The 56,299-nt window shown below is 69.2% G+C and carries 57 protein-coding genes (2 of these 57 only partly in view); 30 read left to right on the plus strand and 27 right to left on the minus strand.

The window, feature by feature from the left end; all coding sequences use genetic code 11:
* Window positions 1-59 carry the final stretch of a cytosine permease gene (locus DMC64_RS31590; protein WP_125736470.1) on the plus strand. Its footprint begins 1,384 nt before the window's first position, so 59 of the gene's 1,443 nt are visible here — the last part of the coding sequence; the start codon falls outside the window, past its left edge; the stop codon is at window positions 57-59.
* On the opposite strand, the gene DMC64_RS31595 is transcribed toward DMC64_RS31590, so the two are convergent.
* Window positions 56-871 (minus strand): oxidoreductase, encoded by an 816-nt coding sequence (locus DMC64_RS31595; protein ID WP_125736471.1) that lies wholly within the window; start codon window positions 869-871, stop codon window positions 56-58. The two genes, DMC64_RS31590 and DMC64_RS31595, sit on opposite strands and share 4 nt — an antisense overlap.
* A 91-nt stretch (window positions 872-962) precedes the next feature.
* Between DMC64_RS31595 and DMC64_RS31600 the strand changes: the two genes are divergently transcribed.
* Window positions 963-1,490, plus strand: coding sequence for a TetR/AcrR family transcriptional regulator (locus DMC64_RS31600; protein ID WP_125736472.1), 528 nt, complete (start codon window positions 963-965; stop codon window positions 1,488-1,490).
* A gap of 173 nt (window positions 1,491-1,663) precedes the next feature.
* Here DMC64_RS31600 and dxs read toward each other — a convergent pair whose 3' ends face one another.
* Window positions 1,664-3,568: a 1-deoxy-D-xylulose-5-phosphate synthase gene (gene dxs, locus DMC64_RS31605; protein ID WP_125736473.1), complete on the minus strand. Its 1,905-nt coding sequence runs from the start codon at window positions 3,566-3,568 to the stop codon at window positions 1,664-1,666.
* Between the two features lie 216 nt (window positions 3,569-3,784).
* Here dxs and DMC64_RS31610 point away from each other — a divergent pair, with 216 nt between their 5' ends.
* From DMC64_RS31610 to DMC64_RS31630, 5 genes are all read left to right on the plus strand, one after another.
* Window positions 3,785-5,269 carry an aldehyde dehydrogenase family protein gene (locus DMC64_RS31610; RefSeq protein WP_125736474.1) on the plus strand — a complete coding sequence of 495 codons (1,485 nt, stop codon included), beginning with the start codon at window positions 3,785-3,787 and terminating at the stop codon, window positions 5,267-5,269.
* A gap of 16 nt (window positions 5,270-5,285) precedes the next feature.
* Entirely contained in the window at window positions 5,286-6,797 is a 1,512-nt protein-coding gene (locus DMC64_RS31615; RefSeq protein WP_125736475.1) for an APC family permease, read from the plus strand.
* Window positions 6,794-8,347: a GMC family oxidoreductase gene (locus tag DMC64_RS31620; RefSeq protein WP_125736476.1), complete on the plus strand. Its 1,554-nt coding sequence runs from the start codon at window positions 6,794-6,796 to the stop codon at window positions 8,345-8,347. The genes DMC64_RS31615 and DMC64_RS31620 overlap by 4 nt, the downstream gene beginning before the upstream one ends.
* 231 nt (window positions 8,348-8,578) lie before the next feature.
* Window positions 8,579-9,121: a DUF1062 domain-containing protein gene (locus tag DMC64_RS31625; RefSeq protein WP_125736477.1), complete on the plus strand. Its 543-nt coding sequence runs from the start codon at window positions 8,579-8,581 to the stop codon at window positions 9,119-9,121.
* A 286-nt stretch (window positions 9,122-9,407) separates the two neighbouring features.
* Window positions 9,408-10,664, plus strand: a complete 1,257-nt coding sequence (locus DMC64_RS31630; RefSeq protein ID WP_125736478.1) for an HNH endonuclease signature motif containing protein — start codon at window positions 9,408-9,410, stop codon at window positions 10,662-10,664.
* Window positions 10,665-10,743: 79 nt separating this feature from the next.
* Here the strand turns inward: DMC64_RS31630 and DMC64_RS31635 are convergent, their stop codons facing one another.
* The 3 genes from DMC64_RS31635 to DMC64_RS31645 form a co-directional block, all read right to left on the minus strand.
* Complete coding sequence (locus tag DMC64_RS31635; RefSeq protein WP_233629886.1) at window positions 10,744-11,088, minus strand: hypothetical protein; 345 nt, start codon at window positions 11,086-11,088, stop codon at window positions 10,744-10,746.
* A 191-nt stretch (window positions 11,089-11,279) separates the two neighbouring features.
* Window positions 11,280-12,485, minus strand: a complete 1,206-nt coding sequence (locus DMC64_RS31640; RefSeq protein ID WP_125736480.1) for a class I SAM-dependent RNA methyltransferase — start codon at window positions 12,483-12,485, stop codon at window positions 11,280-11,282.
* Window positions 12,482-14,509, minus strand: coding sequence for an APC family permease (locus DMC64_RS31645; RefSeq protein WP_125736481.1), 2,028 nt, complete (start codon window positions 14,507-14,509; stop codon window positions 12,482-12,484). The genes DMC64_RS31640 and DMC64_RS31645 overlap by 4 nt, the downstream gene beginning before the upstream one ends.
* A 97-nt stretch (window positions 14,510-14,606) precedes the next feature.
* Between DMC64_RS31645 and DMC64_RS31650 the strand changes: the two genes are divergently transcribed.
* Complete coding sequence (locus tag DMC64_RS31650; RefSeq protein WP_016332962.1) at window positions 14,607-15,272, plus strand: TrkA family potassium uptake protein; 666 nt, start codon at window positions 14,607-14,609, stop codon at window positions 15,270-15,272.
* Window positions 15,272-15,928, plus strand: a complete 657-nt coding sequence (locus DMC64_RS31655; RefSeq protein WP_016332961.1) for a TrkA family potassium uptake protein — start codon at window positions 15,272-15,274, stop codon at window positions 15,926-15,928. The genes DMC64_RS31650 and DMC64_RS31655 overlap by 1 nt, the downstream gene beginning before the upstream one ends.
* On the opposite strand, the gene DMC64_RS31660 is transcribed toward DMC64_RS31655, so the two are convergent.
* Window positions 15,925-16,653, minus strand: coding sequence for a DUF3159 domain-containing protein (locus DMC64_RS31660; protein ID WP_125736482.1), 729 nt, complete (start codon window positions 16,651-16,653; stop codon window positions 15,925-15,927). The genes DMC64_RS31655 and DMC64_RS31660 overlap by 4 nt on opposite strands.
* Before the next feature lie 9 nt (window positions 16,654-16,662).
* Window positions 16,663-17,043 carry an OB-fold nucleic acid binding domain-containing protein gene (locus tag DMC64_RS31665; protein ID WP_034316985.1) on the minus strand — a complete coding sequence of 127 codons (381 nt, stop codon included), beginning with the start codon at window positions 17,041-17,043 and terminating at the stop codon, window positions 16,663-16,665.
* Window positions 17,044-17,146: 103 nt separating this feature from the next.
* Between DMC64_RS31665 and DMC64_RS31670 the strand changes: the two genes are divergently transcribed.
* The gene (locus tag DMC64_RS31670; RefSeq protein ID WP_199755161.1) at window positions 17,147-17,854 is read left to right on the plus strand and encodes an alpha/beta fold hydrolase; all 708 of its coding nucleotides are present in this window, start codon (window positions 17,147-17,149) and stop codon (window positions 17,852-17,854) included.
* Here DMC64_RS31670 and DMC64_RS31675 read toward each other — a convergent pair.
* Entirely contained in the window at window positions 17,851-18,504 is a 654-nt protein-coding gene (locus DMC64_RS31675) for a DUF3710 domain-containing protein (protein WP_016332958.1), read from the minus strand. The genes DMC64_RS31670 and DMC64_RS31675 overlap by 4 nt on opposite strands.
* Window positions 18,504-18,986 (minus strand): dUTP diphosphatase, encoded by a 483-nt coding sequence (dut, locus tag DMC64_RS31680; RefSeq protein WP_007033571.1) that lies wholly within the window; start codon window positions 18,984-18,986, stop codon window positions 18,504-18,506. The genes DMC64_RS31675 and dut overlap by 1 nt, the downstream gene beginning before the upstream one ends.
* 24 nt (window positions 18,987-19,010) lie before the next feature.
* On the opposite strand from dut, the gene DMC64_RS31685 reads away from it, so the two are divergent.
* The gene (locus DMC64_RS31685; protein ID WP_125736483.1) at window positions 19,011-19,505 is read left to right on the plus strand and encodes a DUF3093 domain-containing protein; all 495 of its coding nucleotides are present in this window, start codon (window positions 19,011-19,013) and stop codon (window positions 19,503-19,505) included.
* Window positions 19,506-19,598: 93 nt separating this feature from the next.
* Here DMC64_RS31685 and DMC64_RS31690 read toward each other — a convergent pair whose 3' ends face one another.
* On the minus strand, window positions 19,599-19,907 hold the full coding sequence (locus tag DMC64_RS31690; protein ID WP_005164528.1) for a DUF4193 domain-containing protein: 309 nt from the start codon (window positions 19,905-19,907) through the stop codon (window positions 19,599-19,601).
* Between the two features lie 454 nt (window positions 19,908-20,361).
* Between DMC64_RS31690 and cei the strand changes: the two genes are divergently transcribed.
* Window positions 20,362-21,045 carry an envelope integrity protein Cei gene (cei, locus tag DMC64_RS31695; RefSeq protein WP_037343732.1) on the plus strand — a complete coding sequence of 228 codons (684 nt, stop codon included), beginning with the start codon at window positions 20,362-20,364 and terminating at the stop codon, window positions 21,043-21,045.
* Window positions 21,046-21,131: 86 nt separating this feature from the next.
* Here the strand turns inward: cei and DMC64_RS31700 are convergent, their stop codons facing one another.
* Window positions 21,132-21,950: an inositol monophosphatase family protein gene (locus DMC64_RS31700; protein ID WP_125736484.1), complete on the minus strand. Its 819-nt coding sequence runs from the start codon at window positions 21,948-21,950 to the stop codon at window positions 21,132-21,134.
* 67 nt (window positions 21,951-22,017) lie between these two features.
* On the opposite strand from DMC64_RS31700, the gene ppgK reads away from it, so the two are divergent.
* The 3 genes from ppgK to DMC64_RS31715 all read left to right on the plus strand — a co-directional run bounded on the left by ppgK (window position 22,018) and on the right by DMC64_RS31715 (window position 25,038).
* Window positions 22,018-22,779, plus strand: a complete 762-nt coding sequence (gene ppgK, locus DMC64_RS31705) for a polyphosphate--glucose phosphotransferase (protein ID WP_037344485.1) — start codon at window positions 22,018-22,020, stop codon at window positions 22,777-22,779.
* Window positions 22,780-23,025: 246 nt separating this feature from the next.
* Window positions 23,026-24,426, plus strand: coding sequence for an RNA polymerase sigma factor (locus DMC64_RS31710; RefSeq protein WP_016332951.1), 1,401 nt, complete (start codon window positions 23,026-23,028; stop codon window positions 24,424-24,426).
* 93 nt (window positions 24,427-24,519) lie between these two features.
* Entirely contained in the window at window positions 24,520-25,038 is a 519-nt protein-coding gene (locus DMC64_RS31715) for a pyridoxamine 5'-phosphate oxidase family protein (protein ID WP_073846887.1), read from the plus strand.
* A gap of 9 nt (window positions 25,039-25,047) precedes the next feature.
* On the opposite strand, the gene DMC64_RS31720 is transcribed toward DMC64_RS31715, so the two are convergent.
* Together DMC64_RS31720 and DMC64_RS31725 are read right to left on the minus strand one after the other, a co-directional pair.
* On the minus strand, window positions 25,048-26,247 hold the full coding sequence (locus DMC64_RS31720; protein ID WP_233629887.1) for a hypothetical protein: 1,200 nt from the start codon (window positions 26,245-26,247) through the stop codon (window positions 25,048-25,050).
* 47 nt (window positions 26,248-26,294) lie between these two features.
* The gene (locus DMC64_RS31725; RefSeq protein WP_037343724.1) at window positions 26,295-26,672 is read right to left on the minus strand and encodes a hypothetical protein; all 378 of its coding nucleotides are present in this window, start codon (window positions 26,670-26,672) and stop codon (window positions 26,295-26,297) included.
* A 62-nt stretch (window positions 26,673-26,734) separates the two neighbouring features.
* Here DMC64_RS31725 and DMC64_RS31730 point away from each other — a divergent pair, with 62 nt between their 5' ends.
* Together DMC64_RS31730 and DMC64_RS31735 are read left to right on the plus strand one after the other, a co-directional pair.
* Entirely contained in the window at window positions 26,735-27,526 is a 792-nt protein-coding gene (locus DMC64_RS31730) for a bifunctional 2-polyprenyl-6-hydroxyphenol methylase/3-demethylubiquinol 3-O-methyltransferase UbiG (RefSeq protein WP_125736486.1), read from the plus strand.
* Complete coding sequence (locus DMC64_RS31735; protein ID WP_125736487.1) at window positions 27,523-28,713, plus strand: hypothetical protein; 1,191 nt, start codon at window positions 27,523-27,525, stop codon at window positions 28,711-28,713. Before DMC64_RS31730 ends, DMC64_RS31735 begins: the two co-directional genes overlap by 4 nt.
* Here DMC64_RS31735 and DMC64_RS31740 read toward each other — a convergent pair.
* Window positions 28,705-28,911, minus strand: coding sequence for a hypothetical protein (locus DMC64_RS31740; RefSeq protein WP_073846882.1), 207 nt, complete (start codon window positions 28,909-28,911; stop codon window positions 28,705-28,707). The genes DMC64_RS31735 and DMC64_RS31740 overlap by 9 nt on opposite strands.
* Complete coding sequence (locus DMC64_RS31745) at window positions 28,908-29,492, minus strand: hypothetical protein (RefSeq protein WP_125736488.1); 585 nt, start codon at window positions 29,490-29,492, stop codon at window positions 28,908-28,910. Before DMC64_RS31745 ends, DMC64_RS31740 begins: the two co-directional genes overlap by 4 nt.
* Before the next feature lie 110 nt (window positions 29,493-29,602).
* Here DMC64_RS31745 and DMC64_RS31750 point away from each other — a divergent pair, with 110 nt between their 5' ends.
* The 3 genes from DMC64_RS31750 to DMC64_RS31760 all read left to right on the plus strand — a co-directional run bounded on the left by DMC64_RS31750 (window position 29,603) and on the right by DMC64_RS31760 (window position 33,192).
* The gene (locus DMC64_RS31750; RefSeq protein ID WP_125736489.1) at window positions 29,603-30,781 is read left to right on the plus strand and encodes a sensor histidine kinase; all 1,179 of its coding nucleotides are present in this window, start codon (window positions 29,603-29,605) and stop codon (window positions 30,779-30,781) included.
* Window positions 30,778-31,440: a response regulator transcription factor gene (locus tag DMC64_RS31755; RefSeq protein ID WP_037343712.1), complete on the plus strand. Its 663-nt coding sequence runs from the start codon at window positions 30,778-30,780 to the stop codon at window positions 31,438-31,440. The genes DMC64_RS31750 and DMC64_RS31755 overlap by 4 nt, the downstream gene beginning before the upstream one ends.
* 312 nt (window positions 31,441-31,752) lie before the next feature.
* Complete coding sequence (locus DMC64_RS31760; RefSeq protein WP_125736612.1) at window positions 31,753-33,192, plus strand: APC family permease; 1,440 nt, start codon at window positions 31,753-31,755, stop codon at window positions 33,190-33,192.
* Here the strand turns inward: DMC64_RS31760 and DMC64_RS31765 are convergent.
* Genes DMC64_RS31765 through DMC64_RS31775 form a run of 3 tightly spaced genes read right to left on the minus strand, consistent with a single transcriptional unit; the run spans window position 33,167 to window position 35,092 of the window.
* Entirely contained in the window at window positions 33,167-33,835 is a 669-nt protein-coding gene (locus DMC64_RS31765; protein ID WP_125736614.1) for a hypothetical protein, read from the minus strand. The genes DMC64_RS31760 and DMC64_RS31765 overlap by 26 nt on opposite strands.
* Window positions 33,835-34,251, minus strand: a complete 417-nt coding sequence (locus DMC64_RS31770; protein WP_125736490.1) for a GNAT family N-acetyltransferase — start codon at window positions 34,249-34,251, stop codon at window positions 33,835-33,837. The genes DMC64_RS31765 and DMC64_RS31770 overlap by 1 nt, the downstream gene beginning before the upstream one ends.
* A gap of 46 nt (window positions 34,252-34,297) precedes the next feature.
* Window positions 34,298-35,092 carry a DMT family transporter gene (locus DMC64_RS31775; RefSeq protein ID WP_125736615.1) on the minus strand — a complete coding sequence of 265 codons (795 nt, stop codon included), beginning with the start codon at window positions 35,090-35,092 and terminating at the stop codon, window positions 34,298-34,300.
* Between the two features lie 339 nt (window positions 35,093-35,431).
* On the opposite strand from DMC64_RS31775, the gene DMC64_RS43365 reads away from it, so the two are divergent.
* The 3 genes from DMC64_RS43365 to DMC64_RS31790 all read left to right on the plus strand — a co-directional run bounded on the left by DMC64_RS43365 (window position 35,432) and on the right by DMC64_RS31790 (window position 37,190).
* Window positions 35,432-35,611, plus strand: coding sequence for a hypothetical protein (locus tag DMC64_RS43365; protein ID WP_016332937.1), 180 nt, complete (start codon window positions 35,432-35,434; stop codon window positions 35,609-35,611).
* 129 nt (window positions 35,612-35,740) lie between these two features.
* Window positions 35,741-36,604: an alpha/beta fold hydrolase gene (locus tag DMC64_RS31785; protein WP_125736491.1), complete on the plus strand. Its 864-nt coding sequence runs from the start codon at window positions 35,741-35,743 to the stop codon at window positions 36,602-36,604.
* Window positions 36,585-37,190 (plus strand): TetR/AcrR family transcriptional regulator, encoded by a 606-nt coding sequence (locus DMC64_RS31790; protein ID WP_125736492.1) that lies wholly within the window; start codon window positions 36,585-36,587, stop codon window positions 37,188-37,190. The genes DMC64_RS31785 and DMC64_RS31790 overlap by 20 nt, the downstream gene beginning before the upstream one ends.
* Before the next feature lie 57 nt (window positions 37,191-37,247).
* Here DMC64_RS31790 and DMC64_RS31795 read toward each other — a convergent pair whose 3' ends face one another.
* From DMC64_RS31795 to DMC64_RS31815, 5 genes are all read right to left on the minus strand, one after another.
* A complete protein-coding gene (locus tag DMC64_RS31795; protein WP_052120908.1) occupies window positions 37,248-38,429 on the minus strand; it encodes an ROK family transcriptional regulator in 1,182 nt (393 codons plus the stop codon).
* Between the two features lie 11 nt (window positions 38,430-38,440).
* Window positions 38,441-39,901 carry a sugar ABC transporter permease gene (locus DMC64_RS31800; protein ID WP_038515845.1) on the minus strand — a complete coding sequence of 487 codons (1,461 nt, stop codon included), beginning with the start codon at window positions 39,899-39,901 and terminating at the stop codon, window positions 38,441-38,443.
* 23 nt (window positions 39,902-39,924) lie between these two features.
* Window positions 39,925-40,698, minus strand: a complete 774-nt coding sequence (locus tag DMC64_RS31805) for an ATP-binding cassette domain-containing protein (protein WP_005164482.1) — start codon at window positions 40,696-40,698, stop codon at window positions 39,925-39,927.
* A gap of 79 nt (window positions 40,699-40,777) precedes the next feature.
* Window positions 40,778-41,911 carry a sugar ABC transporter substrate-binding protein gene (locus tag DMC64_RS31810; RefSeq protein ID WP_016332932.1) on the minus strand — a complete coding sequence of 378 codons (1,134 nt, stop codon included), beginning with the start codon at window positions 41,909-41,911 and terminating at the stop codon, window positions 40,778-40,780.
* A 326-nt stretch (window positions 41,912-42,237) separates the two neighbouring features.
* Complete coding sequence (locus DMC64_RS31815; protein WP_125736493.1) at window positions 42,238-43,992, minus strand: DEAD/DEAH box helicase; 1,755 nt, start codon at window positions 43,990-43,992, stop codon at window positions 42,238-42,240.
* Between the two features lie 264 nt (window positions 43,993-44,256).
* On the opposite strand from DMC64_RS31815, the gene DMC64_RS31820 reads away from it, so the two are divergent.
* Window positions 44,257-45,360 carry a YihY/virulence factor BrkB family protein gene (locus DMC64_RS31820; protein ID WP_125736494.1) on the plus strand — a complete coding sequence of 368 codons (1,104 nt, stop codon included), beginning with the start codon at window positions 44,257-44,259 and terminating at the stop codon, window positions 45,358-45,360.
* Between the two features lie 134 nt (window positions 45,361-45,494).
* Window positions 45,495-48,629 (plus strand): efflux RND transporter permease subunit, encoded by a 3,135-nt coding sequence (locus tag DMC64_RS31825; protein WP_125736495.1) that lies wholly within the window; start codon window positions 45,495-45,497, stop codon window positions 48,627-48,629.
* Window positions 48,630-48,716: 87 nt separating this feature from the next.
* Here DMC64_RS31825 and DMC64_RS31830 read toward each other — a convergent pair whose 3' ends face one another.
* Window positions 48,717-49,553, minus strand: coding sequence for a hypothetical protein (locus DMC64_RS31830; RefSeq protein WP_125736496.1), 837 nt, complete (start codon window positions 49,551-49,553; stop codon window positions 48,717-48,719).
* Window positions 49,554-49,673: 120 nt separating this feature from the next.
* Window positions 49,674-49,916 carry a DUF3039 domain-containing protein gene (locus DMC64_RS31835; RefSeq protein WP_007033595.1) on the minus strand — a complete coding sequence of 81 codons (243 nt, stop codon included), beginning with the start codon at window positions 49,914-49,916 and terminating at the stop codon, window positions 49,674-49,676.
* A 58-nt stretch (window positions 49,917-49,974) separates the two neighbouring features.
* On the opposite strand from DMC64_RS31835, the gene DMC64_RS31840 reads away from it, so the two are divergent.
* The 4 genes from DMC64_RS31840 to DMC64_RS31855 are packed head-to-tail and all read left to right on the plus strand — an operon-like array spanning window position 49,975 to window position 53,221.
* On the plus strand, window positions 49,975-50,781 hold the full coding sequence (locus DMC64_RS31840; RefSeq protein WP_125736497.1) for a sporulation protein: 807 nt from the start codon (window positions 49,975-49,977) through the stop codon (window positions 50,779-50,781).
* The gene (locus DMC64_RS31845; RefSeq protein ID WP_125736498.1) at window positions 50,781-51,425 is read left to right on the plus strand and encodes a hypothetical protein; all 645 of its coding nucleotides are present in this window, start codon (window positions 50,781-50,783) and stop codon (window positions 51,423-51,425) included. Before DMC64_RS31840 ends, DMC64_RS31845 begins: the two co-directional genes overlap by 1 nt.
* Before the next feature lie 9 nt (window positions 51,426-51,434).
* A complete protein-coding gene (locus tag DMC64_RS31850) occupies window positions 51,435-52,352 on the plus strand; it encodes a pseudouridine-5'-phosphate glycosidase (RefSeq protein ID WP_125736499.1) in 918 nt (305 codons plus the stop codon).
* The gene (locus DMC64_RS31855; protein WP_037343677.1) at window positions 52,349-53,221 is read left to right on the plus strand and encodes a carbohydrate kinase family protein; all 873 of its coding nucleotides are present in this window, start codon (window positions 52,349-52,351) and stop codon (window positions 53,219-53,221) included. The genes DMC64_RS31850 and DMC64_RS31855 overlap by 4 nt, the downstream gene beginning before the upstream one ends.
* Before the next feature lie 73 nt (window positions 53,222-53,294).
* On the opposite strand, the gene DMC64_RS31860 is transcribed toward DMC64_RS31855, so the two are convergent.
* Window positions 53,295-53,648, minus strand: a complete 354-nt coding sequence (locus DMC64_RS31860; protein WP_037343675.1) for a DUF3099 domain-containing protein — start codon at window positions 53,646-53,648, stop codon at window positions 53,295-53,297.
* A gap of 17 nt (window positions 53,649-53,665) precedes the next feature.
* The gene (locus DMC64_RS31865) at window positions 53,666-54,931 is read right to left on the minus strand and encodes an amidohydrolase (protein ID WP_125736500.1); all 1,266 of its coding nucleotides are present in this window, start codon (window positions 54,929-54,931) and stop codon (window positions 53,666-53,668) included.
* 27 nt (window positions 54,932-54,958) lie between these two features.
* On the opposite strand from DMC64_RS31865, the gene DMC64_RS31870 reads away from it, so the two are divergent.
* Window positions 54,959-56,299 carry the 5' portion of a methyltransferase gene (locus DMC64_RS31870; RefSeq protein ID WP_125736501.1) on the plus strand. 156 nt of this gene lie beyond the right edge of the window, so only the first 1,341 of its 1,497 coding nucleotides appear in the window; it begins with the start codon at window positions 54,959-54,961; its stop codon lies off the right edge, out of view.

A 56,299-nucleotide genomic window follows, 5' to 3' on the forward strand; every position in this document is an offset into this window, starting at 1 on the left:
AGCCGCGGGAGGTCTACTCGTACGCGGAACCCGTCGCGGAACCGGCCGTCGCGGTCTAGGCGAAGCGGCGCAGCGCCCCGAGGAACAACGCGTCGAAGGCGCGGTCCGGGAGCACCCGGCGCACGAACAGGATCGGCTTCGCCCCGAAACCGGCGGCGTAGCGGGTCTTCGGGCGCCGGGCCCGGACGGCCTTCACGATGACGTCGGCGATCACCTTGGGGTGGGAACCGCGCGCGGCCTGGTCGAAGAACTTCGCCAGCGCCTTGGCCTGCGGCGCGTACGCGGTGTCACCCGAGGTCTTGAGCAGGTTCTCGACGGCGATACCGCCCCATTCGGTCTTGATGGCGCCGGGTTCGACCACCACGACGTCGATGCCGAACGGCTTGAGCTCCAGCCGCAGTGAGTCGCTGAGTCCTTCGACCGCGAACTTCGTCGAGTGGTACCAGCCGCCGAGCGGTTCGTAGATCTTGCCGCCGATCGACGAGATGTTCACGATCTTGCCGGAGCCCTGGGCACGCATATGCGGCGTGGTCAGCTGGACGAGCCGCGCGAGCCCGAACAGGTTGACCTCGAACTGGTACTTCCCCTCCGAGAGCGGCACGTCCTCGAAGGCGCCGTACGAGCCGTAGCCCGCGTTGTTGATCAGGACGTCGATGCGGCCGGACTCCTCGATGATCCGCTCGACACCCGCGACCATCGACGCGTCGTCGGTGACGTCCATCGCGAGAACCTTGACCCCGCGCTCGGCGAGCCCCGCCATCCGCTCGACGCGCCTCGCGGCGCCGTAGACCGTGTAACCCGCGTCCTTCAGCGCGAGCGCCGTGGCTTCGCCGATCCCCGCGGAGGCTCCCGTGACCAGTGCGACCTTCATGTCCGTCTCCTAACTAACCAGTTGGTTGCCAATTCAGGCTGCCATGGGATGCGGCTAGCTGTCAACCAACCAGTTAGTTAGACTGGATCACATGGTCAGGGACAAGGAAGCGACCAAGCGGAAACTGCTGGACGCGGCGACGACGGAGTTCGCGACGTACGGCATCGCCGGCGCCAGGGTGGACCGCATCGCGAAGAACGCGGGCGCGAACAAGGCGCTGATCTACGCCTACTTCTGCAGCAAGGAAGAGCTTTTCGAGAAGGTCGTGGAGGAGCAGGTGGACCTCGCCATCCGGACCCTCACGATCACGCCCGAGGACCTGCCCGGTTACGCGGGCAGGCTGTTCGACCGCTACCTCGAACACCCCCATCTCCTGCGGCTCATGGGCTGGCTGCGCCTGGAGAGCGGCTTCGACGCGACACCCGAAGCCGAGGTCCGGGCGCACGCGGACAAGGTCGCCGCGATCCAGGCGGCGCAACGGGCGGGAACCGTGCCGGACCACTTCGACGCCGAGGAACTGCTGAGCCTCGTCGTGCACCTGTCGATCCTGGGGTTCTCCTCCCCGACTGCGACGCGCGACCTCGTGGTGCGGGCGGTCGGGCGGATCGTGGGCACCTGAGCCGGGCTTTCGCGCGACCACTGGGACGCCCCCCCAAGTGTCATGAAAGGGTCGTTCAGGACATTTTTCGTCCTGAACGACCCTTTCATGACACCGGGAAGTGCGTAGCGCGCGCTATGAAAGGTCCTTTCCTTGCAAATTTCGCAAGGAAAGGACCTTTCATGGCGCGCTTGTCAGCGGCGCGTGTCCTCCGGCGCCGGAGTCCGGCTCGCCAGCTTCGCCGACCACTCGGTCACCCGCCGCGCCACGTCCTGCGCGGTGAGCCCGACGCGGGCCAGCACCTCCTCGCGTGAACCGTGGTCGTGGAACACCTGCGGCACCGCGAGATCCCGCAGCGGCACGTCGCATTCGGCGTCGCGGAACAGCGCGGCCAGCGCGGAGCCGAAGCCACCGTGCCGCCCGCTGTCCTCGACGGTCACGACGAGCTTGTGCTGTTCGGCCAGCGCGACCAGTTCGGCCGGGGCCGGGACGACCCAGCGCGGGTCCACCACGGTCACGCCGATGCCCTGGTCGGCCAGCCGGTCCGCGGCGGCGAGCCCGAGCATCGCGAACGCGCCCACCGCGACGAGCAGGACGTCGGCGTCGCCGTCGGGTTTGCGCAGCACGTCCACCGTGCCGACGCGTTCCACGGCGGGCACCGAGTCGATCACGCCGCCCTTGGAGAACCGCAGCGCCGTCGGCCCGTCCTCGACCGCGACGGCCTCCCGCAGCTCCTCGCGCAGCGTGCCGGCGTCACGCGGAGCGGCGACCCGCATCCCGGGCACCATGCCCAGCAGCGAAAGGTCCCACATGCCGTGGTGACTGGGGCCGTCCGGACCGGTGATGCCCGCGCGGTCCAGCACCAGCGTCACCGGCTGGCGGTGCAGCGCGACGTCCATCAGCACCTGGTCGAACGCCCGGTTCAGGAAGGTCGAGTACACGGCCACGACGGGGTGCTTGCCGCCCATCGCGAGCCCGGCGGCCGAGGTCACCGCGTGCTGCTCGGCGATGCCGACGTCGTACCAGCGGTCCGGGTACGCCTCGGCGAACTTGTGCAGCCCGGTCGAGCGCAGCATGGCCGCGGTGATCGCGACGACGTCCTCGCGGTCGGCGCCGATCTTGACCATTTCGTCGGCGAAGACGCCGGTCCAGCTCGGGCCCTTGACCGGCGGCAGGCCGGTCTCCGGGTCGATCGGGTCGGTCTGGTGCATCTGGTCGGCCTGGTTGGTGACCGCGGGCTCGTAGCCGTGGCCCTTCTCGGTGACCACGTGCACGATGACCGCGCCGCCGAAGTCACGGGCGCTCTGGAACGCCTTCTCCAGCGCGACGAGGTCGTGCCCGTCGACGGGGCCGAGGTACTTGAGGCCGAGGTCGGAGAACATCATCTGCGGGCTCAGCGCGTCCTTGAGACCCGCCTTCGCCGCGTGCAGCGCCGCGTAGATCGGCTTGCCGACGACGGGCGTGTGCCGCAGCAGTTCCTTGCCGCGGTCCAGCACGCGCTCGTAGCCCGGCTTGAGCCGCAGCGACGCGAGGTGGTCCGCGACGCCGCCGATGGTCGGCGAGTACGAGCGGCCGTTGTCGTTGATGACGATGACGACCGGGCGGCGCGGGTTCGCGGCGATGTTGTTGAGCGCCTCCCAGCACATGCCGCCGGTCAGCGCGCCGTCGCCGACGACGGCGATCGCGTGCCTGCCGCCGCCTTCGAGTTCGAACGCCTTGGCCAGACCGTCCACATAGGACAACGCGGTCGAGGCGTGGCTGTTCTCGACGAGGTCGTGCTCGCTCTCGCAGCGCGCCGGGTAGCCGGTGAGGCCGCCGAGCTGACGCAGCTTGCCGAAGCCGTCATGACGGCCGGTGACGATCTTGTGCACGTACGCCTGGTGGCCGACGTCCCACACGATCGCGTCGTCCGGCGAGTCGAAGACGCGGTGCAGCGCCATGGTCAGTTCGACCACACCCAGGTTCGGGCCGAGGTGACCACCGGCGAGCCGCACCTTCTCGACGAGGAAGTCCCGGATCTCCGCGGCCAGCTCGCCGAGCTGGTCCTGGTTCATCCGCTTCAAGTCGGCCGGTCCGTGCACGGACTCGAGCAACGTCACTCTCCCACCTCGCCTGGTTCCTCTTCCGCCGTTCCGGCCAGTCTACGGAGGTCGCCTGAGAGTCTTCCGTCCGCCGCGTCACGGGTCACATGTCAGAAAATCACCACTCGCCACCCAAGGGTGTGAACATGGTCTCTTTTGCCAAGTAGCGGTCACGTCGGGTGGCCGCGATAATCGCTGATCGACGGTTGAGCAGGAGCCGGTTCGGAGGGCTTGATGGCGGACTTTTTCATCGGTGGCGAGTGGGTCGACGCGGTCGGCGGTGGTCGCCGGGAAATCCGCTGCCCCGCTGACGGGTCGCTGGTCGCGGAGGTCGCCGAGGGCACCCGTGAAGACACCGAAGCGGCCATCGCCGCCGCACGGAAGGCGTTCGACACCGGCCCGTGGCCGAAAACGCCCGCCCCGCAGCGCGGCGACCTGCTGCTGAAGGCCGCCGATCTGCTGGACCGCGACGCCGCCGCCTTCGCCCGCGCCGAATCGCTCGACACCGGGAAACGGCTGGTCGAGAGCGAATACGACATGGCCGACATCGCCGCGTGCCTGCGCTACTTCGGCAAGCTCGCCGCGAACGACGCCGGCCGCGTGGTCGACACCGGCAACCCGGACGCGTTCAGCCGCATCGTCCACGAGCCGGTCGGCGTCTGCGGCTTGATCACGCCGTGGAACTACCCGCTCCTGCAGACCATCTGGAAGGTCGCCCCCGCGCTCGCGGCGGGCAACACCTTCGTCCTCAAGCCCAGCGAACTGACCCCGCACACCTCGATCATGCTGATGAAGCTGCTGACCGAGGCCGGCCTCCCCGGCGGCGTCGCGAACCTCGTGCTCGGCGCCGGCGCGCAGGCCGGAGCACCGCTCTCCGAGCATCCGGACGTCGACCTCGTGTCGTTCACCGGCGGCCTCGCGACCGGCAAGATCATCGCCGCCTCGGCCGCGGCCACCGTCAAGAAGGTCGCGCTGGAGCTGGGCGGCAAGAACCCGAACGTCGTGTTCGCGGACTCGGATTTCGACACCGCCGTCGACTACGCGCTGACCGCGGTGTTCCTGCACTCCGGGCAGGTCTGCTCGGCGGGCGCGCGGCTGATCGTACAGGAGGAGTGGCACGAGAAGTTCGTCGACGAACTCGTCCGCCGCGCCGAACTGATCCGACTGGGTGGACCTTTCGACCCGAAGGCTGAAACCGGTCCGCTGATCTCGGCCGCCCATTTGGAAAAGATCGAACGCTACGTCGCCGCGGCGCTCGAAGAGGGCGCCGTCCTGCGCACCGGCGGCAAACGCCCCGACGATCGCGAACTCGCGAAGGGGCACTACTACCTGCCGACCATCCTCGACAACGTGAAGCAGGGCAGCAGCGCCGTCGTCGACGAGTCGTTCGGCCCGGTGCTCACCGTCGAGACCTTCACCGACGAGGACGACGCCGTCCGCATCGCCAACGACACCCACTACGGCCTCGCCGGCGCGGTGTTCACCTCGGACGCCTCGCGCGCGCAGCGGGTCGCGAACCGGCTGCGGCACGGCACGATCTGGATCAACGACTTCCACCCGTACCTGCCGCAGGCGGAATGGGGCGGCTACAAGCAGTCCGGCTTCGGGCGCGAACTCGGCCCGACCGGACTCGCGGAGTACACGGAGGCCAAGCACATCTACCAGAACCTCCGGCCCGCTCCACAGCGCTGGTTCTCCGGGGAGCCCGCGTCCAACTGAAGAGGGGAAACTGCCGATGAGCACTCCTTCCGACGACGGCTTGGCCGGTTTCGGCTACAAACAGGAACTCGAAAGAACGCTCGGCAATTTCCACACCTTCGCCGCCGGGATCAGCTACATCTCGATCCTGACGGGCACCTTCCAGCTGTTCTACTTCGGCTTCAGCTTCGGCGGACCCGCGTACTGGTGGTCTTGGCCGATGGTGTTCGTCGGCCAGCTGATGGTGGCGCTGTCGTTCGCCGAACTGGCCGCGCACTATCCGGTCGCCGGGTCGATCTACAACTGGTCGAAACGGCTAGGCAGCCCGCACGTCGCCTGGCTGGCCGGGTGGATGATGCTCACCGCGTCGATCGTCAGCATCGCCGCCGTCGCGCTCGCGTACCAGATCACGCTCCCCCAGATCTCGTCGTTCTTCTCCTTCTCCGGCGACAGCGCGGTGAACGCGGTCATCCTGGGCACGGCGCTGATCGTGTTCACGACGCTGGTGAACGCGTGGGGCGTCAAACTGATGGCGCGGATCAACAGCGCCGGGGTGTTCATCGAACTGATCGCCGCGGTCCTGCTGATCGTCGCGCTCGCGGTGAACATCACGCGGGGCCCGGAAGTCGTCATGCAGACGAACAACACCGGCGCCGACCAGCCGTGGGGGTACTTCGGGGCGTTCCTGGTCGCTTCGCTCGCGTCGACCTACGTCATGTACGGCTTCGACACCGCCAGCTCGCTCGGTGAGGAGTCGCACGACCCGCGCAAGAACGCGCCCAAGGCGATCCTGCGCGCGCTGATCGCGTCGTTCGTCATCGGCGGGCTGATCCTGCTGCTGGCGCTGATGGCCGTGGGCGATATCAACAACCCGGAGATCGCGACCGGCGGCCTGCAGTTCATCGTGCTCGACGTCCTCGGGAGCACGATCGGCACGATCTTCCTGCTGGCGGTCGTCATCGCCATCACCGTGTGCAACCTGGCCGTCCAGTCGGCGGCGATCCGGATGATGTTCGCGATGGGCCGCGACAACAACCTGCCCGCCGGGAAGCATCTGGCGAGGGTGTCGCCGAAGACGAAGACGCCGGTGGTCCCCGCGATCGTGTCCGGCGTGATCGCCGTGCTGATCCTGGTGGTCAACGTCGGCCAGCCGCAGATCTTCACGGTGATCACCAGTATCGGCATCATCATGATCTACCTGGCGTACCTGCTGGTGACCGTTCCGATGCTGGTCAAGCGCCTCCGCGGGCAGTGGCCGCCGCCGAAGGTGGCGGGCACCAAGTACTTCTCGCTCGGCAAACTGGGGCTGCCGGTCAACATCCTCGGCGTGCTGTGGGGCGGCGCGATCGTGGTGAACCTGGCCTGGCCGCGGCGCGAGGTCTACAACGCGACCGAGCCGTATCACTGGTACCTCGAATGGGGGGCCGTGCTGTTCGTCGGCGCGGTGGCGGTCGCCGGTTTCGCGTATTACTGGTTCGTCCTGCGGCACAAGAGCGGCGTCCTGGCCGATCACGCCGCGGAAGCACATCCCGAGGAGGCAGCACAGTGACCGGAGAGTTCGACTACATCGTCGTCGGCGGCGGGACGGCGGGTTCGGTGGTCGCGGCGAGACTCTCGGAAGATCCGGATGTCACCGTGGCACTCCTGGAAGCCGGACCGTCCGATGTGGACGATCCGGCGGTGCTGGAACTGACGAAGTGGATGGCCCTGCTGGAATCCGGCTACGACTGGGACTACCTGGTGGAGCCGCAGGAGTCCGGCAACTCGTTCCTGCGCCACGCCCGGGCGCGGGTGCTCGGCGGCTGCTCGTCGCACAACTCGTGCATCGCGTTCTGGGCGCCGGCCGAAGACCTCGACGAATGGTCGTCACTCGGTCTGCCCGGCTGGTCCTCGAAGGACATTTTCCCGCTGTACCAACGTCTTGAGACCAACGACGGCCCCGGCGACCACCACGGCCGCTCGGGTCCGGTGACCATCCGCTCGGTACCGCCGAACGACCCGACCGGTGTCGCGCTGCTGCAGGCGTGCGAGCAGGCGGGGATCCCGAGGACGGAGTTCAACTCGGGCAAGACCGTGACGCACGGGGCGAACTGGTTCCAGATCAACGCGCGCGAGGACGGCACGCGGTCGTCGGCCTCGGTGTCGTACCTGCACCCGATCATCGGCAAGCGGCCGAATCTGGAGATCATCACCGGCGCCCGCGTCCGGCGGCTGCTGTTCGACGGCAAACGCTGCACCGGCGCGGAATACCTGGCCGACGACCTGATTCACGGCGTCCAGCTGCGCGCGCGGCGCGAGGTGATCCTGTCTTCGGGCGCGATCGACACTCCGAAACTCCTGATGCTGTCCGGGATCGGCCCCGCTTCCCATTTGCGAGAGGTCGGCGTGGACGTGCTGGTGGACTCCCCGGGCGTCGGCGAGAATCTGCAGGATCACCCCGAAGGCGTCATCCAGTGGGACGCGCTGCAGCCGATGACGACAGAATCCACCCAATGGTGGGAGATCGGCATCTTCACCACCACGGAGGAAGGCCTCGACCGGCCGGACCTGATGTTCCACTACGGCTCGGTGCCGTTCGACATGAACACCCTCCGGCACGGCTATCCCACCACGGAGAACGGCTTCTGCCTGACCCCGAACGTCACCCGGTCGCGGTCGACCGGGACCGTGCGGCTGCGCAGCCGCGACTACCGGGACAAGCCGAAGGTGGACCCGCGGTACTTCACCGACGAACACGACATGCGCGTGATGACCTACGGCATCAAACTGGCGCGCAAGATCGCCGAGCAGCCCGCGCTGGACGAATGGGCGGGCACGGAACTGGCGCCCGGCAAGGACGTGAAGACCGACGACGAGATCGCGGACTACCTGCGCAAGACGCACAACACGGTCTATCACCCGTCGTGCACCGCGAAGATGGGCGGTGACGGGGACCCGATGGCCGTACTGGACGCCCGGCTGCGCGTGCGCGGCGTCGAAGGCCTGCGGGTCGCCGACGGCTCGGCGATGCCGTTCCTGGTCGCGGTGAACCCGTGCATCACGACGATGGCGATCGGTGAGAAGTGCGCGGACATGCTGAAGGAGGACGCGCGCTCCTAGCACGCGCTCGTCCGGCCCCCTGGTTTCGGCCAGGGGGCTTCTTCTTGCCCGGAAAACCGGTGGAGCGGCCGCCGTCGGGCCATTACCGTGCTGCCGGACCACGTCGCCGAGCCGAGGGCCTGCCGTTGTACACCCTGTGAGACCTCCCGAGCGCTGATTTCGTCGCGCGTCGCGTCTTTCGCGCCGCGCTTCCTTTTGCTGCGGATTTCTCACTGAACGGGTGTACTTCCCATGCTCGAAAACTGGGTGGTCGTTCCCACCTGCCTTCCGGTCGTCCTCCGTCGTTGCCACGCCTGCGGATCCGGGCGTTTCCGGGCGAACGGCAAATTCCGGGTCAACGCCAACCACAAACTCATCGACGTCTGGCTACTCGTGCTCTGCACTCGGTGCGGGGACACCGCGAAACTCACGATCCTGGAGCGGGTGAACGTGCGCTCCGTCCGGCCTGAACTGCTGGAGCGACTGCACGAGAACGACCTCGGCCTCGCCGCCGAACTGCTCCAGGATCCGGCTGTGCTCCGCCGAAACCACGTCGCCCTCGATTGGGAGGGCGCCTGGCGGCTCGATACCGGTTCCTTGTGTCATGGGGACTTTCGCGATGTCTCAGTTCACTTCGAGGCCCGGATTCCGCTTCGGCCTGTGCGGTTGATCGCCGAGGGATGCGGTCTTTCGCGGGGTGAGGTCGAGAGGCTGATCGAGGAGGGGAAGGTGGTTTCGGCGGTGCGGTTGCGGGGGAAGGTTTCCGGGGACTTCACTTTTACCCTGAAACGCTGATCTTGGGTCTCGCACTCACGTGATCAGCGGCGTGACTCGCGTGATCGAAGGCGGAACTCGCGTGATCAGCAGCGGAACACCCGAGTGCGGCCTCCAATCACGCGAGTCACGTCCCTGATCACACGAGTCACGCCGCTGATCACGCCGAGCCCTGTGTGCCCAGTCCGTGAATCGCGAGAGTCACGACGCACAGAAATCAAATCACCCATCAGTGGCAAATGTGCAATTACCGTTGTCGCTTAAAATTACGAATGATTCCCACCGCATTTTTCGGTAATATGGAGACGTGCCCGAGACGCTCATTCCCGAACTGCCGCAGGAGCTGTGGCGCGCCGGCAAGCTGGAGCTTGCCCACGGCGTGACGCACCTGCTGCAGGTCATGAGAGTGGCCTCCGCCGGACTGGGGAAGTTCCTGGCGGAGATCGAGTCGCGGGGCACGGAAGACTTGTTCGGCTACGGGAGCGCGGCATCGTGGCTCGCCGATGTCGCCCGGATCTCCCTTGGCGACGCGCAAGACATGGTGAACCGGGCCCTGGCTTTAAACCCCTCGCCGAGCGTCGGTGGCGAGGTCGCCGTGTTCGCGCCCGCGACCGCCGCCGCGGCCGAGGACGGCGCGCTCGGGGAGCAGCACATCGACCTGATCCTGGAGATCCTGCGCAAGATCCCGTCCGAGGTGCCCGTGGAGGACCGGGCCGGGGCGGAGAAGATCCTCGCCGACCTCGCCCGCGACGCCGGGCCGAAACAGATCGCCGAAGCCGGAGCCGACCTGCTCGCACACCTCGACCCCGACGGGAACGAACCGAAAGACCCCGAGCCCGCCCCGCCGCGCCGCGAGGTGTTCGTCGAGCGCCGCAAGGACGGGTTCTGGAAGCTCTCCGGCCTGCTCGATCCCGAAACCGGCGCCCGCACCGCGGCCGCGCTGGACGCCTACGCGGCGAAACGGCCGGTCGACGAGTTCGGCCAGGCCGACCACCGCACCCTGCCCCAGCGCCGGGGCGACGCCTGGGCCGAACTCCTCGATCTCGCCATCGCCTGTCCTGACCAACCGGGCACCTCCGGCTACCGCGCGCTGGTGCACGTGACCGTCGGGCTCGATGCGCTGAAGACCGGACTCGGGACCGCGTGCCTCGACTTCGTCGGCCGGATCACCGCCCGCGAAGCCCGGCTGGCCGCCTGCGACTGCCTGATGATCCCGGTGGTGCTGGGCGCCGCCGGCGAGCCCCTCGACGTCGGACGGATGAAACGCTTCGTCACCCCCGGCCAACGCCGGGCCCTGAACATCCGCGACGGTGGCTGCGCGTTCCCCGGCTGCCATCGAGCGCCGAAACACTGTCACGCCCACCATATCCGGCACTGGGCCGACGGCGGCCCGACCGATCTTCGGAACCTGGTCCTGCTTTGCTCCTTCCACCACCGGCTCATCCACCACGGTGACTGGCAGGTCCGGATGGCTCCCGGCGGGATACCGGAATTCGTGCCGCCCCAATACCTCGACCCGCTACAGGTGCCACGGCGCAACACCCTCCATCGCGTCGTGACCTGACCTTCGCCTCATCCCGAGGAGCCCGCCGACCGCACCGGCGACGGGCTCCTCGGCATGCCCCTATTCAGCCCCAGATCCCTCAAAGGTAAATGGCCGCCGGAGTTCCCCGATTCCCTGTCATCTGGTCCAGCGCCCACGCCCGCCCGAATTCGGCCAACGCGGGACCCGACCAATACGCGGGAATACTGATCCCCTTCCACAAGGGCATCTTCGGCCCGCTCAGGGTTCCGTGACTGACCTGCACCTGGACCGCGCCTTCCACCCAGGTGAAGACGAAATGCGCGTACATGAACATCCACGCCTGCCTGCCCAGCAGATCACGCGCGAGCACCGGCCCTTCGGAAGGGTACGGCGCCGTGTAGATGACTTGCTTGCGACCGTTGCGGTAACTGATCTCCTGGGCCGTGACGCCAGGAGGAAGCATTGAGGGTTCCATTCGATCAGTCCTCCACAATGGTGATCGTGCCGTGCCCGTCACAGCCGGAACAACCTTTTCCATCACAGTCGCCGCAGACCGAAGTAAGATAGTTCATGATGCGAGCAAGTTAACGAGCGCGCCGACACCCGGACAAGCCGAACGAAGCCACTCCATTCCGACGGATTACAAATCCGGAATTATTGCAGCAACGCAACGCATTCGACGTGGTGCGTCATCGGGAAAGCGTCGAAAGCGCGCAGATCCACCAGCCCGTATCCGTGTTCCTTGAACAGCGCGATGTCGCGCGCCAAGGCTGCCGGGTCGCACGCCACGTAGACGATCCGGTCCGGGGATCCCTCCACAATGGACTCCACGACCGCCTTGCCCGCGCCCTTGCGCGGCGGGTCGAGGACGACCACGTCCACTGGTTTGGGGGCATCGGCCAGCAGGTGTTCGACGCGGCCGGAGCGCCAGCGGACCTGCGGGAGGTCGGCCAGGTTCTCCTCGCCGTCGGCGACGGCACGCCGTCCGGATTCGATGGCCAGGACCCGTCCGCGCGGGCCGACCTGCGAAGCGAGCACGGACGCGAAGAGGCCGACGCCGGCGTACAGGTCCCAGGCCACGCCGTCGCGCGGCGCCTCGGCCCATTCCGCGACGACGGCGGCGAGCGCGTCCGCGGCGGCCGGGTGGACCTGCCAGAAGCCGTGGGCGTCCAGGCGCCAGTCTCGGCCGGCGGCGTGCTGTACGGCGATGCCGCCCGCCAGCTGCCGCGCCCGGGTCTTCCCGTGGACCGTGGACAGGTCGCGAAGGTGCACTTGCCCCTCGCCGTCCTTGGTGACCTCGATTTCGCTGCCGGGCCGCCAGTTGCGCGACACGACGTCGTCGAGCGCGCCGGGGACGGTGATCGGGCAGTCGTCGATCGCGATCACGCGGTGACTGTGGTGCGCCCGGAAGCCCGCCTTCCCGTCCTTGCCCGCCACGAGCCGCACGCGGCTGCGCCAGTCCAACGGGCCACCATCGAGCGCTTCGACGACGACGTCGCGCTCGATCCCGGCGAGCCGCTTCAGCTGCTCCATGACCACGGCGGCTTTGAGTTCACGCTGGTGCTTGGGCGTGGCGTGCTGCCAGTCGCAGCCGCCGCACTCCCCCGGCGCCGCGAGCGGGCACGGCGGCTCCACGCGTTCGGGGGATGCTTCGAGGACCTCGACCGCGTCGGCGCGGCAGAACGAGCCGCCCTTGTCCTCGGTGACCGTGGCCAGGACCCGCTCGCCGGGCAGCGCGTGCCGGACGAACACGACCCGGCCCTCCGTCCGGGCGACGCAGTGCCCGCCGTGCGCGACCGCGCCGACCTCCAGCTCGATCGTTCGTCCGAGCCAGGTGCCGGTCGACGCGTCCACACTCATTCTGCTTTTTCCTTGTTCTTCTCGGGTTGCTTGACGACCGGGGAAAACCCTCGGCGCACGTCGCCTGCCGCCGGACGCGCCTTCCGGTCGCGTTTGATCGCCTTCTCCGACGACTCGAGCTGCCACGGCACGCTGGTCACCATGACACCGGGCTGGAACAGGAGACGTCCCTTCAGCCGCAGCGCGCTCTGGTTGTGCAGGACCTGCTCCCACCAGTGCCCGACCACGTACTCGGGGATGAACACGGTCACCACGTTGCGCGGATTGTCACCGCGGACGCGCTTCACGTAGTCCAGCACCGGTTTCGTGATCTCGCGGTACGGCGATTCGATCACCTTCAGCGGCACCTTGAAATTGTGGTCGTCCCATTCCTGGACGAGTTTGCGGGTCTCGACGTCGTCCACGTTCACCGTCACGGCTTCGAGGACGTCCGGCCGCACCGCCTTGGCGTAGGAGACCGCGCGAAGGGTCGGCAGGTGCAGTTTCGAAATCAGCACGATCGCGTGGTTGCGCGAAGGCAATACGGCCGGTTTCCGGTCCATCTCGCGCAATTCCTCGGCGACCCGGTCGTAGTGCTTCCGGATCGCGGTCATCAGCACGTAGATCGCCACCATGGCCGCGATCGCGATCCAGGCGCCGAGGAGGAACTTCGTCACCAGCACGATGATCAGCACGGTGCCGGTCATGGTGAGGCCGATCGCGTTGACCGTCTGCGAACGCCGCATCCGCCGCCGCACCGTGGGATCGGTTTCCCTGGCCAGCAGCCGGTTCCAGTGCCGGATCATGCCCGCCTGGCTCACCGTGAAGGAGACGAACACCCCCACGATGTAGAGCTGGATGAGCTTGGTGACCTCGGCGTCGAACGCGATGATCAGGACCAGCGCGAAGGCGGCGAGGAACAGGATGCCGTTGGAGAAGGCCAGCCGGTCGCCGCGGGTGTGCAGCTGACGCGGCAGATAACGATCCTGGGCGAGGATCGAACCGAGCACCGGGAAGCCGTTGAACGCGGTGTTCGCGGCCAGCAGCAGGATGATGCCGGTGGCGAAGGAGATGTAGTAGAACGCGGGGGTGAAGTCGGCGAACACCGCCTGCGCGATCTGCGCGACGATCGTCTTCTGCTCGTAGTCTGCCGGGGTGCCGGTGAGCTGGGTTTCCGGGTGCTCGGCGAATTTGACGTCGGTGATGATCGCCAGCGTGATGATGCCGACCAGCATCGTCACCGCGAGCACACCCATCATCAGCAGGGTGGTCGCCGCGTTCTTCGATTTCGGCTTCTGGAACGCCGGGACACCGTTGCTGATCGCCTCGACCCCGGTCAGCGCCGCCGCACCGGAGGAGAACGTGCGCAGCAACAGGAAGAAGAACGCGAAACCGGTCAAAGAGGCTTCTTCGTGCAACTGGAAGTCCGCGCTCTCGGCGCGCATGTCGGCGCCGGAGGCCGCTTCGATCAGGCCCCAGATCACCATGCCGAGGATGCCGATGATGAACCCGTAGGTCGGGATCGCGAACGCTTTGCCCGATTCGCGCACTCCGCGCAGATTCAGCGCGGTCAGCACCACCACGATGATGACCGCGGCGATCACCTTGTGTTGCGCCACCCACGGAATGGCCGACCCGATGTTCGCCACACCGGACGATGTCGACACCGCGACGGTGAGCACGTAGTCGACGAGCAGCGCGCTGGCGACGGTGAGGCCGAATTTGCCGCCCAGGTTGGTGTTCGCGACTTCGTAGTCACCACCGCCGCTGGGATAGGCGTGCACGTTCTGCCGATAGGACGCCACCACGACCAGCATGACGAGCGCGACGGCGACGCCGATCCACGGCGCGAACGCGTACGCCGACAAACCGGCGACGCTGAGGGTCAGAAAGATTTCCTCAGGCGCGTAGGCGACGCTCGACAACGCGTCGGACGCGAAAATCGGCAGCGCGATGCGCTTCGGCAGCAGCGTATGCGAGAGGCGGTCACTCCGGAATGGACGTCCGAGGACGAGCCGCTTCAATACGGTCGGGAACTTCGACACCGCAGAAGACTAACGGTCCGCCCCCAAGGTAGGTTCGGCGCTGGTATGTCTGGGTACCTGCGGACGGGTGAACGTCCGACGACGAAGGAGGCAGGGCGTGCACGTGGTGATCATGGGATGCGGCCGGGTAGGCGCATCCCTGGCCGCGGCGCTGGAGCGGCTGGGGCACGAAGTCGCCATCATCGACAAGACCCAGCAGGCGTTCCGGCGGCTCGGCAGTGATTTCCACGGTCAGCAGGTGGTCGGCGTCGGTTTCGACCGGCAGGTGCTGATCGAGGCCGGGATCGAACGCGCGGGGGCCTTCGCGGCGGTGTCCAGCGGCGACAACTCGAACATCATCTCGGCGCGGGTGGCCAGGGAGAACTTCGGCATCGACAAGGTCGTCGCCAGGATCTACGACCACAAACGCGCGGCGGTCTACGAACGGCTCGGCATCCCGACCGTGGCGACCGTGCCCTGGACGACCGACCGGTTCCTGCGCACCCTGCTCCCCGACGGCGTCGCCTCGGAATGGCGGGATCCGTCGGGCAGCGTGGCACTGCTGCAGCTGCCGCTGAACGAGGGCTGGGTCGGGCACAGCGTGCGCGACCTGCAGGACACCACCGGCGCGCGGGTCGCGTTCATCATGCGGTTCGGCACCGCCGTCCTGCCCGACACCAAGGCCGTGATCCAGGCGGACGACGTCGTGTACGTCGCCGCGAAATCAGGCACTGTCAGCGACGTGACCAGCGTCGCCGCTCGCGAACCGGAAGAGGAGAACTGATGCGGGTCGCGATTGCCGGGGCCGGCGCGGTCGGCCGGTCGATCGCCGCGGAGCTGATCGACGGGCGTCACCAGGTGATGCTCATCGAACGCGAGGCCGACCAGTTCGAGCCGCACACCGTCGAACAGGCGGACTGGGTGCTGGGCGACGCGTGCGAGGTCTCGATCCTCGAGGAGTCCGGGATCGAGGAGTGCGACGTCGTGATCGCCGCGACGGGCGACGACAAGGCGAACCTCGTGGTGTCGCTGCTGGCGAAGACCGAGTTCGCGGTGCGCCGGGTGGTGGCGCGGGTCAACAACCCGGCCAACGAATGGCTGTTCAACGACGCCTGGGGCGTCGACGTCGCCGTCTCGACCCCGCGGATGCTCGCGGCGATGGTCGAGGAGGCGGTGAGCGTCGGCGATCTGGTGCGGCTGATGACGTTCCGGCAGAGCCAGGCGAACCTTGTCGAACTCACCCTCCCGGAGGAGACGCCGCTCGCGGGCAAGGCGGTCAGCGAGATCAACCTGCCGCGGGACGCTGCGCTGGTGACGATCCTGCGCGGCGACCGGGTGATCGTGCCGCAGCCGGAGGATCCGCTGGAGCCGGGTGACGAGCTGCTGTTCGTGGCGACGTCGGACGTCGAACCGGAGATCCGGACCGCGCTGGGATACTAGTTGTCGACGGCGGGCGCCTGCGCGTACTTCGCGCGCAGGCGGGCCTCGACCTCTTCGTCGGTCTCTTCGTGCGGGGCCTCTTCGGCCTGCGCCTTGAGATGCTTGTCCGACCGCCGCACCGCCCAGACGACGGTGAGCAGGCCGAGCGCGTACAGCGGGTAGCCCATCGCGATCTTCGCGAAGGCTAGCCAGCCGGTGTAGTCCTCGTCGTAGAGCCAGCGCTGCACGACGAACCGGGCGCCGAAGATCAGCGCCATCGCGGCGGTCGCGATCGAGTAGGAGATCAGCGACTTCTTGTCCTTGCGCCACGCGTGGCCGCTGCCGTTGAGCGCGTTCCACACCACGCCGGCGAGCGGCCAGCGGACGAGGATCGACAGCACGAAGACGCCGCAGTAGACCAGGCTCGTCCAGATGCCGAACAGGAAGAAGCCCTTGGCCGAACCGGTCCGGTAGGCGATGAACGCCGCGATCGCGACGCCGAAGAACCCGGAGATCGCGGGCTGCAACGGCTCCTTGCGGACGACGCGCAGCACGGTGATCGCCACCGCGCTACCCACCGCGGCCCAGATCCCCACCGTGAGCCCGAAGATCGCGTTCGCGATCACGAACACGATGACCGGCAGCGAGGAATAGAACAGTCCGGACAGCCCGCCCATCTGTTCCAGCAGGGTGGGCTGGGGCTTCTTGTCTTCGGTCTTCTCTTCGCCGCCGACGGGTTCAGTCACGATGCGGGATCAACTCACAGGGCTCTGAAGTTCGTAATAGGGGTTGTAAAGCACCTTCTGACCATCACGTTCGGCCATCCGGCCGCGCACCTTGATGGTTCGCCCGGGTTCGATCCCGGGGATCCGGCGGCGTCCGAGCCAGATTAGCGTCACACCCTGTGTGCCGTCGAACAGCTCGGCCTGCAGGGTCGCCGCCTCGTTGGTCGGGCAGAGTTCCACACTGCGGAGTCTGCCGAGCACCGTCACCTCTTGACCCGACCGGCAGTCGCAGGCGCGCTGCGCTCCGCCGGCCTCGGATTTTTCGGACAGATCGTCGGCGTCGAGATCCTCGACGTCGCTGGTCAGCTTACGGACCAGCCGGCTGAAGTAGCCGCCGTCTTTGGCGGACATAACGGTGCTCCTGTGCTCCGGGGCCCCCGACTTGAACGGCCCGTGCGTAATCCAGCGTAACTGTGCTCGGACCAGGACAACGGGTTTGGGAGAAGATCGCAACGTGACCTCCGCTATTCCGCCTACGACGGCAGTAGTACTCCCCGGCACCGGGTCCGACGAAGTGTTCGTGCGCGCCGTGTTCGCCGGTCCGCTGCGGGCACTCGGCATCCGGTTGCTCGCCCCTCCTCCGCCCCCTGGCGAGAAGCTCGCGGAGGGCTATCTCGAGGAGCTGGACAGGCTCGCCGACGAGCACGGTCCGCTGCTCGTCGGCGGCATCTCGTTCGGTGCGCACCTCTCGGCGGAGTGGGCGGCGCGGAATCCGGGCCGCTGCACCGGCCTGCTGGCCGCGCTCCCGGCCTGGAACGGCCCGGCCGGGCGAGCACCCGCGTCGCTCGCCGCGCGGCTGTCAGCGGATCTGGTGGCCGAAAACGGCGTCGGCGGCGCGCTCGCGAAATCCTCCGACGGCGTCCCGGAGTGGCTCGCGGCGGAACTCGGCCGCGCGTGGCGGCGGCACGGCGACGGACTGGCGGCGAGCCTGCGCACGGCGGCGGCCCGTCCCGCGCCGTCGCTCGAAGACCTCGAGGGCCTCGACGTGCCGGCGGGGATCGGCGCGTGCGTGGACGATCCGATCCACCCGGCGGAGGTCGCCCATGCCTGGGCTGACGCCCTGCCGCGCGCCGAGGTCGGCGAGTCGACGCTCACCGCCCTCGGCGCGGACCGGGAGTCACTGGGCCGGGCGACCGTGCTGGCCTGGTTGAAAGCCCGCTAGCCCTGCTGTTCGGCGATGTGCTGCGCGACGGCGTCGGGCAGCGTGATGGTCAGCGGGGTGCGGACCGGCATCGGCGCGTCACCGCGGTCGACGATGGTGTGCCGCACGATCTCCCGCAGCACGGCCGGCGCCTGCGCCGCCTGCGACTGCGGCCCGGCGATGACGCCGCGGAGCATCCAGCGCGGGCCGTCGACCCCGACGAACCGCAACGCGACGTCGCCGACGATCGCCGACAGCTCCAGCCCCCACTCCCCCATGCCGACCGAGACCTTGGCGCCGTCGGCCCGCAGCTGCTCGGTGAGCTCGGTGCTGACGTCCTTCCACAGGCCGCCGGACCGCGGTGCCGCGTAGCCGCTGACGGTGATCTGGCCCTGTTCGGTGACGACGTGCACCGCGCGGACGCCGCCGCTCTCCGGGTCCATCTCGACCTGGACCTGGGAACCGTCGGGCACCGGCACCTTCACCGAGCCGAGGTCGATCCTCGGGATGCCGTCCTCGGGCGCGTCGGCGAGGTCGAAGGGGCCGTCGGAGGTCTCCGACAGCTGCGACTCGATCTCTTCGTCGGCGTCGTCGGCAACTGGACGCTCGTCGACCTCGGGCGCGGCGTGCCGTCCGGTCGGCTTCGCGCGCTTGCGTCCGAAAATCCCCACTAGTTCTCCGTTCCTTCCCTGGCTCCGGCTCCCAGTGTGGCGTGTCCGCCCGTGGAGCCATACCCTCCCTCGCCGCGCTCGGACGGCTCGAGCTCGGCGACCTCGACGAACTCGGCCTGTTCGACCCGTTGCACGACCAGCTGCGCGATCCGGTCGCCGCGGGTGAGCACGACCTTCTCGGAGAGATCATGGTTGATCAGGCAGACGCGGATCTCACCGCGGTACCCGGAGTCGATCGTGCCGGGGGTGTTGACGACCGAGAGGCCGACGCGGGCGGCGAGACCCGAGCGGGGGTGGACGAAGCCCGCGTACCCGGGCGGCAGCGCGATCGCGACGCCCGTGCCGACCACGCCGCGTTCACCGGGCGCGAGCACGAGATCCGAGGTGGTGACGAGGTCGGCGCCCGCGTCGCCGGGGCGCGCGTAGGCGGGGAGGGGGACCGAAGGATCGATCCGGGAAAGCAGTACCTGAACGGTGGACACGGGCGGCGAGACTACCCTGAAGAGGTGGTTGAAAGTGTGAGCGCGGCCGAAGGCGGCGACGTCAAGCATTCAGAGCGGCTCTATGTCCCGTGGTGGGGCTGGCCGTTGCCGCTGCTGGGCGGCGGGCTGCTGGCGGCGGAGATCGACATGGGCTATCCCGGGCTCCGCGGATGGCTGCCGTACGTGGTGCTGATCCCCGCGGTGATCGCGCTGATGATCTCGCTCGGCCGGTCCCGCGTCCGGGTGACCGGTGGCGCCGAGCCGGAGCTGTGGCTGCGCGACGCGCACCTGCCGCTCAAGTTCGTCGGCGACGTCGACGTCATCGACAAGGAAGCCAAGCGCAAGGCACTCGGCCGCGACGCCGATCCGGCGGCGTTCGTGCTGCACCGGGGCTGGGTCGGCCCGGTCGTGCGGGTCTGGCTCACCGACCCCGACGACCCGACGCCGTACTGGCTGTTCAGCACCCGGCATCCGGAGAAGGTGGCCGCGCTGCTCCGCCAGACCGCCTCGAAGTCCTAGAACAGGAAAGGGGGCCGACCATCCGGTCGGCCCCCTTTGTTCCTGTTTCAGACCCCGAAACCCCCTGTCGCGCCGTCCCCTGTGCCCGTAGGCTCAGGCGCAGTCGCGGCAGATGAGCCGTCCGCCACTCTCTTCCGCCAGCCTGCTGCGGTGGTGCACCAGGAAGCAGACGGAGCAGGTGAACTCGTCGGCCTGCTTGGGCACGACCTTGACGGTCAGGTCCTCCCCGGAAAGTCCGGAGAGGTCCGCGCCCGGCAGCTCGAAGTTCTCGGCGGTCGCGTCCTCGTCGACGTCCACGACGCCGGACTGGTTTTCGTTACGCCTTGCCTTCAGCTCTTCCAACGAGTCTTCGGCCAGCTCGTCGGCTTCGCTGCGGCGCGGAGCGTCGTAGTCGGTCGCCATTAGTCCCTCACCCCTGCGATGCTTTCGATGTCAGATGGCCCGGACCCGCGAGCGCGCGGCTCGTGAGTCCTTCGTGCCGCTGGTTAACGTCCCAGCGCCCCTGTTTGTGCCCGGCTGGGCAGTGAGCGAGGTCTCTCTTTTGCGCCTCTTACTGCCGCCTGAGCCCGCGAAGGGTAGCTCACGTCGATACCGGCTCTGCAACGAGTCAGACATTGCTGCGATTACGTCACCCAACAGGGGGAACCCTGCTGTCAAGACGCCTGTCGTCCGAATGGGTTGCCCCCGCGTCGGGTACCTCACCCCTTGGGCCCGGCTGCTTGCCCGGAGTGGCCATCGCGTGGTGCTATCCGGAGGCCCGCGCCGATCACCCGCGCCGCAACGCATAGGCTGATCGGACACGATGGTGAGTTGAAGCACCGTCCGGGGATCCGGGCTTTGGGGAAGGGACTGGCAGGTGGCGTCGGGGAACGGCATCGGGGACCGCGGGGCGAGGCCGTATCGCAAGCACAATCCGCTGCCCGCGCTCATCGTCATCGGGGTGATGGCGCTCGGCGCGGTGATCGTCTGGGTGAACGTCGTCGCGAGCAAATCCGACATCGACGCCAGGGTCCGCTGCGATCCGCCGCCCGTGCCGCAGCAGGGTGTCACCTACACGCCGCTGGCCCACAACGGTCTCGACGACCGCGCGCCGGTCCCGCCGGACAAGGTCGCCGTCCAGGTGCTCAACGGTTCGCAGGTGCGCGGCCAGGGCGGCATCGTCACCAGCACGCTCCGGGAACTCGGTTTCTCGCAGATCGTCGAGCCGGACGTCGACCCGGCCTACAAGAACGCGGAAGCCAAATGTCGCGGCCAGATCCGCTTCGGTGAGAACGGCGCCGCCGCGGCCCGCACGCTGAGCCTGGTGGTCCCGTGCGCCGAACTGGTCAAGGACAACCGCAAGGACGCTTCCGTCACGCTCACCACCGGCACCCTGCTCGGCGACATCCGCCCGAAGGCGGAGGCGCGCCAGGTCCTCGACCAGCTCACGAAATGGTCGAAGGCGCAGCAGGGCAGCGGTGGCGGTGAGCAGTCCGCGGGCGGCGGTGCCCCGGTGATCGACCAGGCGCTGCTGAAGGCCGCCCGCGAAGCCCCCTGCTGAGGCTCTCGCTCGCTCAAATGTCATGAACGACCCTTTCCTGACGTTTTTCGTCAGGAAAGGGTCGTTCATGACATTTGGCGGGCCCCTCAGATCGTGCCCACGCCCGAGTCGATGAGCGCCTCACGCAACGGCGCCGCGATCGACGGCGCCACCGCGAACGTCGCGTCCGGCCCCAGCTCGTCGTCCTCCCCCGGCAACGACACCCGAGCGCCCGCCTCGGCCGCGATGAGCGCGCCGGCGGCCCAGTCCCAGTGCCCGAGGCCGTGTTCGACGTAGGCGTCCAGCCAGCCCGCCGCGACGGCGCACAGGTCGAGCGAGGCGGCCCCGTTGCGCCGGACGTCCCGCACCCGCGTCGCCAGTTCCGCGACGAACCTGGCCTGCTTCGTCCGCCGTTCCACCTTGTAGGCGAATCCGGTGCCGACGAGCGTCAAGTCCAGCCGGGAAGGGGCGTTGACCGACAGCGGCCGCCCGTCGAGGAACGCGCCCTGCCCCCGCGCGGCGGTCCAGCGGCGCCCGCTGACCGGTTCGACGACGGCGCCCGCCACCGACACCCCGCCGACCTGCGCGGCCACGGACACGGCGAACCAGGGCAGCCCGTAGAGGAAGTTCACCGTCCCGTCGATCGGGTCGACCACCCACGTCACGCCGTCACCGGCGATACCGCCGCCCTCCTCGCCGAGCACGGCGTCGTCCGGGCGCAGTTCGGCGAGCCTGGCGCGCACCAGCCGTTCCGACTCGTGGTCCACGGCGGTCACCACGTCGGTGTCGGCGGATTTGGTGTCCACGCGCACCTCGCGGCCCGCGTTCATCCCGGTCCAGGCCTCGTGGACCAGTTCGGCGGCCTCGCCCGCGACACGCTCGGCGACACCCTTCAGCAACGTCTCGTCAACTCCCACGTCCGCCATGTCACCACATCCGGTTAAAGTCTCCGAGGCAGGCTTCTGAATCGTGCGAGAAGGGACCACGTCCGTGGTGGAGGCGACCCGAGGGTTCGGTATCGACATCGGCGGCAGCGGGATCAAGGGCGCGCTGGTGGACTTGGCGCAGGGACAGCTGATCGGCGACCGGATCCGCATCGACACGCCGAAGCCCTCGACCCCGGAGGCGGTGGCGGACGTCGTCGCCGAGATCACCGGCCAGGCGGGCTGGGACGGCCCGGTGGGGGTCACGCTGCCCGCGGTGGTCAAGAAGGGCGTCGCGCACACCGCGGCCAACATCGACCGCAAGTGGATCGGCACCGACGCCGACGCCCTGTTCGCCAAGCGGCTCGGCCGCGGCGTGGACGACATCGCGATGCTCAACGACGCGGACGCCGCCGGCATGGCCGAGATCCGCTGGGGCGACCCCGTGGCCCGGCGCGGCGTGACGGCGCTGCTGACCTTCGGCACCGGCATCGGCAGCGCGGTCTTCCAGGACGGCAAGCTCGTGCCCAACACCGAGTTCGGCCACATCGAGGTCGACGGCTTCGACGCGGAGAAGAAGGCCGCAGCGTCGGTGAAGGACAACGAGGAACTGTCGTATCCCGAATGGGCGGAACGGGTGAACAGGTATCTCTCCGTGCTGGAAAACCTGATCTGGCCGGATCTGTTCATCGTCGGCGGCGGGGTCAGCAAGAAGTCGCACAAATGGGTCCCGCTGCTGGACATCCGCACGCCGGTCATCGTCGCGTCGTTGCAGAACAACGCGGGCATCGTCGGCGCCGCGGCCGCCGCGGCGGAGGGCATCGAGCACTGACCCGACCGCGCTGACATCCACCCCGCGGATGTCACTTCGGCGCGTCGCACGGCGTGTCGCGCCCGCCGGTCGGTGGTCCGCGCCGCGACGCTGTCACGTATCGTCGTTACAATGGAACACGGCCCCCGGCGGCGGCACTCACGAGAACGAGGGAAACCGCAGGCCGAGGGGTGTTCCCCGAAGTTTGAGGCAGCCGAGACCATCACGCCTCGGCTCGTCATGATCGACCGCTGCGAAAGGGCGTAAGTGGCAGCCGCAAGAACCGCAACCCGAAGCGGGACGAAGACAGCGACCGCAGCCGGCGAGCCGGCCGACGAGGCAGCCACCGACGCGGCGAAGCCCGCGGCGCGCAAGACCGCCGCCAAGGCGGCCGGCGCGAAGAAGGCCCCGGCGAAGAAGGCTCCGGCCAAGAAACCCAGCACCAAGAGTGCGAAGACCGAAGACGGCGACCCGGAAGACGGTCCCGGCGACCTCGACGAGGCCGACCTCGAGACCCCGGATCTGTCCGACCTCGAAGAGGTCGAGGTGGATGTCGTCGACGCTTCCGTCACCGAGGAGACGGACGAGGACGCGGAATCCGAGGAGGACGTCGAAGAGACGCCCGCCCGCGGGCGCCGCACGTCGACCGACAAGAACGCCGGCAAGTCTTCCGACAACCCGGACTTCGTCTGGGACGAGGAAGAGTCCGAGGCGCTGCGCCAGGCCCGCAAGGACGCCGAGCTCACCGCTTCGGCCGACTCGGTCCGCGCGTACCTCAAGCAGATCGGCAAGGTCGCCCTGCTGAACGCCGAGGAGGAGGTGGAGCTCGCCAAGCGCATCGAGGCCGGGCTCTACGCCGCCGAGCGCGTCCGCAACGCCGAGGAGGAGGGCGAGAAGCTCGTCACCCAGATGCGGCGCGACCTCAAGTGGATCGTGCGCGACGGTGAGCGGGCGAAGAACCACCTCCTGGAGGCGAACCTCCGGCTCGTGGTCTCGCTGGCCAAGCGCTACACCGGCCGTGGCATGGCGTTCCTGGACCTGATCCAGGAGGGCAACCTCGGTCTGATCCGCGCGGTCGAGAAGTTCGACTACACCAAGGGCTACAAGTTCTCCACGTACGCCACCTGGTGGATCCGTCAGGCGATCACCCGCGCGATGGCCGACCAGGCCCGCACCATCCGTATCCCGGTGCACATGGTCGAGGTCATCAACAAGCTCGGCCGCATACAGCGTGAACTGCTGCAGGACCTCGGTCGCGAGCCCACCCCCGAAGAGCTCGCGAAGGAAATGGACATCTCCCCGGAGAAGGTCCTCGAGATCCAGCAGTACGCCCGCGAGCCGATCTCGCTCGACCAGACCATCGGCGACGAGGGCGACTCGCAGCTCGGTGACTTCATCGAAGACTCCGAGGCCGTCGTCGCGGTCGACGCGGTGTCGTTCACGCTGCTGCAGGACCAGCTCCAGTCGGTGCTGCAGACCCTGTCCGAACGTGAGGCGGGAGTGGTGCGGCTGCGGTTCGGCCTCACCGACGGCCAGCCACGCACGCTCGACGAGATCGGCCAGGTGTACGGGGTGACCCGTGAGCGCATCCGGCAGATCGAGTCGAAGACGATGTCGAAGCTGCGTCACCCGTCGCGTTCGCAGGTGCTGCGCGACTACCTGGACTGAGCCCAGGGTTCACGGAAGACCCCGTCACCGTTTCGGTGGCGGGGTTTTTCGCGTCCGGTGTCGAATCGCGGTCCGCCCGTTCGACGCGTGGGTATGACGAAACCTCACGCCACCAAGAACCTCGACCGCTACGGAGCCGCGGAACTCCCCTGGAGCCGCGCGCGGGACGTCCTCGCCGAGGACACCCCGACCGCCGACCTGACCTTCTTCGTGACCACCGTGCGTCCCGACGGGCGTCCGCATTCGGCGGGCGTCGGCGCCGTCTGGGTGGACGACGTCCTGTACTTCAAAGGCGGGCCGGGCACCCGCCGGTCCCGCAACCTGGCCGCGAACCCGGCGTGCGCCGTTTCGGTGCGGCTGCGGGGAATCGACCTCACGATGGAGGGCGAGGCGCACCGGGTCACCGATCCGGCGACGCTGGAACGGGTCGCGGCGGTCTACCGGACGGGCGGCTGGCCCGCGACGGTGGAGGGCGACGCGCTCACCGCTCCGTTCAGCGCGCCCAGCGCGGGCGCCCCGCCCTGGTATCTGTACCGCCTGGCCCTGCGCCGGGCGATCGGCGTGGCGGGCGCCGAACCCCATGGCGCCACGCGCTGGGACTTCACCCCGTGAGGTCCGGGCTCAGGACCGGCCGGTCAAGGTGGTCCACGGGACGTGGACGGTCACCCGCTCCCGCAACTGTTCGTTCATCAGCCACAGCTCCCCCGTCGCCGGCCAGTACGACAGGTTCTGCGAGTTCACCGGCGCCCGTCCGCTCAGCCGCGACGTCGAGGTGCCGCCGACCCCGCCGTGCAGGCACGAAGGATGGTCGCCCGCCACCCCGGCGTACTCGGGGCACACACCGGTCAGCACGAAATATCCGTTGCGCGCCACCGCTCCCTGCATGCCCCACACCGGTGACACGAAGCCTTCCTTCGCGTGCACGGTGCCGTCGGCGGACACCTGGGGCAGCCCGGTCACGCGGTCGAACGGCCACCGCAGCACCCGGCCGCCCGCCGCGTTCGGGATGTGCTCCGCGGTCACGATCGAGCCGTCGCTGTGGTCGAACGACATCGTCGCGAGACAGGGCCGGGTCCCGGGCGCGTTGGTGCAGGCACCGCCGCCGGGGTACCAGTAGGCGCCGATCTGCGGCATCGCGTAGTCGTAGAACGCCGCGTGGTACTTGCCGTCCGGACCCTTGCCGACGACGCCGGAGCTGTCGTCGACCTTCCAGAAGTGCGTGGTGTCGAAGACCCGCACCACACCCCCGGTGGTCGCGACGAACAGCCGGTTCCCGATCCAGGTCATCCCGTGACCGTGTCCTTGCACGACGGCGAAGTTGTCGTTCGACGTCGGTTCGACGAGCAGCACGTGCCGATAGCCCAGCCCAGTCGCGTCCACAAAGGACAGACGAACCATGGTGTCGCCGGGCGTGTGCCACGACGTCGCCACCACCCGTTTGCCGCCGACCTTCCCGGTCGCCGCGTCGGCGTCGCCGGAACCGGTCAGCCCCTGCGGGATCCAGTCGTTGGTCTTGTCGTCGTTGGCGTCTTCCCAGCAGAATCCCGCCGGGTTCAGCGCCGTCGCGAGATACGTGGCGTGGCACAGCGGCCGCGCCTTCCGGTTCGCCGACGACAGGATCTCCGGCAGCCCGCGGGCCGGGAGGTGGTTCTCCAGCGCGGCGATCCGGGCGCCGTAGGTGCCGAAACTCGAACCGGAGGTCCAGCGGAAACCGTCGACCGTGGCCGCGTCCATCTTCGGGAAGGCGGCCGCGGCGGAGGCCACGCCCGGGATGAACGCGAACACCAGCAGGAGTGAAGCGAGAAGTCCCAGCCTCTTCATGCCCGCGAGCCTTCCGGCCGCGCGCATACTTTCGATACAAACCCGCGTCAGGACACGGAAAGCCCGCGCTCGGCCAGGGATTCCTCGACGCGCAGCCGTTCGATCTCCCGGTCGAAGCCCTCCGGCAGTTCGGCCAGCCGGTGCTCGACCTCGACCTCCCGGCAGGCCTGGACGAGCAGCGCGTCGTACGCCTGCCTGGTGCCGTACCGGCGGACGGCGGAGGCGCCGGACGGAAGCTCCGCGAGCAGCCGGTGCACCCGGCGGAGATCGGCGGCGAGTTTCTCGATGGGCGGCCCGGCCGGGAGTTCCGGTCGGCGGCGGCCGCGCCACCACCGCAGCCCGGCCGGCACTTTCAGCGCGCACCAGAAAAGAACCGAAGGCGCCACGGCGACCACGGCGTACAGCGCGACAGGCCCGATGGCCATGACTCATGGTAATCCCGCGCGGAGCGCCGGAGAATCCGCGAATCCGGGCTATATTCGCGACTGTGCTGACCGAGGGCTACCGCTACCCGGACACCGGCGACCACGTCACCGGTGTGTTCATCCGACGGCACGAGCCCTACGACGGCTACTGGACGGCCAGCGAGGACCGCGCGCTCGGGAAGGTCGCCGAACGGCTCACCGAGATCCTCGCTCCACGCGAACGGGTGAGGGCGCTCGATGCCGGGTGCGGCGAAGGCCGCCTGCTCCCCTGGCTCGCCCGGTTCTCCGCCGACGTCACCGCCGCGGATCCCGACCCGGACAGGCTGGCCAAGGCACGCGAGACCGTCGTCGAGGACACCGAGTTCTCCTTCGCCGTCTCGCCGATCACCGGTTTGGACGGCGGCCCGTACGACCTCGTGCTGTGCAGTCACGTCATCCAGCACGTGCCGACGCCGGACGTCGCACCGATCCTGCGGCGGCTGGCCGGGATCACCGCGCCCGGCGGCGTGCTGGTGCTCGCGTACAGCCGGTCACCGATCGGGCAAGGCGCGTTCAGCCTCGACAGCGTCGAAGCGGGCGACGAAGTCCGCTCACGCCGGGTATCGCGCGAAGAGTTCGACCAAGCGCTGCACGACGGCGGCCCGGCGCTCCCGGTGCGCTACCTGGATCCGGCGGAGATCGCCGCCGACGCGGCCGAAGCGGGCTGGCACACCGAGTGGGAGTGGACGTACCACGTCCTCGACGATCTCGGCCCGGCCGACGAGCACATCGACCGCGACGAACTCGTCAACGCCTCCGGCCCGCTGCGCCGCCATCTCGGCCGGGACCTGATCACGGTGCTGCGCCGCCGATGACCGCGGTGCTCCTCACCTTCGCGTGGGCGGTCCCGCTGTCGGAGCGGGAGGCCAGGAAGGTGCTGGACGGCGGACGGGACCGCGGCCTGCTGGCCCACCTCGACGGGAAACTCGGCGACGAGTGGACGGCCGCGGAGAATTTCCTGGCCAGTTACACGACACCGCCGCGAAGACGGGTGCTGCGCAAACGCACGCTCGCGATCCGCGTCGGCGAGACCGGCCCGCCGTGTGAACTCGTCGTCACCTGGCATCCCGCCTATCACGCGATGACGCTGGTCCTCGCCACCACGATCACCGGAGCGGCGGCGGACGGGCCCGCCGCCGAGTTCGACCTCGCCATCGCGATCCTGCAAAGCCTTCAGGGCCGGGAGACGTCGAGCGGGGAGAAAGGGCTCCACGGCCGCTACGGCGAGAAGACGTTCCCCTCACTCCTCAAGGCCGTCACCCACGTCTTCGAGGACCTGACCAAGGGTTGCGGCCTCACCGAAGGGCTCGGCCGCAAGGGCTGGTGCGTCGAACTGCGGTCCCACGACGGGCATCCGCCCGCCCAGCGGGTCGCCGCCGATCCCCGGCCGTTCTACGGGATGGCGACCAGCGACGAGGGCTGGCGGTTCGTGCCCCGCGAGGTCGCCAGGGACGCGCTCGGCCCGTCGTGGGGCACGCGGTCCTTCGTCGCCGCGTACACGATGGCGGGCGGGATCGTCTGCCTCAACAGCAAGGATTCCGAGTACGTCGAGCACCAGGCCGAGCTGATGCGCGGCCCGTTCGGCGACGCCGATCCGTACTTCGGCATCGACAGCGAGATCGGCGGGCTCGACCACGGGATGCTCTTCATCCTCGAACGGGTCCTCATCCGGATGGCGCTGGCCGACCAGTGGCTGGCGTCGATGAAGCAGACCGGGAGCCGCACCCGGCTGTTGCGCGGCTCGCTCGACGACATCCTCGAAATGCTGCATTCGGTGCTGCCGCCGGAGATCGATTCGCTGGAGCGCCGGCTGGTCACCAGCATGGGCGTGGAACGGATCATCGCCCAGCTCGACCGCCAGGCCGAGGCGATGGACGAGGAGACCAGGTACGCCTACGAGAACACGGTGAGCGCGCGGGTCACGCGGCTCACCGTGGTGACCGTCGTGCTGACGGTCGTCACCATCGTCCTCGGGGTCCTGCAGGTGCTCGTCTCACTCTGACCGGCGCCCCTTGCGGGCGCGTTCGGCGAACAGCACCCCCACGCCCGCGGCCACCATCAGCGCGCTCGCCACCACGTGCATCCCCGGCGGGAGAAGGTGGAGCTGGACGAACCAGCTCGGGTTCGTGCTCCCCAGCAACCGGTTGATCAGCCCACCACCACCCTGCACCAGCAGCAGGATCCCCAGCAGTTCGATCATCGTCGTGCCCCTTCCCCGACCCGGTCCTTGGGTGAGAGCTCCTGCCACAGCGGCCCGGTGGCGAACCAGATGGCGGTCAAGACCCCCAGCCTCGGCAGCCAGCCCCACAACGGGTCGACCTGTGCGGTGCCGCCGACCATGGCGATCAGCAGGAGCAGCACCCCGGCGGCCAGCCCGCAGGCCAGCACGCATTTGAACCAGTCACGCCATTCGGCGCGCAGCTTGTCCCGGCCCCTCGGCTTGGGCGGCGGTGGCGGCCCGCCCGCGAACCGGTGCGCGAACCGCACGTCGGCCCATTTGATCATCGAATGCCCGAACACCACGCTGAAGCCCAGGTACACGGCGGCGAGGCCGTGCACGAAGTTCGCCGTGGCCCCGTTGCGCAGGTCGATGACCGTCGCGACCAGCACGACGACGTCGATCACCGGGGTCAGGAGCAGCAACGCGACGCCGGTGCGCTTGAGCTTGAGCGGATAACGGGCCACGAGGCCGGCGAGGATGGCGACCCAGAAACCGATCTCCCCGCCGGCGATCACGGCCGCCATCGGGTTTTCCTCGATGAAGTCCCAGATCCTGTTCACGAGCCGAGTCTGTCTCGCGAGCGGGCGAGGCCGCGTCGGCGAACGGCACGAGATCATCGTCATCAGTTAGTAGGACCCCGCGGCGGGTGCCGGTGTGCTGGGATGGAACGGTGCCCACGTTCGTTCCGCGCCTGAACCATCTCGCCGAATGGAAACAGGACCTCGTCATCGCCTTCGGCACCTGGGTCCTGGGCGTGCTGGTCTATCTCAGCGGGATGCACGTGTTGCTCAACGGCAAGGACGACACGCCGCTGTGGATCCGGCTGACCGAGCTGACCGTGTTGTGCCTCCTGCAGGTGCTGCGCCGCAAGGTCCCTTTAGGACTGTTGTGCGGGCTCGCCGTCCTCGGCGTGGACATCGCGTTCGGTCCCTCGCTGCCGATCTTCGTCATCTTCACCGACTTCCTCTACGCGACGACGCTGTACGGCTCACGACGGGTCAGCCGGGTGATGATCGGTGTCGCCGCGGTCGGGACGCTCGCCGCGGTCTGCCTGGCGCTCCTCTTCTCCGCGCAGTGGCGGACGGCGATCCTCGTCGCGTTCGCGTTCCTGCCGTTCCTGGTCACCCCGGTGTGGTGGGCGGCCAACGTCCGTCAGCAGCGGGACATCGCCCACAACGAGCGGGCGAACGCGGTCCAGCTGGCCACGATCGGCGAATTGGACCGGAAGGCCGCCGTGGCGGGTGAACGGTCGAAGATGGCGCGGGATCTGCACGACGTCATCGCCGGGCATCTCTCGGCGATCGCGATCCAGTCCGAAGCCGCGCTGTCGATGGCCACCGCCGACCCGAAGCTGTCCAGGAAGGTGCTGGAATCGGTGCGGGAGAACAGTGTCAGCGCGCTGGAGGAGATGCGCGCGATGATCGGGCTGCTGCGCGCGGACACCGAGATCGAGCCGACCGCGCCCGCCCGGCTGGCCGAACTGTCCAAACTGGTCGAATCGGCGCGGGCGAGCGGACTGGCGGTCGAACTCGGTGCCGTGCCGGACCGGTCCGCCGACCTGCCCGCCGCGGTCGACCTGACCGCGTACCGGATCGCGCAGGAAGCGCTGACCAACGCGATGAAACACGCTCCCGGCGGGAGGGCCGTCCTCGACATCCGGTCGAGCGGCGGCATACTCACCGTCGAGGTGCGCAATGATCTTCAGCCGGGCCGCCCCGGCGACGGCGGGACCGGCCTCGGCCTGCTGAACATGCGGGAACGCGCCGCCGCGGTGGGCGGCACCTTCACCGCCGGGCCGTCCGGCGGCCGCTGGCTGGTCCGCGCCGAACTGCCTCTGGAGGGGTCTTGAGCGACGGGAACATCAGGGTGCTGGTCGCCGACGACCACGGCGCGATCCGTGCCGGGCTGATGATGATCCTCGGCAACGCCGACGGTATCGAGGTGGTCGGCGAGGCCGCGGACGGCGCCATCGCCGTCCGCCAGGCGAAGGCGCTGAAGCCGGACGTCGTGCTGATGGACGTGCGGATGCCCGGCGTCGACGGCATCGCGGCCACGCGGGAGCTGACCGCGGAGGGGCTGTGCGAGGTCCTCGTGCTCACCACCTTCGATCTCGACGAGTACGTCCACGCCGCGTTGCGGGCGGGCGCGGCCGGGTTCCTGCTGAAGTCGGTGGAGGCGTCGCGGCTGATCGAGGCGGTGAAGCTGGTCGCGGCGGGCGAAGGCGTGCTCGCGCCGCAGGTCACGCGGAAGCTGATCGCCGCCTTCGCCGCGGGGACCCGTGAACCCTCCGTCGTCCCCGCGGGGCTCGAAGACCTGACCGAACGCGAGCGCGAAGTGCTGGCGTGCCTGGGCGGCGGCCTGTCCAACGCGCAGATCGGCACGCGGCTGCACATCGGCGAGACGACGGTGAAGACGCACGTCTCCCGGGTGCTGACGAAACTGGGGCTGCGGTCACGCGTGCAGGCGGCGATCCTGGCGCAGGAGAACGGCGTCGTGCTGGAGGGGTGAACTCCCGCCACGACTGTCGCGCGTGGGCTGAAGGCTCCCTTCACCGCGTCTGATGCGGCGAAAGCTCCCTTCGCCTCCCTACTGGTCGGACTTGGGCACACAGACCGCGGCGTGAGCGAAGGCGTAACTCGCGTGATCAGAGACGTGACTCGCGTGACTGGACGCCGCACTCGGGTGTTCCGCCGCTGATCACGCGAGTTACGTGCCTGATCACGTGAGTGCGGCCACTCACGACCAGCTGTACCGATCCCACCGATCTGCGAGGTGGACGGCGATCTTCTAGCGTGACCCTTCATGCGGCGAACTCTGGACGTGGACGAGGTCCTGAAACGGCAGGATTCCGGTGAGCTGAAACGCCGCCTGCACGGGCGCGACCTGATCGGCTTCGGGGTCGGCATCATCATCGGCACCGGCATCTTCACCCTCGCCGGGGTCGAGGCGAAGACCCACGCGGGCCCGTCGGTCACGCTGTCGTTCGTGCTCGGCGCCGTCGTGGCCGGGATGGCCGCTCTCTGTTACGCCGAACTCGCCTCCAGCGTGCCGACGGCCGGAAGCGCCTACACCTACGCCTTCGCCACCCTCGGCGAGACCTTCGCCTGGATCATCGGCTGGGACCTGCTGCTCGAGTTCGCCCTCGGTGCGGCCGTCGTGTCCCGCGGCTGGTCCGGCTATCTCGCGAATCTGATGGGGCTCTCCCCCGACTGGTTCGGCGAAGACGCGAAGGTCAACATAGGCGCGGTCGTGATCATCGCCGTGCTGACCGTGATCGCCGTCCTCGGGATCAAGGAGTCGGCGCGGGTGACGAATCTGCTCGTGCTGGTCAAGGTCGCGGTGTGCGTGCTGATCCTCGCGGTCGGCGTGTTCTACATCCGCGGCGAGAACCTCACCCCGTTCATCCCGGCCGCGCAGCCGCCGACGGAAACCGCCGGAACCCTGCACCAGCCGATCGTGCAAGCCGCGCTCGGGCTCGAACAGTCCGTCTACGGCATCGCCGGGATGGTGACCGCCGCGGCCGTCGTCTTCTTCGCGTACACCGGTTTCGAGGCGCTCGCCAACCTCGGCGAGGAGACCGTGAACCCGAAACGCGATCTGCGGGTCGGCATCCTCGGCGCGCTCGGCGTCTGCGCGCTGCTCTACATCGGGGTCTCGCTGGTGCTGACCGGGATGGTGCCGTTCGCCGAGATCGACGCGGGCGCCCCGCTCGCCGACGCCTTCGACCGCGTCGGGCAGCACTGGGTGGGCGCGCTGATCTCGCTCGGCGCGGTCACCGGGCTGACGTCGGTGATGATGGTGGAACTGGTGACGATCGGCCGGATCGGTTTCGCGATGGGCCGCGACGGCCTGCTGCCGAAGAAGTTCGGCACGGCGCATCCGCGCTGGGGCACCCCGCACCGGATGACCATCGCCGGCGCGGTGCTGATCGCGGCGCTGGCCGCGTTCGTCCCGATCTCCGAACTCGCCGACATGGTCAGTATCGGCGCCCTTTCGGCGATGATCATCGTCGCGCTGGCCGTGCCGGTGCTGCGCAAACGGCGGCCGGACCTGGAACGTCCGTTCACCGTGCCGTTCTCGCCGTATCTGCCCATCGTGGCGGCGCTGGCGTGCTTCTACCTGATGCTGAACCTGGACGTGATGACGTGGCTGCGGTTCGCCGCGTGGCTGCTGCTCGGTCTGCTGATCTACGTCTTCTACGGGCGCAAGCATTCCCGCTTCGCGAAGGACGAGCTCAGCTCCACAGACCGGCCGTCGTGATCGCGGCGACGGCGGCCTCGGCGTCGCCGTCGTCCACCACGACCAGCATCCGCTTCAGCGCCGCGGCCACCCATTCCACCGGCTGGTCGTGCAAACCGTTGTCCCCCAAGGACGGGTATCCGTCCATGATGGACACGAGGGTGCCTTCGGCGCCGATCCGCATCCCGGCGGCCAGCACGTGATGCCCGCCGGGCGGGCGCCAGCGCGACGACCACAGCGGCGGGATACCGGTGTCGAGATAGTCGAGCAGCGCTCGCGCCGGGGTGTCGTGCGCGCCGAACTCGGCCGGGTCGACCTCCGCGATCAACGCGACCCTCGGCAGTCGCCACAGCGCCGCGAGGAGCATGAACAACGAGTGCGGCGCCCAGTCCCCGGTGGCGGGCACGGCGACGAGCCGTCCGCCCGACAGGGTCCCGATCGCCCGTGCCAGGCCTTCGTGGGTGGTGCCGGACAGGGCCGCGACCTCGTCCTGGCCCGCGACGTCGAAACCCGCCGCACGGAGGGCGGCCAGCGCCGTGAAGGGTCCGGCGAGCCCGTCCCGCTGCGGGAGTTCGGCCCGCGCGACGGCGACGAGGTGCTCACCCCCTGGCAGCCAGCGGCGATCGGACAGCCCCGTCCGGTCGCCGTCGATTCCGGACGACATCAGTCTTCGAACGTCCACGACTGCATGATGAACGGCCCGTCGTTCGACGCCCCGGCCGAGGTGTAGGTCGCCAGCGCGGCCTTGTTGTCCGTTTCGACCCCGACCCACATCCCCCGGCAGCCGCGCTCCCGCGCGATCCCGGCCAGCGCGTCGACGAGGTCGCGGCCGATCCCGCGCCGCTGGTAGTCCGGGCTGACGTCGAGTTCGTTGAGGAACATCTCGGTGCCCTTGTCCGGATGCGTCACCTCGGTGCCGGTGATCATCCCCGCGGGCTCGCCGTCCTCGTAGGCGATGAGGAGGTGGTTCTCCTCCCCCGCGAGGAACTTCTCGGACGCCTCACGGTGCGCGGGGCCGTCGAACAGGTGCTGAGCGGCGACGACCTCCTCGACGGTGACTGCCCGCCGGATCTCGGCCACGTGTCCTCCCGGTGCTGAAAGCGCCACAGACCGCTCAGTATCCCGCTCAGAGGGGCGCCGAGTCATCACGTTTCCCCGGGGAGCGCAGCGCGACCCCGGCGACGACGGCCAGCGTGCCGAGGGCCTCGGGCAGGGCCGGGACCTGGCGGAGCCAGAGGAAGCCGATGACACCCGCCGTGACCGGCAGCAACGCGAGCAGCAGCGCGAACCGCGCCTGCCCGGCCTTGCGCAGGACCACTTGGTCGAGCCCGTACGGCACGACGGTGGCGAGCACCCCCACTCCGACACCGAGCAGCACCAAACGTGGCGAACCCCACACTGCGCCGGTACCGAGCGCCAGCGGCGACAGCACCACGGTGCCGACCGCGAACCCGACGGCCAGCCCGTCGATCCCGTTCCCGCCGACCGCGACCCGCTTCCCGAGCAGGATGTAGCCCGCCCAGGCGGCCGCCGCGCCGAGGGCGAACAGCACGCCGAGCAGGCTGCCTTCGAGCCGGACGTCCGCGATGGCGACCACGCCGGCCACCACCAGCAGCAGCGCGAAGACGTCGCGACGGGTCCGCGAACCGAACGCGGCCACCACCACGGGCCCGGTGAACTCGAGGGCGACCGCGGTGCCCAGCGGCAGCCGCGCGATCGCCTCATAGAAGAGCACGTTCATCCCGGCGGTGACGACGCCGAAGGCGCCCGCGAGCAGGAACGTGCGGCCGGTCCACGCCGAGAGAGGTGGCCTGCGCCACGCGAGAAGGACCACCGCCGCCCCGAGACAGCGAAGCCAGGCCACCCCCGCGGGGGAGGCGACCGAAAAGAGACCTACGGCGACGGCCGCACCGGCGTACATCGAAATTCCGCTGAGAACGAACAAGATCGGCGACGGCACGCTCGGAAGACGGTTCCGGACGACTGCGATTCCCACCCCCGCATGGTGCCTGACGTGGGAAAAGACCCTTCGGCGGGGAGTCTTCTCCCACGTTGCGTGATTACGCTACGGCATCCGAGGTAATTACCAGTGACAAATGAGACACCCGCACGGGAACACTTGCGGGCCGCCAAACGTCTGGAAGAGTGGAAGCACGAACACGGCGGGGCCGGGAACGAACGTTGCCGGCATCAGTGCCGAAGTGGTCGTAGCTGGATCGATGGCACCGGGCCACCGGTGCCGGGACGGAGGGAGACTCCAATGACTTCACCGACGCTCACCCGCCCCGAACTGACCGCTGCCGACCGATGCGACCGGTGTGGAGCTGCAGCCCAGGTTCGAGCCATTCTCAGCACCGGTGGCGAGTTGCTCTTCTGTGGTCACCACGCCCGCGCACACGAGACGAAGCTCAAGGAAATGTCCGCGGACATTCAGCGGTAGCCCACCAGTCCACGACCACCGGCGGCCGGCTACTCCCCCAGGGGAGAGAGCCGGCCGCCCTGTTTTTTGCCTGCGGCCGCCCTGGTTTTCGCCTTCAAAAACATACAGACAGAATGTATGTTAGTTGGCATGACGACCAGCGACCTCCTCGGTGAAGCACATGTGGTGGATCTCGGCGACGCCCGCATCCGCTATCGCGACCGCGGCGAAGGGCCTCCCGTGGTCTTCGTGCACGGCCTGCTGACCAACGGCCTGCTCTGGCGCAAAGTGGCCCCCGCCGTCGCCGACGCCGGGTTCCGCTGCCTGACCCCGGACTGGCCACTGGGGTCGCACGAGATCCCGGTCCCCCACGCCGAGCTGAGCCCGCCCGGGGTCGCGGCGCTCATCGCGCGGTTCCTCGAAGCGCTCGACCTGACCGACGTCACCGTGGTCGCGAACGACACCGGCGGCGCGCTGACGCAACTGCTCATGACCACGAACCCGGAACGGGTGGGCCGGGTCGTGCTGACCCCGTCGGACTCCTTCGAGCGCTTCCTGCCGCCGTTGTTCGCGGGGCTGAGCCCGCTGGCGCGGATCCCCGGCGGCGTCGGGCTGGTGACCGCGGCGCTGCGCTGGCGGTGGCCGCTGAAGGCGACGGACTTCCTCTGGCTGGCCAAGCATCCGGTCCCGGACCACATCCTCGACGCGTACCTGCTGCCGAGCCGCCGGAGCGCGGAGATCCGCGACGATCTGCGCCGGTTCATGGCGAGCGTCGACAACCGGTACACCCTCACCGCCGCCGAGCGGCTGCCCGCGTTCACCAAGCCCGTGCTGCTGGCCTGGGCGCCGGAGGACCGGCATTTCCCGTTGTGGGTGGGCCGCAAGCTCGCCGGGGTCCTGCCGAACGCCGAACTGAAGACGATCGAGGATTCCTACACCTTCGTGCCGGAGGACCAGCCGGAGCGGCTGAGCGGCATGATGGTGGAATTCCTGCGTGCCCACGCCACGACGTAGCCAGACCGAACGCTCGCAGTCGACGCAGGCCGCGTTGATCACGGCGGCGCGGACGCTGTTCGCCGAACAGGGTTACGCCGCCGTGCCCGCCGACGAGATCGTCCGGGCGGCGGGTGTCACCCGCGGCGCGCTGTATCACCACTTCGGGGACAAACAAGGGCTGTTCCGTGCCGTGATCGAGCAGATCGAAACGGAGATCACCGAGGAGCTGAAGACCGTCCTGGGTGCCGCGGGCGACCCGTGGACGGGGGCGCTCGGGGTGCTGAGCCGGTTCCTGGACCTGTGCCTGCGGCCCGAGGTGGTGCGGATCGCGCTCACCGACGCCGTCTCCGTCCTCGGCTGGCAGGAATGGCGCGAACTGGAGAACCGGTACGGGCTGGGCATGATCACGGAGATCCTGGAGTCCGCCGCGGCGGACGGGCTGCTGATCGACGCGCCGATCCCGGAACTGGCGCAACTGGTGCTGAGCGCCTGCGCGGAGGCCGCGCTGATGATCGCGCACGCGGAAGACCGCGAAGCCGCGAAGGAGAAGGCCCTGGCCGCCCTGGTGGCCCTGCTGTCCGGCCTCGTGACACAACGCATTTAGTCCTCTGGATGCGGTCCTTGCGTGTGCAACTACCGCATCCAGAGGACTAAACGCGAGCTACACGGTGTCCAAAATCATCTCGAACGCCGCCTCAGCCGCCCCCAGCAGCTTCACGTCCGCCCCAAGCGCCGAACTCACGATCTGCGTCCCGCCGACGGCCCGGCTGACCAGGCTCCGCCGCCGGACCTCGGCCGCGACCGACTTCACGACCGAATCGGGCAGCACGGTGAGCAGATCGCCCAGCACCACCAGCTGGGGGCCGAGCAGGTTGACCACGTTCACCAGGCCCAGCGTCAGCCATTCCGCGAACTCCGACAGCCGTTCCTCGGCGGCGTGCGGATCCCGGCCCAGCTCGCGCAGCTCGAACAGGATCGCCCCGCGCGGGGTGTCCTCGGGCAGGTCGAGGGCGCGGCACAGCGCCGCCTCGCCGACCTCGGTCTCCCAGCAGCCGCTGGACCCGCAGTAGCAGGGACGGCCGCCCGGCCGGATCGCCATGTGCCCGATCTCGCCGACGTAGCCCGCGCCGCCGCGCAGCGACGAGCCGTCCGCGATGATCCCGCCCCCGACGCCGACGTCGGCGGAGACGTACACGGCGTCGGAGGAACCCCGCGCGGCGCCGCGCAGGTGTTCGGCGATGGCGCCTAGTTCGGCGTCGTTGCCGACCAGGATGGGGATGCGCAGCACACCGCCGAGCCGTTCCCCGAGCGCCACGTCGGTCCAGCGGAGGTTGGGGGCCTCGTGGACGTGCCCGTCGGCCCGGCGGACGACGCCGGGCACGGACACGCCCGCGGCGATCGGCTGTACGCCGAGGTCGCCCGCCAGCACGGTGGTCGACTCGATCACGTGCGTGATCACCTCGTCGGCCTCCCGCATCCGGCCGCGGAGGTTCCAGCTGTTGCGCCCGAGGATCTGGCCGCCGAACCCGACCAGCGCGATCGCCACGTGTTCGACCTGGAGATCGACCGCGAGCACCACCGCCGCGTGCGGCTGCGGCAGGACCAGGAGCGAGGGGCGGCCCGCCCCTCGTCCCGGCCTCGGGACCCGCTCCTCGACGACCCCCGCTTCCGCGAGGCCGTCGACGAGGGTCTTGATGGTGCTGCGGTTGAGCCCCAGCTCGGTGGCGAGGGTCGCCCTGGTGCTCGGGCCGCTGACGTGCAGCAACCGGAGCAAGGTCGTGCGGTTGTGCCTGCGCACCTCGTCTGGTCGTGCAACGGGTGTGCTGGTCACGGACTTCATCATTCCATGCGGACTCAGCGCGGCGACGCAGCCGCGCGGCGCCGGGACAGCGCGTCCACCGTGGCCGCGAGAAGCAGCACCAGACCGGTGACGATGTTGACCACCGCCGCCGACTGCTTCAGCAGGCCCAGCGCGTTCTCGACGACCGCCAGCACGAGACCACCGATCACCGCGTCGACGACCCGGCCCTTGCCGCCGAACAGCGAGGTACCACCGATGACGGCGGCGCCGACCGCGAACAGCAGCGTGTTGAGGCCACCGGCCTGCGGGTCGACCGAACCGACCTTCGACGAGTAGACGATCGCGCCGACCGCCGCCACCGCCGAGCAGATGACGAACACCGAGGCACGGATCTTCTCGACGTTGATACCGGCGCGGCGGGCCGCCTCGCGGTTGCCGCCGACGGCGTAGATGTGGCGGCCGTACTGCGTGCGGTTGAGCACGTAGGTGCCGAGCACCAGCAGGCCGAGCACGATCGGCACGACGTACGGGACGCCGGAGATGACGATGTTCGGGTTCGGCGCGCGGTTCAGCGTGAGCAGATAGGTCGCGATCGCGGCGACCACGCCGATCGCGCCGACCTTGAACAGCACCATCGGCGTCGGCTGGGTGACCAGGCCGCGCTTGAGCCGCGAGAAGTGCTGGCCCAGTGTCACCGCGGCGAAACCACCGGCGGCGATCAGGAACAGGACCCAGCTGCCCACAGTGGACAGATTGCCGTTGGCGACCTTGAACAGCACGTCGGAGGTGCTGATGCCGAGCGTGCCGCCCTCACCGATGAACTGGAGGATGACACCCTGCCAGGCGAGGAAGAGCGCCAGCGTCACGACGAACGAGGGCATGCCGATCTTCGAGACGAGGAAGCCGGTGAGGACACCGATCGCGCCACCGACGGAGATCGCGAGCAGCATCTCGATCCACGCGTTGGCCGCGGTTCCCGACAGCACGAGCGCGATGGCGAGCACGGCGAACCCGACACCCGCCCAGATCCGCAGGATCACGCCGAGCAGGGCGGCGATGGCGAGCACGACGAGGAACGCGATGAACACGCCGTTCCCCATGCCGCCCAACAGGTTTCCGTTGCGCACGTAGTGCATCGCCAGCACCGCGGCGGTGACGCCGGACGCGGTCCCCGCGGACAGGTCGATCTCGCCGAGCAGCAGCACGAACACGATGCCCATCGCGATGATCGCCTTGCCGGCGCCCTGTGCCATCAGGTTCGCGATGTTGTTCATCGTCAGGAAGGTGTCCGACAGCGAGGCGAACACGATCACCAGCACGAGCAGGCCGAGCAGCGCCGGGAGCGAACCCAGCTGTCCGGCCTTGAGCCGGGAGAAGTAGTCGCCGACGGCTTCGCGCGTCGACATCGATGTCGTGTCGATGCCGAAGTCCGTGATGGCCGCCGACGGGTTGAGCGCGGCGGCCGCCGACTTGCCCCCCTCCGGCGAGGCGGGCTTTGCAGGTGTCTCAGTCATTTCCGGTTCTTTCTCGCCTCTGCTCAGAGGACGGCGGCTTCGGGGCGGGCAAGGCCGAGGTCGCCGGAGCGACCGGCGGTGATCAGTTCCACGACCTGGCCGTGGGTGACGTCCTTGGTGTGCACCTCGGCGACGAGACGGCCGAGGTAGAGCACCGCGATCCGGTCGGCGACCTCGAAGACGTCGGCCATGTTGTGGCTGATCAGCACCACACCGAGGCCCTGTTCGGCGAGACGGCGGACGAGGTCGAGCACCTGACGGGTCTGCGCGACACCGAGCGCGGCGGTGGGCTCGTCGAGCAGGACGACCTTCGAGTCCCACAGCACGGATTTCGCGATCGCGACGGTCTGCCGCTGCCCGCCCGAGAGAGCCGAAACGGGCGTGCGGACGGACTTCACGGTGCGGACCGAAAGCGAGGCGAGCGTCTCGCGGGCGGCCTTCTCCATGCTGGCCTCGTCGAGCAGCCATTTGCTGCCGCGTTCCCGGCCGAGGAACATGTTCTGCACGATGTCGAGGTTCTCGGCGAGCGCGAGGTCCTGGTAGACGACCTCGATGCCCAGATCGGCGGCGTCGCGCGGGCCGTGGATGTTCACCTGCTTGCCCTGGAACGTCACCGTTCCCGAGTCGTAGCCGTGGATCCCGGCGATCGACTTGACCAAAGTGGACTTACCGGCACCGTTGTCGCCGACCAGCGCGGTGACCTCGCCGGCGCGCACGTTGAAGTCCACGTCGTGGAGGACGTGGACCGGCCCGAAGCTCTTGTTCAGCTGCTTCAGTTCGAGGATGGGTTCACTCATGGGGGTTCTCCCGGCTGGGTACCGGGCCGGTGCGCTCCGTCGGGGGAACGCACCGGCCCGGTCGTCTGGATTTAACGGGTCAGGAGATACCGAGCTGCGTGCACGCCGCGGCCAGGTCGCCGCCGCAGATCTCGGCCGCCTTGACGTAGCCCTGCGTCACGACCTCCTTGACACCGTCCTTCGTGGTCAGCTTCGGCTCGAGGAGCACGGACTTGACCTCGCGGTTGCCCTTCGGGTCCTTCGCCTTGCCGGTGGCCAGCGCGTCGGCGCCCGCCTTGTCGCCCTTGGCCAGCAGGACGGCGAGCTTCGCCGCGGCCTCGGCCTCTTCCTTGATGGGCTTGAAGACGGTCATGTACTGGTCGCCGCGCAGGATGGCCATGAGGCCGTCCGCGGTGGCGTCCTGACCGGTGACCGGGACCTTGCCGTTGAGGCCGTTCTTCTTCAGCACGGTGATGACCGCGCCGGCGAGACCGTCGTTCGCGGCGACGACGCCGTCGACCTTGCCCTTGTTGTCGGTCAGGATCTGCTCGAAGGTCTGGCCGCCCTTCTGGTTGTCCCAGTTGTCGATGGCCTGCTCGCGCACGAGCTTCAGGTCGCCGCTGGCGAACTTCGGCTGCAGCACGGACTTCTGGCCGTTGGCGAACAGCGTCGCGTTGTTGTCGGTCGGGGCACCCTCGATCATGACGACCTCGGCGCCCTTCTTGTCCTTCAGCGCGTCGGCGAGGCCCTGGCCCTGGAGCTGGCCGACCTTCTCGTTGTCGAACGAGACGTAGTAGTCGGAGCTGCCGCCGAGGTTGAGGCGGTCGTAGTCGATCGTCGGGATGCCCGCGGCCTGCGCCTTCTTGGCGACGGCCGAGCCGACCTCGCCGTTGATCGCGGCGATGATCAGGACCTTGACGTTCTGCGCGATCATGCCGTCGGCCAGCGTGGTGAACTTCTGGACGTCGCCCTGGGCGTTCTGGACGTCGGCGTCGAAGCCGGCGTCCTTGAGCGCCTTGGTCAGGAAGGGCTTGTCGAAGGACTCCCAGCGGGCGGAGGTGGCGGTCTCCGGCAGGATGACGCCGACCTTGCCACCGGCGGCGGCGCCGCCAGGGGCGGGCGCGGACTGCGAGGAGTTGCCGCTGCCCGAGTCGGCGGTGTTGGCGCCACAGGCGGAAAGCACCAGGCCGGCGCCCACCGTCGCGGCGAGGAGGGTAAGGGTTCTGCTGCGCATCCTCGTTCCTTCTCCGATCTTGCTCGCGGGCGGCGATCCTGAGAGACCGGTCGCACCATCGCGCATATGTTGTGGGCGACAACATATGCCGCCGAACGGGTTTCGCGGAAGACGGCTGAATCGATTAAGCCTCATCAAATGGACACGGTTTGGCAACGTGGCCGTAGCAAGACGTACGAAGTCTAGGTGTGCTGACGGTGTGACCGCCACCACTCACTGAGCGTGATCGGCGCAGCTCCGATTCTCCGCCCCCGGATGCTATGAAAGGTCCCTTCCTTGCAAATTCTGCAAGGAAAGGACCTTTCATAGCGCTTGCTACGGGGCGGTCACCAGGAACGCAGGGTGACGATCCGCTCTTCCAACTGCTCCACCGAAGCCATCGCGGTCGGCGGCCCGCCACAGACCCGGCGCAGTTCGTTGTGGATCGCGCCGTGCGGCTTCCGCGTCCGGTGGTGGTGCACGCCCACCAGCGCGTTCAGCTCCTTGCGCAGCGCGCCGAGCCGCTCGCTGACCGACTGCGGCCGCGCGACCGGCGCCGCCTCCTCGGCCTTGGGCTTGCGCCGCTTCTCGTCGGAGAGCTGCTCCTCCTGCCGCTTCCGCAGCAGGGCGCGGACCTGGTCCGGCTCCAGCAGCCCCGGCAGGCCGAGGTACTCCTGCTCCTCGTCGGAACCGGAGAACACCGCGGTGCCGAACGAGTTGCCGTCGTAGATCACCTGGTCGAGCTCGGCGGAGGCGCCCAGCGAGGTGAACGCCTTCTCCTCCTCGCCCGGTTCGTCCTCGGTGCGGTTGGCCTGGGCCAGGAGTTCGTCGTCCCAGCCCTCCTTCTCGCGGTGGGGCTTGCCGAGGACGTGGTCGCGCTGCGCCTCCAGCTCGCTGGCCAGCTCCAGCAGCACCGGCACGCTCGGCAGGAAGACCGAAGCCGTCTCGCCGGGTTTGCGCGAACGCACGTACCGGCCGATGGCCTGCGCGAAGAACAGCGGGGTCGACGCGCTCGTGGCGTACACACCGACGGCGAGACGCGGGACGTCGACGCCTTCGGACACCATCCGGACCGCGACGAGCCAGCGGTCGGTCGAGTCGGAGAACTCCTTGATCCGTCCGGACGCCTTGGGGTCGTCGGAGAGGACGACCGTCGGGTTCTGGCCGGAGATGCGCTGCAGGATCTTGGCGTAGGCGCGCGCCGAGTCCTGGTCGGTGGCGATCACCAGACCGCCCGCGTCCGGGATGCCGTTGGCGCGGAGCTGCGTGAGACGCGTGTCCGCGGCCTGCAGCACCGACGGGATCCACTCGCCTGCCGGGTCGAGCGCGGTGCGCCAGGCCCGCGCGTTCTGCTCGGCGGTCAGCGGCTCGCCGAGCCGCGCGGTGAACTCCTCCCCCGCGCTGGTGCGCCAGGAGGCCTCGCCGGAGTAGGCGAGGAAGACGACCGGCCGGACCACGCCGTCGGCGAGCGCGTCGGCGTAACCGTAGGCATGGTCGGCCTTGCTGCGCTGGAAACCCGAGCCGTCGGCCTCGTAGGTGACGAACGGGATCGGCGAGTCGTCGCTGCGGAACGGCGTCCCGGTGAGCGCGAGACGGCGGACGGCGGGGGTGAACGCCTCGCGGATCGCGTCACCCCACGATTTCGCGTCACCGCCGTGGTGGATCTCGTCCAGGATGACCAGGGTCTTGCGGTTCTCGGTGCGCACGCGGTGCAGTGACGGATGCGCGGCGACCTGCGCGTAGGTGACCGCGACACCTTGGTAGTCACGCGAGGTGACACCGGTGCCGTTGCGGAAGTTCGAGTCGATCGCGATACCGGCGGCCGCGGCCGAGGCGGCCCACTGGTGCTTCAGGTGCTCGGTCGGCGCGACGATGGTGATCCGCTCGACGGTCCGGTCGCTCAGCAGCTCGGCGGCGATCCGGAGACCGAACACCGTCTTGCCCGCGCCCGGCGTCGCCACGGCCAGGAAGTCCTGCGGTTTCTTCGTGAGGTACTTCGTCAGCGCCCGCCGCTGCCAGGCACGCAGCGGGCGGGCCGTGCTGTCCTTCGCCGCGGGAGGCGCGCCCAGCTCGCCTCGATCGCGTTCAACGGTTTCCGACATGCAGGTCCCCCTCCTCCCTCACTCGAAATGCCTGGTCATCCACCCTGACACAAGCGAAAACCCCCACTTGGGTATCCGGCCGCGACGCCGGCGCCTGAGGTGAGGGCACTCCGAAGAGCCTACCTTCCAGCCCCGTGGAACGCCGGAAGCGCCACCCCCGTTGTCGGGTTACTCACCCGAAAACCCAGGGGTGGCGAGCCGAATGGCGCGGCATGGACCATGCTGGACACCGTCAAGGGCGCTCGGCGCCGGCGGAGGAGCTGCATGAGCGAGGAGAACGGCCGTCCCGACACGGCCGCCGAGGTCGCGAAGGGCCGCAGGGGGCCGTTGCGCCTGCTCAGCCGCACGCTCAGCAAGGCATGGGACGGCAACATCTTCTCCGAGGCCGCCGAAGCCGCGTTCTGGCAGACGTTGTCGCTGCCGCCGCTGCTGCTCGGTCTCCTCGGTTGCCTCGGTTTCGTCGGCGACTGGTTCGGCCAGGAGGTCGTGACGGCGGTCCACGACCGGATCATCACCTTCAGCAAGACGATCTTCAGCGACAACGCCGTCCACGACATCATCGAGCCGACGGTCAACAGCATCCTCACCGTCGGCAAGGGCGAGATCGTCTCCGTCGGCTTCCTGATCTCGCTGTGGGCCGGTTCGTCGGCGATGTCGTCGTTCGTCGACGCGATCACCGTCGCGCACGACCAGTACGGCGTCCGCAACGACGTCTGGCAGCGGATCTTCGCGCTGCTGCTGTACCTGGCCGGACTGGTCATCCTGGTGGTCGGGCTGCCGCTGCTGGCGATCGGGCCGGACCTGCTCCCCCAGTTCTTCCCCACCGACTGGCGCGACACGGTGTCGTACTGGGTCGGCACGCTGTACTACCCCGTGCTGGCCGTGATGATCGTGCTGGCGCTGACGACGCTGTACAAGCTGTCCCTGCCGCGCAGGCTGCCGTGGCACCGCGGGCTGCCGGGCGCGATGCTCGCCATGGTCGTGTTCCTGCTCTCCAGCATCGGGCTGCGGATCTACCTGAACTGGATCACCAAGACCGGCTACACCTACGGCGCGCTCGCCGCGCCGATCGCGTTCCTGTTGCTGATGTTCTTCATCGGGCTCGCCGTGGTCGGCGGCGCGTACTTCAACAGCGCGATCCAGGAACTGTGGCCCGCCAAGGCGACGAAACGCCAGCGCCGGAAATGGCGGCGGCTGGAAATGGAACGTGCCAGCGAACGGATCCGTGCCGAAGAGGGCCGCAAACTGTGGGAACGGACGACCGTCCCGCTCCGCCGACCCCGCCAGAACGGCGAGACCGAATCAGAACAATCGGTGAACGAAGAAACGCAGAGCGAAACCGATCAGGTGACCGAACGGCAAAATTGAGGCCGGTCTGAGCAGGACCTCATCCCGAAGTCGTACTCCGATTCCACCCGTGGTGTGAATCCAGTCCACCCGCCGCCATGAAAAGCTCGCGGTAATCCGCACGTTCCCGAGTTGTCTTCCTGGGGGATCCCGTCATGTCCACGCTGGCCAGACTGAGCCTGCGCAACCGAAGTCTCATCGGGCTGCTCGCCCTGGTGGTGATCGGCTTCGGCGCCTTCGCCCTGCCGCAGCTGAAGCAGCAGCTGTTCCCGTCACTGCAGTTCCCGCAGGCGCAGGTCATCACGCCGTACGCGGGCGCGTCGCCGGACGCGGTCGACCGTCAGGTCACCGAGCCGCTCGAAGGCGGGCTGCAGGGTTTGAAGGGGCTCGAAGAACTGAGCTCGACGTCGTCGGAGGGGCTGTCGCGGATCACCGCGCAGTTCGAGTTCGGCACGGACATCGACGCGGCCGTGGGGCAGATCCAGCGCGTCATCGACGGGCTCAAGGCCCGCCTGCCGCAGAACAGCGAGCCGACGGTCTCCGCGGGGTCCACCGACGATCTCCCGGTCGTGCTGCTCGCCGCCGGGACCACCGGCGACCCGCAGGCGCTCGCGCCCGCGCTGACCGGGGAGGTCGCGCCGGAACTGCGCAAGATCGACGGCGTCCGCGAGGTCGACGTCACCGGTGTGCGGCAGCCGCGGGTCACCATCGCGCTGGACTACGCGAAGCTGGCGGCCGCGGGGGTCGACCCGTCGTCGATCGCCACCACGCTGCAGACCGCCGGTGCCGCCGTCCCGGCCGGGACGCTCACCGAAGGCGACAAGACGCTCACCGTCCAGGTCGGTGGCGGACCGACCACAGTGGACACGATCAAGAACCTGTACCTCACACCTTCGCAGCCTTCCCGTCCCGGGGCGCCGGCGGGCAAGCCGGTGAAACTCGGTGACGTCGCGGACGTCCAGGCGGGCTTCGCGCCGCCGACGTCGATCACGCGCACCAACGGCAAGCCGAGCCTCGGGCTTTCGATCACCATGGTGGAGAACGGGAACGCCGTCGCGATCTCGGAAGCGGTGCGGGACAAGCTGCCCGAGCTGTCGAAGAAGATCGGCGCCGAGATGAGCGTCGTGTTCGACCAGGGCACCCCGGTCAAGGACGCGATCAGCGGCCTGACCACCGAGGGCCTGCTGGGGCTGGCGTTCGCGGTCGTGGTGATCCTGCTGTTCCTGATGTCGGTGCGCTCGACGCTGGTGACGGCGGTGTCGATCCCGCTGTCGGTGGTCGTGGCGCTGCTGGCGTTGTGGACCGGCGATCTTTCGCTGAACCTGCTCACCCTCGGCGCGCTCACCATCGCCATCGGGCGGGTGGTCGACGACTCGATCGTGGTGCTGGAGAACATCAAACGACATCTGGCCTACGGCGAGGAGAAACAGCGCGCGGTGCTCGACGGCGTGCGCGAGGTCGCGGGTGCCGTGACGTCGTCCACCCTCACCACGGTCGCGGTGTTCCTGCCGATCGCCTTCGTGGGCGGGTTCGTCGGCGAGCTGTTCTCGCCGTTCGCGATCACGGTCACCGTGGCGCTGCTGGCGTCGCTGCTGGTCTCGCTGACGATCGTCCCGGTGCTGGCGTACTGGTTCCTCAAGCCGCCCAAGGCCCCGGCCGACGAACGCGAGGCCGAGCTCACGCGCCAGGCCGCCGAGGACAAGGAACGCCGCGGGCTGCTGCAGCGCGGATACGTGCCGGTGATCCGGTTCGCGACCCGGCGCCGCGTCACCGTCGTGCTGCTGGCGCTGATCATCTTCGGCGGCACGGTCGGCCTGGCCTCGCAGCTGAACACGAACTTCCTCGACCAGTCCGGCTCGACAACGCTGAGCCTTTCGCAGAAGCTGCCGCCCGGCACCAGTCCCGAGGCCAAGGAGAAGGCCGCGGGCGCGGTGGAGCAGGCGCTCGCCGCCGAACCGGCCGTCGAGACGTATCAGGTCAGCATCGGCGGAGGGAACTTCTTCGGCGGTGGCGGGACGGCGACCAGCATCCAGGTCACCGTCGCCAAGGACACCGACCTCGACGCGCTGTCGGATCGCTTGCGGGGCAAGCTGGACAAGCCGGAGCTCGGCGAGGTCAAGATCGGCGCGGAAGCCGGGGGGTTCAACTCCGACCAGGTCTCGATCACCGTCACCGCGCCGGACGAGGCGGCGCTGAAGCCCGCCGCCGAGCAGGTCCGCCAGGCGCTGTCCGGCGTCCCGGACCTCACCGAGGTGACCAGTGACCTCGCGCAGGGCTCGCCGCGCGTGCAGGTCGAGGTCGACGCCGCCAAGGCCGCCGCGAGCGGGCTTTCGGCGACCACGATCGGCCAGATCGCGAACCAGGCCATCGCCGGCCGCACGGTGACGCAGCTGCCGGTCGACGGTCAGCGCACGGACATCGTGCTGCGCGCGGGCACGGCCCCGGTGTCGGTCGACGCGGTCAAGGCGCTGCCGATCCCGAGCGCGACCGGCGTGGTCCGGCTGGACTCGGTCGCCACCGTGTCCACAGTGGACGGCCCGGCCGCGGTGCACCGCACCTCGGGCGAGCTGAGCACCACGGTCACCGCCAAGAACACCGGCGCGGACCTGGCCGCCACCACGAAGGCCATCCAGTCCAAACTGGACGGACTGACCTTTACCGGCGGAGCGGCGTACAAGCTCGGCGGGGTCAGCGAGGATCAGCAGGAGGCGTTCGGGAACCTGTTCCTCGCGCTGCTGGCCGCGGTCGCGATCGTGTACCTGATCATGGTGGCGACGTTCCGCAGCCTGATCCAGCCGCTGATCCTGCTGGTGTCGATCCCGTTCGCGGCGACCGGCGCGATCGGGCTGCTGCTGGCCACCGGGACCGCGCTGGGCCTGCCCGCGCTGATCGGGATGCTGATGCTCGTCGGCATCGTGGTGACCAACGCGATCGTGCTGATCGACCTGATCAACCAGTACCGGGCTTCGGGGATGAGCGTCGCCGACGCCGTCGTCGAAGGCGGCAGGCGACGGCTGCGGCCGATCCTGATGACCGCGGCGGCGACCATCTTCGCGCTGGTCCCGATGGCGCTCGGACTGACCGGGCAGGGCGGGTTCATCGGGCAGCCGCTGGCGATCGTGGTCATCGGCGGCCTGGTCAGCTCGACCCTGCTGACGCTGATCCTGGTGCCGACGCTGTACACGATGGTCGAGACGCGGAAGGAGAAGCGCCGCGCGAAGAAGGCGGCCCGCCGGTCACCTGCGGCGGCACCGTCCTCCGAGACGCTGACTCCGGAACCGACCGCGTAGACCTGGGGGCGGGGGAGGAAGGCACGCCGGGGCTGGGTGGGCGCCCGGCGTGCCTTTCGCATTCAGTCGACTAAATGCATGGGCGAGTCACGCCTTGCGGAACCGCCACGTCTTGCTGTCGAAGGCCACGCACCACGAAGGCGAGAGCACGACGACCCGCAGGGTCCCGTCGGCGGCGACGTCGATGCCTTCGGTCTCGAAGTTCCCGCTGCAGGTGCTCTTCAGGGGCAGTTGCCCCAGCGACGTCACCCGCCCGGTCACGTCCGAACCCGACAGCGCGCCGGAAAGATCCACCTGCAGCAGCGGCTTCGTGGTCCCGAACAGCGAGCCCTCGGGGTCGTCGGACGAGCACAGCAGCCGGGTCGCGGTGACGAAGTCGCAGCCCTGGATGTCCCGCACCGGCTTGTCGAGCCGGATCGCGGACGAGTACGGCAGGTTCGCCGCCGGGTTCGTGTGCGCGACGCCGGGCATCGGGTGCACGAGGAGGCGGTCCATCGTGCCCCACTCGCCCGCCACCATCCAGCGCGCGTCCGGGGTCACGGCGGCGAACGAGTTGTTGTTCGCCTCCCACGATTCCAGCGCGTGCGTGTAGTTCGCCCACTTCCCGTCGGGCGACTCGACGCGGAAGAGCTTCGCTCCCCGGTCGTCGCGCTGGTACGGCTCGACGTACCAGCCCTGCGCGGAACCCGGGTCGCCGACGTGGTTCCAGCCCTGGGTCGAGAGGCTCATCGGGACGGTCGCGATCCCGGTGTAGCGGTAGATCGTCCCGGACGGCCGTTCGATGGTGGCGAGGCCCTGGCCCTCGTCGAGCGGGCGGGCGTTGTCCGAACCGACCGTGGTCCAGCCGGTGACGGCCTGGGCGGCGGCGGGTGAGAACACCGCGACCAACGCGGCGATGGCGAGCACGATCCCGGTTCTACGCATGAAGGCTCCGTCCCGGCTGGGTTTCGCTGGCGGGTACTGATTACCAGCGAAAACCGGGACGGGCAGCCGCCATGTGAAGGATTTTCAGATTTTGTCCGGTATCGGACACCGGACGGACACTCAGTCGCCCGGCTTGAGACCGTCGTAGATCTTCTTGCAGTCCGGGCAGACCGGCGAACCGGGCTTCGCCGACTTCGTCACCGGGAAGACCTCACCGCACAGCGCCACCACGTGCGTGCCCATGACCGCGCTTTCGGCGATCTTGTTCTTGCGCACGTAGTGGAACATCTTCGGCGAATCGTCGTCGGTGCCGTCGGTGCCCTCGGGACGGGTATCCGGCTTCGGAAGGGTCTGAGTACTCACCCCTCCATAATGCCCCAAATCCTCCTGCGCACACCGGCGACCTGGCAGGATCTCGCCCATGTTCCAGAAGGTGCTCGCGACGTTCGGCTCGGGCGGGGCGAAGATCGACGCCCGGCTGCTCGACCGCACGGTCTCCCCCGGCCGCCCGTTGCGCGGCGAGGTCCTGCTGCTCGGCGGCGAAGTCGATCAAGAGATCAACGGTCTCTCGGTCAAACTGCTCGCCAGGGTCACGCTCCCGGACGAACGCCGCCCCGGCGTCGAGGACCTCGAGTTCGGCACCCAGCAGCTCGCGGGCAACGAGCGCATCGGCCCCGGCCAGCAGGTCCGCATCCCGTTCGAGGTCGCCCTGCCCTGGGAGACACCAATCTCCAGCGTCTTCGGCAAACCGCTGAACGGGATGGCCGTCGGCCTGCAGACCAGCCTCGACATCGCGAACTCCGTCACCGACCCGGTCGACGTCGACACCGCCGCGATCGAGCCGCTGCCCGCGCAGAAACGGATACTGGACGCCTTCAGCCGGATCGGCTTCGTCTTCCGCGAGGCCGTGCTGGAACGCGGCCGGGTCGACGGCGCGGTCCAGCAGCTCCCGTTCTTCCAGGAGATCCGCTTCACCCCGTCGCCGCGGTTCGCACCCGTCTTCACCTCGGTGGCGGTGACCTTCCTGTCCTCTCCGTCGGAGACCCAGGTCGTGCTGGAGGTGACCAAACGGGTCCGGGTGTCCAAGAGCGGCGGCTTCGGCGGGCGCGGCCAGGAGTTCCTCGGCCTGTTCAAGGTCGACCACGCCGCGCTGGAGCGGGTCAAGTGGGAGCCGCAGCTCGAAGGCTGGCTGCACGAGGTGGCCAAGGCACGCGGGATCTTCGACTGATGGACTGGCCGACCGCGATCACCCGGCTCGGTGGCGATCACCAGATCGCCGCCGTCGCGTGGAACGACCTCCAGGCCCGCTACGCCGAACCGCACCGGCGCTACCACGATCTCGGGCACGTCACGGCCGTCGCGCGGGACAGCGGGGCCCTCGCCGTCGCCTTCGGGCTCGGCGCCCGCGAACGGGCCCTCGTCGCCATCGCGGCGTGGACGCACGACGTCGTCTACGACGCCCGCCCCGGCGAGGACGAGCAGGCCAGCGCCGCCTGGACCCGCGACGAACTCACCAACGCCGGTGTCCCCGCGGCCGACGTCGAACGCGCCGGCGAGCTGATCCTCAGCACGATCCACCACGCCGCCCCCGACGAAGACCTCCTCGCCACCGCGCTGCTGGACGCCGATCTGGCGATCCTCGGCGCCGCGCCGGAGGACTACGAGCAGTACGCGAACGGTGTCCGGGAGGAGTACTCGATCTACTCCGACGAGGACTGGCGGGCGGGTCGCGCGGCCGTGCTGGAAAACCTGCTGGCCAGGCCGCGGCTGTACCGCAGCGACATCGGGCGGGCACGCTGGGAGGCCAAGGCGCGCGAGAACCTCTCGAACGAACTGACCCGATGGCGTGACGCGGACCCACATCACCGATGATGTTCGTTCGTGACTCCGCAACTGTCCCTTCACGAAGAGGTCGCCTCCGCCCTCGCCGCCGGTGACCCCGTCGTCGCGCTGGAGAGCACCATCCTCTCCCACGGTCTCCCGCCCGGCCGCAACCTCGACGTCGCCCGGCGGCTGGAGAAGGTCGTGCGCGACGGCGGCGCCGTCCCCGCGACCATCGCCGTCCTCGACGGCGTCCCCCTGATCGGCCTCACCGGCGAGCAGCTGGAACGCGTGTGCGCGCCCGGCGCGGACCTGGACAAGCTCTCCCTGCGCGACATCGGCCCGGCCGTCGGCCTCGGCCGCTCCGGCGCGACCACGGTCGCGAGCACCGCGGCACTCGCCGCCGCCGCCGGGATCGGGATGTTCGCCACCGGCGGGCTCGGCGGCGTGCACCAGGGCGCGGCGCAGAGCTGGGACGTGTCGGCGGATCTGGGCGTGCTCGCGAAGGTGCCCACCACGGTCGTCTGCTCGGGCGTGAAGTCGGTACTCGACATCGCCGCGACCCTCGAAGTGCTGGAGACCAACTCGGTGCCCGTGCTGGGTTACCGCACCGGCGAGTTCCCGGCGTTCTACCTCCGCTCGTCCGGTTTCGAGGTGCCGTGGCGGGTCGACGACGCCGCGCAGGCCGCCGCGGTCATCGCCGCGCACCGGGCGCACGCGTCTTCCGGTGTCCTGCTGGCGAATCCGATCCCGGAAGCGTCCGAAATGGACCGGGAACTGCACGACCGGCTGCTCGCCGAAGGGCTGGAACTCCTCAAGACCCGTGACGTCCACGGGAAAGACGTCACGCCGGTGCTGCTGGAGCACTTCCACACCGCCAGCGAGGGCGTGAGCCTCGACGCGAACGAGGCCTTGGTGCTGTCCAACGCGGAACTGGCCACCGAGGTCGCCGTCGCGCTCGCCGGGACCGCCGAATGAGCGGCATCGTCGTCGTGGGTGACGTCGGTCTCGACGTCGTCGCGCGGCACGAAGGCCCCATCCCGCACGGTGGCGACATCCGCGCGAAGGTCCACTTCACCAGCGGCGGCGCGGGGGCGAACACCGCGCTGTGGCTGCGCGCCGAGGACACGGAGACCACGCTGGTGGCGCGGATCGGGGACGACTCCGGCGGCCGCATGGTGAAGAGCGAACTGGAGGCGGCGGGCGTCCGCTGCGAATTCGCGGTGGACCCCGAGGAACCGACGTTCTGCGTCGTCGTGCTCGTCGACGGGGCGGGTGAGCGGAGCATGCTCGCCGACCGCGCGGCCAACGCGAAGTTCAGCCCGGAGGACATCACCGAGGCGGCCCTGGCCGGGGCGAGTCACCTGCATCTCTCGGGCTACGTCCTGCTGTACCCGTCGTCACGGCCCGCGGCGCTCGCCTCGCTGGCGGCGGCGAAGAAGGCCGGGCTGACGACGTCGGTCGACCCGCAGGCGGCGACGCTGATCACCGATCCCGCGGCCTTCCTCGACGACGTGCGCGGCGTGGACCTGCTGATGCCGAACACCAGCGAACTGGTCGCGCTGACCGGGTCGAGTGATCCCGAGGCGGCGAAGGAACTGCTGGACTACGTCGGCGAGGTCGTGGTCACCGCCGGTCTCGACGGCGCCAGCTGGGTGGACGCGAGCGGCACCATCACCTCGGTGCCCGCGCAGCCGGCGGAGTGCGTCGATTCGACCGGTGCCGGGGACGCCTTCGACGCCGGCGTGCTGGCGGCCTGGCTGCGCGGCGAGTCCACGGTGGAGGTGCTTCGGGCCGGGACGCGGCTGGGTGCCCAGGCGGTCGCGAAGGTCGGGCCGCAGCCGTAGCCAAGTGCTATGAAAGGTCCTTTCCTGGCAAAATTTGCCAGGAAAGGACCTTTCATAGCGCGCGCGAACCGAGTCAGCCGCCGTCGATGACGCGGTGACCGGAGCTTTCGATGCGGGTCGGCTCGGCCTGGTACCGGTTGACCTTCTCGCTCTTGCGCGGCGGCCGGTCGTTGGCCACCAGGACGGCGATCCACGGCAGCGGGATCGAGATCGCGATCAGCGCCAGCGCGAGCCACCAGGTCTGGTAGAAGATCCCGGCGAGGATCAGGCACGGGATGCGGAACGACATCATGATGATGTACTTCCGCTTCCGCTTGGCCAGCTGGTCTTCGTAGGACGGGGCGGCTTCGGTGATCAGCACCGGAGCGGGTTCCCTCGGTTCGGGACCGTGGGCGGGCGCGTTCACAGCACCACCTCCGGCTTCCATGCTCCCACTCCCCCGGCTCATCCGACACCCGGGTGGGTGAGCCGGTGCAAAGCCGCGACCACGAGCGTCTCGACGCCGGCCGAAAGCGTCGGATGCGGGATCGGCGCGAAGAGCGGCGAGTGGTTCGACGGGATGTCCTGTTCGAAGCGCCCGGCGGTCATCGCGGCGATCACCTTGTCCTCGTCCAGGCCGCCGACCAGCCAGAACACCGAGGGCACCCCGGCGGCGCGGCCGAATTCGCTGAAGTCCTCGCTGCCGGTGACCAGCGGCGCGGGCATCACCCGGCCCTCGCCGAAGTGGTCGCGGAAGGCGGCGGTGAGTCCCTCGGTGGCCGCGTCGTCGTTCTCGGTGACCGGGAACGCGCCGATCCGCTCGATCTCCGGCGGTTTCGGCGCGCCCGCGGTGGCCGCCTCGCCCTGGACGATCCGTTCGACCGCCGCGACGACCTTCTCCCGCACGGCCTGGTCGAACGACCGGATGTTGACCTCGAGGACGGCGTGGTCGGCGATGATGTTGTGCGCGGTCCCGACGTGCAGCGATCCCACGGTCACCACCGCCGATTCGGTCGCCGAGATCTCCCGCGACACGATGGTCTGCAGTTTGAGCACCACGGACGCGGCGAGCACGGCGGGATCCACCGTGGTCTCGGGGCGCGAGCCGTGCCCGCCCCGGCCGTGCAGGGTGATGCGGAGCGCGTCGGTGGCCGCCATGATCACGCCCGGCCTGGTCAGCACCCAGCCCGCGGGACCGGGCACGACATGCTGTCCGAGCACCACGTCGGGCTTGCCGGCGGGACCGAAGACGCCGTCGCGGACCATGCCGGCGGCGCCGTCCCCGGCCTCCTCCCCCGGCTGGAAGACGACCATCAGCGTGCCCGACCAGTGCTCGCGTCCGGCCGCGAGGAGCGACGCGGCGCCGGAGAGCCAGGCGGCGTGCATGTCGTGACCGCAGGCGTGCATCACCGGCACGTCGCGGCCGTCGGCGTCGACCCCGCGCGCGGTGCTCGCGTACGGCAGGCCGGTCTTCTCCTCGACCGGCAGCGCGTCGATGTCGGCGCGCAGCATCACCTTGGGGCCGGGGCCGTTGCGCAGCACGCCCAGGACGCCGGTGCGCCCGATACCGGTGTGCACCTCGTAACCGTCGGCCTCCAGGCGCCGCGCCAGTTCGGCGGCGGTGCGGGTTTCGGCGAACGACAGCTCCGGATGCCGGTGGAGGTCGATGTACAGGTCTTCCAGTCCGGGCAGCGCCGCCTGCAGCGGTGCCAGGACACTTTCGAGGCTCACCATCTCATCCTGGCAGTATTACCGACCGTGAGCACACGAGCGGCCCTCCCCGACCTGTCCGACGACGTTTGCGCGAGGCTCCGTGACGCCTTCCGCCGGACGGGTTACGACGCCGACGGCGTGGTCGGCGCCCTCGGCTCCGCGCACGGCGCCCTCGGGCGCGGCGAACCCGAACTCGCCTACCGCGCGACGTGCGACTCGGGTGAGCTCGGCACGCTGATCCGGCTGTTCCTCCTGGGGTCGACCGAACCGGAGAAGGACGTCGAGGCCGCTTTCGCGCCGCTTTCCCTCGATGACGCGGTCACCGCCACCCTGCTCGTACCCGTGGCCGACGGCTACCGCGCCGGTCTCGACGTCCGCCCGCACGGCGACGACGAAGGCTCGTGGTGGGTCGTCGCCGACCTCGACGCCGACATCCTGGGCCGCACGGTGCCCGAAGACCACGTGCTCGGCGTCGGGCACGCCTCCCTCAGCCTGATCCGGGCCACCAGCCGCCGCGAGGTCGGCAGCCTGCTCGACGTCGGCACGGGCAACGGCGTCCAGGCGCTGCACGCCACCCGGCACGCGAAGAAGGTCACCGCGACCGACGTCTCGGCCCGGGCGCTGGCGCTGGCCGCGGCGACGTTCCGGCTCAACGAGCTGGACGTCGAGCTCGTCCGGGGCGAATGGTTCGCGCCGGTCGCGCGGCGCCGGTTCGACCAGATCGTCTGCAATCCGCCGTTCGTGGTGGGCCCGCCGCGCGTCGACTACACCTACCGCGACTCCGGTCTCGCCGGTGACGACGCCAGCGCGCTCGTGGTGCGGCAGCTGCCCGGGTTCCTCAACGACGGCGGCACCGGCCAGCTCCTGGCGTCCTGGCTGCACGTGAAGGGCGAGGACTGGGGCGATCGGGTGACCCGCTGGCTGCCCGCCGAGACCGACGCGTGGTTCGTCCAGCGGGACATCGCCGATCCGGGCCTCTACGTCGGCACGTGGCTGCGTGACGCGGGCATCGACCCCCGCTCCCCCGAAGGCCGCGCGAAATCGGGCGCGTGGCTCGACTGGTTCGCCGAAAACGACGTCCAGGGCATCGGTTTCGGCTTCGTCACCCTCCGCCGGGCGGACGGCGCGACCCCGACGATCGTGTGCGAGGACCTGCGCCAGGCCTACGACGACCCGCTGGGCGCCGAGGCCGCGAACTGGCTGGACCGGGTGGAATGGCTTCGTACCAACGGGGATTCGCTCCTCGATGTCCGGTTCCGGGTCCCGCAGACCGTTCTTCTGGAGAGCGTCGCCGAGCCGGGTGAGGAGGGCTGGGCCACGACCGTCCAGCGGCTGCACCGCACCGACGGTCCCGGTTGGTCGCACGAAGTGGACGAGCTCGCGACA

Origin of the sequence: Amycolatopsis sp. WAC 04197, assembly GCF_003947475.1 — a bacterium.
Classification (GTDB): Bacteria; Actinomycetota; Actinomycetes; order Mycobacteriales; family Pseudonocardiaceae; genus Amycolatopsis; species Amycolatopsis japonica.

Coding starts and splice junctions, on each gene's coding strand:
- DMC64_RS31795 (WP_052120908.1), bottom strand. CDS start 38,429: ATGATGAAGTCCGTGACCAGCACACCCGTTGCACGACCAGACGAGGTG.
- DMC64_RS31855 (WP_037343677.1), top strand. CDS start 52,349: ATGAGCGGCATCGTCGTCGTGGGTGACGTCGGTCTCGACGTCGTCGCG.
- DMC64_RS31615 (WP_125736475.1), top strand. CDS start 5,286: ATGAGCACTCCTTCCGACGACGGCTTGGCCGGTTTCGGCTACAAACAG.
- DMC64_RS31700 (WP_125736484.1), bottom strand. CDS start 21,950: ATGGCGGACGTGGGAGTTGACGAGACGTTGCTGAAGGGTGTCGCCGAG.
- DMC64_RS31595 (WP_125736471.1), bottom strand. CDS start 871: ATGAAGGTCGCACTGGTCACGGGAGCCTCCGCGGGGATCGGCGAAGCC.
- DMC64_RS31655 (WP_016332961.1), top strand. CDS start 15,272: ATGCGGGTCGCGATTGCCGGGGCCGGCGCGGTCGGCCGGTCGATCGCC.
- DMC64_RS31625 (WP_125736477.1), top strand. CDS start 8,579: ATGCTCGAAAACTGGGTGGTCGTTCCCACCTGCCTTCCGGTCGTCCTC.
- DMC64_RS31600 (WP_125736472.1), top strand. CDS start 963: ATGGTCAGGGACAAGGAAGCGACCAAGCGGAAACTGCTGGACGCGGCG.
- DMC64_RS31830 (WP_125736496.1), bottom strand. CDS start 49,553: ATGCGTAGAACCGGGATCGTGCTCGCCATCGCCGCGTTGGTCGCGGTG.
- DMC64_RS31735 (WP_125736487.1), top strand. CDS start 27,523: ATGACCGCGGTGCTCCTCACCTTCGCGTGGGCGGTCCCGCTGTCGGAG.
- DMC64_RS31610 (WP_125736474.1), top strand. CDS start 3,785: ATGGCGGACTTTTTCATCGGTGGCGAGTGGGTCGACGCGGTCGGCGGT.
- DMC64_RS31635 (WP_233629886.1), bottom strand. CDS start 11,088: ATGCTTCCTCCTGGCGTCACGGCCCAGGAGATCAGTTACCGCAACGGT.
- DMC64_RS31825 (WP_125736495.1), top strand. CDS start 45,495: ATGTCCACGCTGGCCAGACTGAGCCTGCGCAACCGAAGTCTCATCGGG.
- DMC64_RS31740 (WP_073846882.1), bottom strand. CDS start 28,911: ATGATCGAACTGCTGGGGATCCTGCTGCTGGTGCAGGGTGGTGGTGGG.
- DMC64_RS31665 (WP_034316985.1), bottom strand. CDS start 17,043: ATGTCCGCCAAAGACGGCGGCTACTTCAGCCGGCTGGTCCGTAAGCTG.
- DMC64_RS31845 (WP_125736498.1), top strand. CDS start 50,781: ATGGACTGGCCGACCGCGATCACCCGGCTCGGTGGCGATCACCAGATC.
- DMC64_RS31715 (WP_073846887.1), top strand. CDS start 24,520: ATGACGAAACCTCACGCCACCAAGAACCTCGACCGCTACGGAGCCGCG.
- DMC64_RS31860 (WP_037343675.1), bottom strand. CDS start 53,648: ATGGAAGCCGGAGGTGGTGCTGTGAACGCGCCCGCCCACGGTCCCGAA.
- DMC64_RS31800 (WP_038515845.1), bottom strand. CDS start 39,901: ATGACTGAGACACCTGCAAAGCCCGCCTCGCCGGAGGGGGGCAAGTCG.
- DMC64_RS31725 (WP_037343724.1), bottom strand. CDS start 26,672: ATGGCCATCGGGCCTGTCGCGCTGTACGCCGTGGTCGCCGTGGCGCCT.
- DMC64_RS31815 (WP_125736493.1), bottom strand. CDS start 43,992: ATGTCGGAAACCGTTGAACGCGATCGAGGCGAGCTGGGCGCGCCTCCC.
- DMC64_RS31690 (WP_005164528.1), bottom strand. CDS start 19,907: ATGGCGACCGACTACGACGCTCCGCGCCGCAGCGAAGCCGACGAGCTG.
- DMC64_RS31805 (WP_005164482.1), bottom strand. CDS start 40,698: ATGAGTGAACCCATCCTCGAACTGAAGCAGCTGAACAAGAGCTTCGGG.
- DMC64_RS31640 (WP_125736480.1), bottom strand. CDS start 12,485: ATGAGTGTGGACGCGTCGACCGGCACCTGGCTCGGACGAACGATCGAG.
- DMC64_RS31765 (WP_125736614.1), bottom strand. CDS start 33,835: ATGTCGTCCGGAATCGACGGCGACCGGACGGGGCTGTCCGATCGCCGC.
- DMC64_RS43365 (WP_016332937.1), top strand. CDS start 35,432: ATGACTTCACCGACGCTCACCCGCCCCGAACTGACCGCTGCCGACCGA.
- DMC64_RS31810 (WP_016332932.1), bottom strand. CDS start 41,911: ATGCGCAGCAGAACCCTTACCCTCCTCGCCGCGACGGTGGGCGCCGGC.
- DMC64_RS31820 (WP_125736494.1), top strand. CDS start 44,257: ATGAGCGAGGAGAACGGCCGTCCCGACACGGCCGCCGAGGTCGCGAAG.
- DMC64_RS31720 (WP_233629887.1), bottom strand. CDS start 26,247: ATGAAGAGGCTGGGACTTCTCGCTTCACTCCTGCTGGTGTTCGCGTTC.
- DMC64_RS31775 (WP_125736615.1), bottom strand. CDS start 35,092: ATGTACGCCGGTGCGGCCGTCGCCGTAGGTCTCTTTTCGGTCGCCTCC.
- DMC64_RS31840 (WP_125736497.1), top strand. CDS start 49,975: ATGTTCCAGAAGGTGCTCGCGACGTTCGGCTCGGGCGGGGCGAAGATC.
- DMC64_RS31785 (WP_125736491.1), top strand. CDS start 35,741: ATGACGACCAGCGACCTCCTCGGTGAAGCACATGTGGTGGATCTCGGC.